45 protein-coding genes, 6 pseudogenes and 1 riboswitch (1 of these 52 running past the window's edge) are annotated in these 57,671 nt (G+C 58.3%); of the genes and pseudogenes, 33 read left to right on the top strand and 18 right to left on the bottom strand.

What is annotated here, in order from left to right; all coding sequences use genetic code 11:
- The 9 genes from AC1DVE_RS24435 to AC1DVE_RS24395 form a co-directional block, all read left to right on the top strand.
- A protein-coding gene (locus tag AC1DVE_RS24435; protein WP_477784267.1) for a HAMP domain-containing protein crosses the window boundary here: on the top strand, positions 1-3,770 show its 3' portion. The gene continues 1,093 nt to the left of window position 1, outside the view; 3,770 of the gene's 4,863 nt are visible here — the last part of the coding sequence; its start codon lies off the left edge, out of view; the stop codon is at positions 3,768-3,770.
- A gap of 117 nt (positions 3,771-3,887) precedes the next feature.
- Positions 3,888-5,021, top strand: a complete 1,134-nt coding sequence (locus tag AC1DVE_RS24430; RefSeq protein ID WP_477784266.1) for an ATP-binding response regulator — start codon at positions 3,888-3,890, stop codon at positions 5,019-5,021.
- 236 nt (positions 5,022-5,257) lie between these two features.
- Positions 5,258-7,384 (top strand): TonB-dependent receptor family protein, encoded by a 2,127-nt coding sequence (locus tag AC1DVE_RS24425; RefSeq protein WP_477784265.1) that lies wholly within the window; start codon positions 5,258-5,260, stop codon positions 7,382-7,384.
- 188 nt (positions 7,385-7,572) lie between these two features.
- Positions 7,573-8,037 (top strand): MarR family winged helix-turn-helix transcriptional regulator, encoded by a 465-nt coding sequence (locus AC1DVE_RS24420; protein WP_223455509.1) that lies wholly within the window; start codon positions 7,573-7,575, stop codon positions 8,035-8,037.
- Positions 8,030-9,109 carry an HlyD family secretion protein gene (locus AC1DVE_RS24415; RefSeq protein WP_223455508.1) on the top strand — a complete coding sequence of 360 codons (1,080 nt, stop codon included), beginning with the start codon at positions 8,030-8,032 and terminating at the stop codon, positions 9,107-9,109. Before AC1DVE_RS24420 ends, AC1DVE_RS24415 begins: the two co-directional genes overlap by 8 nt.
- The gene (locus AC1DVE_RS24410) at positions 9,102-10,640 is read left to right on the top strand and encodes a DHA2 family efflux MFS transporter permease subunit (RefSeq protein ID WP_223455507.1); all 1,539 of its coding nucleotides are present in this window, start codon (positions 9,102-9,104) and stop codon (positions 10,638-10,640) included. Before AC1DVE_RS24415 ends, AC1DVE_RS24410 begins: the two co-directional genes overlap by 8 nt.
- Positions 10,641-10,713: 73 nt before the next feature.
- Complete coding sequence (locus AC1DVE_RS24405) at positions 10,714-11,991, top strand: flavohemoglobin expression-modulating QEGLA motif protein (RefSeq protein ID WP_223455506.1); 1,278 nt, start codon at positions 10,714-10,716, stop codon at positions 11,989-11,991.
- Positions 11,992-12,147: 156 nt separating this feature from the next.
- Complete coding sequence (locus tag AC1DVE_RS24400) at positions 12,148-13,701, top strand: DUF3300 domain-containing protein (RefSeq protein WP_223455505.1); 1,554 nt, start codon at positions 12,148-12,150, stop codon at positions 13,699-13,701.
- A gap of 80 nt (positions 13,702-13,781) precedes the next feature.
- Complete coding sequence (locus AC1DVE_RS24395; protein ID WP_223455504.1) at positions 13,782-14,615, top strand: DUF2950 domain-containing protein; 834 nt, start codon at positions 13,782-13,784, stop codon at positions 14,613-14,615.
- A gap of 42 nt (positions 14,616-14,657) precedes the next feature.
- Here AC1DVE_RS24395 and AC1DVE_RS24390 read toward each other — a convergent pair whose 3' ends face one another.
- The gene (locus tag AC1DVE_RS24390) at positions 14,658-15,161 is read right to left on the bottom strand and encodes a GNAT family N-acetyltransferase (RefSeq protein ID WP_223532093.1); all 504 of its coding nucleotides are present in this window, start codon (positions 15,159-15,161) and stop codon (positions 14,658-14,660) included.
- Positions 15,162-15,437: 276 nt separating this feature from the next.
- Positions 15,438-16,205, bottom strand: a complete 768-nt coding sequence (locus AC1DVE_RS24385) for a hypothetical protein (protein ID WP_477784264.1) — start codon at positions 16,203-16,205, stop codon at positions 15,438-15,440.
- Positions 16,206-16,724: 519 nt separating this feature from the next.
- Here AC1DVE_RS24385 and ttdA point away from each other — a divergent pair.
- From ttdA to AC1DVE_RS24365, 4 genes are all read left to right on the top strand, one after another.
- Positions 16,725-17,624, top strand: coding sequence for a L(+)-tartrate dehydratase subunit alpha (ttdA, locus tag AC1DVE_RS24380; protein ID WP_223453503.1), 900 nt, complete (start codon positions 16,725-16,727; stop codon positions 17,622-17,624).
- Positions 17,621-18,229: a L(+)-tartrate dehydratase subunit beta gene (gene ttdB / locus AC1DVE_RS24375; RefSeq protein ID WP_223453502.1), complete on the top strand. Its 609-nt coding sequence runs from the start codon at positions 17,621-17,623 to the stop codon at positions 18,227-18,229. The genes ttdA and ttdB overlap by 4 nt, the downstream gene beginning before the upstream one ends.
- A 222-nt stretch (positions 18,230-18,451) precedes the next feature.
- On the top strand, positions 18,452-19,318 hold the full coding sequence (locus AC1DVE_RS24370; RefSeq protein WP_223453500.1) for an isocitrate lyase/PEP mutase family protein: 867 nt from the start codon (positions 18,452-18,454) through the stop codon (positions 19,316-19,318).
- Positions 19,319-19,535: 217 nt separating this feature from the next.
- The gene (locus tag AC1DVE_RS24365) at positions 19,536-20,447 is read left to right on the top strand and encodes a LysR family transcriptional regulator (protein ID WP_223459362.1); all 912 of its coding nucleotides are present in this window, start codon (positions 19,536-19,538) and stop codon (positions 20,445-20,447) included.
- Between the two features lie 53 nt (positions 20,448-20,500).
- On the opposite strand, the gene AC1DVE_RS24360 is transcribed toward AC1DVE_RS24365, so the two are convergent.
- From AC1DVE_RS24360 to AC1DVE_RS24350, 3 genes are all read right to left on the bottom strand, one after another.
- On the bottom strand, positions 20,501-21,853 hold the full coding sequence (locus tag AC1DVE_RS24360) for a dicarboxylate/amino acid:cation symporter (RefSeq protein WP_223459364.1): 1,353 nt from the start codon (positions 21,851-21,853) through the stop codon (positions 20,501-20,503).
- 94 nt (positions 21,854-21,947) lie between these two features.
- Positions 21,948-23,006, bottom strand: a complete 1,059-nt coding sequence (locus AC1DVE_RS24355) for a tartrate dehydrogenase (protein ID WP_223459366.1) — start codon at positions 23,004-23,006, stop codon at positions 21,948-21,950.
- Positions 23,007-23,966: 960 nt separating this feature from the next.
- Complete coding sequence (locus tag AC1DVE_RS24350; RefSeq protein ID WP_477784263.1) at positions 23,967-24,386, bottom strand: hypothetical protein; 420 nt, start codon at positions 24,384-24,386, stop codon at positions 23,967-23,969.
- 489 nt (positions 24,387-24,875) lie between these two features.
- Between AC1DVE_RS24350 and AC1DVE_RS24345 the strand changes: the two genes are divergently transcribed.
- Both AC1DVE_RS24345 and AC1DVE_RS24340 read left to right on the top strand, forming a co-directional pair.
- Positions 24,876-25,919 (top strand): DUF3592 domain-containing protein, encoded by a 1,044-nt coding sequence (locus AC1DVE_RS24345; RefSeq protein WP_477784262.1) that lies wholly within the window; start codon positions 24,876-24,878, stop codon positions 25,917-25,919.
- 188 nt (positions 25,920-26,107) lie between these two features.
- Positions 26,108-26,452 (top strand): annotated as a pseudogene (locus AC1DVE_RS24340) (isochorismatase family protein); the annotation flags it as partial.
- A gap of 185 nt (positions 26,453-26,637) precedes the next feature.
- Here AC1DVE_RS24340 and AC1DVE_RS24335 read toward each other — a convergent pair.
- The 6 genes from AC1DVE_RS24335 to AC1DVE_RS24310 form a co-directional block, all read right to left on the bottom strand.
- Entirely contained in the window at positions 26,638-29,148 is a 2,511-nt protein-coding gene (locus AC1DVE_RS24335) for a putative bifunctional diguanylate cyclase/phosphodiesterase (protein ID WP_223459372.1), read from the bottom strand.
- Between the two features lie 1,103 nt (positions 29,149-30,251).
- Positions 30,252-31,250: a 3-hydroxybutyryl-CoA dehydrogenase gene (locus AC1DVE_RS24330; protein WP_223536119.1), complete on the bottom strand. Its 999-nt coding sequence runs from the start codon at positions 31,248-31,250 to the stop codon at positions 30,252-30,254.
- Positions 31,250-32,356 carry an NAD/NADP-dependent octopine/nopaline dehydrogenase family protein gene (locus AC1DVE_RS24325; protein WP_223459376.1) on the bottom strand — a complete coding sequence of 369 codons (1,107 nt, stop codon included), beginning with the start codon at positions 32,354-32,356 and terminating at the stop codon, positions 31,250-31,252. The genes AC1DVE_RS24330 and AC1DVE_RS24325 overlap by 1 nt, the downstream gene beginning before the upstream one ends.
- 96 nt (positions 32,357-32,452) lie before the next feature.
- On the bottom strand, positions 32,453-33,427 hold the full coding sequence (locus AC1DVE_RS24320; protein ID WP_223459378.1) for an AraC family transcriptional regulator: 975 nt from the start codon (positions 33,425-33,427) through the stop codon (positions 32,453-32,455).
- A gap of 85 nt (positions 33,428-33,512) precedes the next feature.
- Positions 33,513-34,874, bottom strand: a complete 1,362-nt coding sequence (locus AC1DVE_RS24315; protein WP_223459380.1) for a spinster family MFS transporter — start codon at positions 34,872-34,874, stop codon at positions 33,513-33,515.
- Between the two features lie 160 nt (positions 34,875-35,034).
- A complete protein-coding gene (locus AC1DVE_RS24310) occupies positions 35,035-36,285 on the bottom strand; it encodes an OprD family outer membrane porin (protein WP_223459381.1) in 1,251 nt (416 codons plus the stop codon).
- 625 nt (positions 36,286-36,910) lie between these two features.
- Here AC1DVE_RS24310 and AC1DVE_RS24305 point away from each other — a divergent pair.
- Together AC1DVE_RS24305 and AC1DVE_RS24300 are read left to right on the top strand one after the other, a co-directional pair.
- Positions 36,911-37,141: pseudogene (locus tag AC1DVE_RS24305) on the top strand (GNAT family N-acetyltransferase); the annotation flags it as partial.
- A 131-nt stretch (positions 37,142-37,272) separates the two neighbouring features.
- The gene (locus tag AC1DVE_RS24300) at positions 37,273-37,698 is read left to right on the top strand and encodes a GNAT family N-acetyltransferase (protein ID WP_223459383.1); all 426 of its coding nucleotides are present in this window, start codon (positions 37,273-37,275) and stop codon (positions 37,696-37,698) included.
- A gap of 458 nt (positions 37,699-38,156) precedes the next feature.
- Here AC1DVE_RS24300 and AC1DVE_RS24295 read toward each other — a convergent pair whose 3' ends face one another.
- Positions 38,157-39,170, bottom strand: a complete 1,014-nt coding sequence (locus tag AC1DVE_RS24295) for an FAD:protein FMN transferase (RefSeq protein ID WP_223459385.1) — start codon at positions 39,168-39,170, stop codon at positions 38,157-38,159.
- 360 nt (positions 39,171-39,530) lie between these two features.
- Between AC1DVE_RS24295 and rsxC the strand changes: the two genes are divergently transcribed.
- The gene (gene rsxC, locus AC1DVE_RS24290; protein WP_223459388.1) at positions 39,531-40,931 is read left to right on the top strand and encodes an electron transport complex subunit RsxC; all 1,401 of its coding nucleotides are present in this window, start codon (positions 39,531-39,533) and stop codon (positions 40,929-40,931) included.
- Positions 40,928-41,881: an RnfABCDGE type electron transport complex subunit D gene (locus AC1DVE_RS24285; RefSeq protein WP_223459389.1), complete on the top strand. Its 954-nt coding sequence runs from the start codon at positions 40,928-40,930 to the stop codon at positions 41,879-41,881. Before rsxC ends, AC1DVE_RS24285 begins: the two co-directional genes overlap by 4 nt.
- A gap of 38 nt (positions 41,882-41,919) precedes the next feature.
- Here AC1DVE_RS24285 and AC1DVE_RS24280 read toward each other — a convergent pair.
- Positions 41,920-42,078 (bottom strand): annotated as a pseudogene (locus AC1DVE_RS24280) (transposase); the annotation flags it as partial.
- Between the two features lie 207 nt (positions 42,079-42,285).
- Positions 42,286-42,633 (bottom strand): hypothetical protein, encoded by a 348-nt coding sequence (locus AC1DVE_RS24275; RefSeq protein ID WP_223459391.1) that lies wholly within the window; start codon positions 42,631-42,633, stop codon positions 42,286-42,288.
- 184 nt (positions 42,634-42,817) lie between these two features.
- Here AC1DVE_RS24275 and AC1DVE_RS24270 point away from each other — a divergent pair, with 184 nt between their 5' ends.
- From AC1DVE_RS24270 to AC1DVE_RS24260, 3 genes are read left to right on the top strand one after another with little or no spacing between them, the layout of a single operon-like run.
- Positions 42,818-43,726 (top strand): peptidyl-prolyl cis-trans isomerase, encoded by a 909-nt coding sequence (locus tag AC1DVE_RS24270; protein WP_223533710.1) that lies wholly within the window; start codon positions 42,818-42,820, stop codon positions 43,724-43,726.
- Positions 43,726-44,724: a HupE/UreJ family protein gene (locus tag AC1DVE_RS24265; RefSeq protein ID WP_223459395.1), complete on the top strand. Its 999-nt coding sequence runs from the start codon at positions 43,726-43,728 to the stop codon at positions 44,722-44,724. Before AC1DVE_RS24270 ends, AC1DVE_RS24265 begins: the two co-directional genes overlap by 1 nt.
- A gap of 39 nt (positions 44,725-44,763) precedes the next feature.
- Entirely contained in the window at positions 44,764-46,980 is a 2,217-nt protein-coding gene (locus AC1DVE_RS24260; protein WP_223459397.1) for a DUF3604 domain-containing protein, read from the top strand.
- 309 nt (positions 46,981-47,289) lie between these two features.
- On the opposite strand, the pseudogene AC1DVE_RS24255 reads toward AC1DVE_RS24260, so the two are convergent.
- A pseudogene (locus AC1DVE_RS24255) lies at positions 47,290-47,692 on the bottom strand (MerR family transcriptional regulator).
- A 76-nt stretch (positions 47,693-47,768) separates the two neighbouring features.
- Here AC1DVE_RS24255 and AC1DVE_RS24250 point away from each other — a divergent pair.
- The 9 genes from AC1DVE_RS24250 to AC1DVE_RS24210 all read left to right on the top strand — a co-directional run bounded on the left by AC1DVE_RS24250 (position 47,769) and on the right by AC1DVE_RS24210 (position 54,916).
- Positions 47,769-47,888, top strand: coding sequence for a mercuric transporter MerT family protein (locus AC1DVE_RS24250; RefSeq protein ID WP_263287431.1), 120 nt, complete (start codon positions 47,769-47,771; stop codon positions 47,886-47,888).
- Positions 47,889-47,895: 7 nt separating this feature from the next.
- Positions 47,896-48,114: a GDCCVxC domain-containing (seleno)protein gene (locus AC1DVE_RS24245; RefSeq protein WP_223459398.1), complete on the top strand. Its 219-nt coding sequence runs from the start codon at positions 47,896-47,898 to the stop codon at positions 48,112-48,114.
- Between the two features lie 741 nt (positions 48,115-48,855).
- Positions 48,856-49,638 (top strand): transporter substrate-binding domain-containing protein, encoded by a 783-nt coding sequence (locus AC1DVE_RS24240; protein WP_223459400.1) that lies wholly within the window; start codon positions 48,856-48,858, stop codon positions 49,636-49,638.
- A 55-nt stretch (positions 49,639-49,693) separates the two neighbouring features.
- Positions 49,694-50,422, top strand: a complete 729-nt coding sequence (locus AC1DVE_RS24235) for an ABC transporter permease (protein WP_223443181.1) — start codon at positions 49,694-49,696, stop codon at positions 50,420-50,422.
- On the top strand, positions 50,419-51,129 hold the full coding sequence (locus tag AC1DVE_RS24230) for an ABC transporter permease (protein ID WP_046031502.1): 711 nt from the start codon (positions 50,419-50,421) through the stop codon (positions 51,127-51,129). The genes AC1DVE_RS24235 and AC1DVE_RS24230 overlap by 4 nt, the downstream gene beginning before the upstream one ends.
- 16 nt (positions 51,130-51,145) lie before the next feature.
- Entirely contained in the window at positions 51,146-51,910 is a 765-nt protein-coding gene (locus AC1DVE_RS24225) for an ABC transporter ATP-binding protein (RefSeq protein WP_046048975.1), read from the top strand.
- Positions 51,911-52,084: 174 nt separating this feature from the next.
- Positions 52,085-53,029, top strand: coding sequence for a chromate resistance protein ChrB domain-containing protein (locus tag AC1DVE_RS24220; protein ID WP_223536139.1), 945 nt, complete (start codon positions 52,085-52,087; stop codon positions 53,027-53,029).
- A complete protein-coding gene (gene chrA / locus AC1DVE_RS24215) occupies positions 53,022-54,380 on the top strand; it encodes a chromate efflux transporter (protein ID WP_223459404.1) in 1,359 nt (452 codons plus the stop codon). Before AC1DVE_RS24220 ends, chrA begins: the two co-directional genes overlap by 8 nt.
- An 83-nt stretch (positions 54,381-54,463) precedes the next feature.
- Entirely contained in the window at positions 54,464-54,916 is a 453-nt protein-coding gene (locus AC1DVE_RS24210) for a chromate resistance protein ChrB domain-containing protein (RefSeq protein WP_223459406.1), read from the top strand.
- Positions 54,917-55,096: 180 nt separating this feature from the next.
- On the opposite strand, the gene arsN2 is transcribed toward AC1DVE_RS24210, so the two are convergent.
- On the bottom strand, positions 55,097-55,570 hold the full coding sequence (arsN2, locus tag AC1DVE_RS24205) for an arsenic resistance N-acetyltransferase ArsN2 (protein WP_223536156.1): 474 nt from the start codon (positions 55,568-55,570) through the stop codon (positions 55,097-55,099).
- A 145-nt stretch (positions 55,571-55,715) separates the two neighbouring features.
- Between arsN2 and AC1DVE_RS24200 the strand changes: the two are divergent.
- Positions 55,716-56,009, top strand: a pseudogene (locus AC1DVE_RS24200) (HAD family acid phosphatase); the annotation flags it as partial.
- Between the two features lie 375 nt (positions 56,010-56,384).
- Here AC1DVE_RS24200 and AC1DVE_RS24195 read toward each other — a convergent pair.
- Both AC1DVE_RS24195 and crcB read right to left on the bottom strand, forming a co-directional pair.
- Positions 56,385-56,726: a DUF190 domain-containing protein gene (locus tag AC1DVE_RS24195; RefSeq protein WP_223460615.1), complete on the bottom strand. Its 342-nt coding sequence runs from the start codon at positions 56,724-56,726 to the stop codon at positions 56,385-56,387.
- A gap of 14 nt (positions 56,727-56,740) precedes the next feature.
- Positions 56,741-57,121 carry a fluoride efflux transporter CrcB gene (crcB, locus tag AC1DVE_RS24190; RefSeq protein WP_095964982.1) on the bottom strand — a complete coding sequence of 127 codons (381 nt, stop codon included), beginning with the start codon at positions 57,119-57,121 and terminating at the stop codon, positions 56,741-56,743.
- A 142-nt stretch (positions 57,122-57,263) separates the two neighbouring features.
- Positions 57,264-57,325, bottom strand: a riboswitch (Fluoride riboswitch).
- Positions 57,326-57,397: 72 nt separating this feature from the next.
- Here crcB and AC1DVE_RS24185 point away from each other — a divergent pair.
- Positions 57,398-57,671: pseudogene (locus AC1DVE_RS24185) on the top strand (hypothetical protein); the annotation flags it as partial.

Genomic DNA, 57,671 nt, shown 5'->3' with positions numbered 1-57,671 from the left:
CCGGTACCTGGAAGGACTTGACCAATTCGGTCAACGGCATGGCGGCCAACCTGACCACCCAGGTGCGCAACATTGCCGACGTGACGACGGCGGTGGCCAACGGCGACCTGTCACGCAAGATCACAGCCGAAGCGAAAGGTGAAATTCTCCAACTCAAGGAAACCATCAACACAATGGTGGACCAGCTCTCGACCTTTGCCGACGAAGTGACGCGCATGGCTCGCGAAGTGGGGACTGACGGCAAGCTCGGTGGCCAGGCCAAGGTGACGGGCGTCGGTGGAACCTGGAAAGACTTGACCGACTCGGTCAACAGCATGGCCGCCAACTTGACCAATCAGGTCCGCAACATCGCCGACGTGACGACGGCGGTGGCCAAAGGCGACCTGGGGCGCAAGATTACCGTGGAAGCCAAGGGCGAAATCATGGAGTTGAAGAACACCATCAACACCATGGTGGACCAGCTCAATAGCTTTGCCGCCGAAGTGACGCGGGTGGCGCGCGAAGTCGGCACCGAAGGCAAGCTCGGGGGACAGGCACAGGTGCAAGGCGTGTCCGGCACCTGGAGGGATTTGACCGAAAACGTGAACTTCATGGCGGCCAACCTGACCAGCCAGGTGCGAGGCATCGCGAAAGTGGTGACCGCAGTCGCCAACGGCGACATGAAGAAGAAACTGACGCTGGAAGCCAAGGGCGAGATCGCCGAACTGGCCGACACCATCAACGGTATGACCGATACACTGGCGCTGTTCTCCGATCAGGTGACCTCGGTGGCGCGTGAAGTGGGGGTCGAGGGCAAGCTGGGGGGCCAGGCCAACGTGCCGGGTGCTGCCGGCACCTGGCGCGATCTGACCGACAACGTGAACGGTCTGGCGGCCAACCTGACCAATCAGGTGCGCGCAATTGCCGACGTGGCGACTGCCGTGACCAAGGGCGATCTGACCCGTTACGTGGAGGTGGAAGCAAAGGGTGAAGTGGCGGAGTTGAAGGACAACGTCAACGAGATGATCCGCAACCTGCGGGAAACCACGCGGCAAAACGCGGAGCAGGATTGGCTCAAGAGCAATCTCGCAAAATTCAACCGTCTGCTGCAGGGCCAGCGCGATCTGGCGGCAGTCTCCAAGATGGTGCTGTCTGAACTGGCTCCGCTGATCAACGCCCAGCATGGTGTGTTCTACATGATGAACGAGAGCCCGCCCGATCCTGCGAAACTCAAACTGCTGTCCGCTTATGCGTATAAGGGAAACATCAATGTCAACGATGAGTGGCGGCTCGGCGAGGGCCTGGTCGGGCAATGCGCCTACGAGAAGCGGCGCATCCTGCTGACCGATGTACCCGCCAATTACGTCGCGATTTCATCGGGACTGGGTGCGGCCGCCCCGCTGAATATCATCGTGTTGCCAATCCTGTTCGAGAACAAGGTCAAGGCCGTCGTCGAAATGGCTTCGTTCACGCGCTACAGCATCATTCATCAAACCTTCCTTGATCAGCTTGCTGAATCGATTGGTATCGTACTCAACACGATCGAAGCCAATATGCGTACCGAAGAACTGCTAAAGCAATCGCAATCGCTGGCGCAGGAGTTGCAAAAGCAACAAGAAGAATTGAGACAGACCAACGAGGAACTGGGGGACAAGGCTGGACTGCTGGCGGAGCAGAAAGCCGAAGTCGAGCGCAAGAACCGCGAAGTCGAAATCACCAAGCTGTCGCTGGAGGAGAAGGCGGAGCAGCTGATGCTGACTTCGAAGTACAAGTCCGAATTCCTCTCCAGCATGTCCCATGAGCTCAGAACGCCATTGAACAGCTTGCTGATCCTGGCCCGGCAGCTCAGCGACAACGCGGAACACAATCTCACGCCCAGGCAGGTCGAATATGCCAAGACCATCCGTAGCGCGGGCAAAGACCTGCTGGAGCTGATCGACGAGATACTCTATCTGTCCAAGATCGAGTCGGGTACGGTCACACTGGATCTGAATGAAGCGCTGTTCGCCGATCTGCACGACCAGATCGAACGCACCTTCCGGCCAGTCGCCGAAAGCCGGGGCCTCACCTTCACGATTGAACTGGCACCTACCCTGCCCCCTTTCATCTGGACCGACGAAAAGCGCCTGCTGCAGGTGGTCAAGAACCTGCTGTCCAACGCCTTCAAGTTCACTGAGCAAGGCAGCGTAAAGATCAGCATCGAACCCGCTGTGTCCGGGTGGAGCGTGGATCACAGCGAACTCAATCGCGCCGATGCGGTGGTCGCCTTCGTGGTCACCGACACCGGCATTGGCGTATCTGCCGGCAAGCAGAAGCTTATCTTCGAAGCGTTCCAGCAAGCAGATACCGGAACCTCACGAAAATACGGTGGCACCGGCCTCGGCTTGTCGATCAGCCGCGAGCTCGCACACCGGCTGGGCGGTGAGCTGCGGCTGATCCCCGGTGAGATCGGCAAGGGCAGTACTTTCGCGCTGTACGTGCCCTTGCGTACACCGGACGCCCAGCGTCAGACGCTAGACGAATCCGCGACAGAGGCAGTACCTGGCCAAGTCAAGCGCGACCTCATGTCAAGCCAGTCTGCACAGATACCGGACGACCGTGAGTCTGTCCAACCCGGGGACCAGGTGCTGCTGATGCTCGAGGGCGACGCCCGGTTCGCCAGCATTCTGCTCGAGGCCGCGCACCAGAAGGGGTTCAGGGCTATCGTCACGACCCGTGGCGCGGATGCACTGGAGCTTGTCGAGCGCTTCAAACCCGCCGCGATCACCCTGGACCCGGGCCTGACGGACATCGATGGCTGGTCGCTGCTCGAGCAGTTGAAGCGCAATTTCGCCACGCGTCACATCCCGGTCCAGATCATCTCGACCGCTGACGACCACACACGCGGGCTGCGCTATGGTGCTTTCGACTATCTGCTCAAGCCGGTCACAGCCGACGAGATTCAAAATGCGCTGGTCGGCATCGTGGCATTCGCTCGGCGCAAGACCAGAAGCCTGCTGCTCGTCGACGGCAACGACGGGAGCCGCACCCGCATCCTCGACCTACTCGGCAACACCGACCTGAAGATCGAAACGACCGCCAGCGACGTGGAAGCCTTGAAGAAACTGGCAAAGAAACGCTACGACTGCATGGCAATCAATCTCAAACTGCCCGACGCATCCGGCATCAGCTTTCTCGAGGCATTGCAGCAAGACCACGCTCTGCGTGAATTGCCGATCGTCGCCTATGGTGCAGCGACACTGACCAAGCCGGAACACGAGCGTTTCAGGACACTGCTCGGCAAGGGCGTCATCAAGGCAGTTCAGTCCCCCGAGCGCATACTCGACGAAACCTCGCTGTTTCTACACCGCGTCGTCGCCAGGCTGCCGCAGACCCAGCGCAGGATGCTGGAAAAACTCTATGAGGGTTCGGACAGCCTCGAGGGTAAAAAGGCCCTGGTGGTCGACGATGACGTGCGCAATATTTTTGCCCTGACCAGTGTGCTTGAGTGCAACAAAATGCTGGTGGCCACGGCCGAAAACGGCCGAACCGCCATAGAACTGCTGCAGCAGCAGCCCGATACCGACATCGTGCTGATGGACATCATGATGCCCGAGATGGATGGCTTTGAAACCATGCGCCAGATCCGTACATTCAAGAGATTTGAAACCCTGCCCATGATTGCGCTGACGGCCAAGGCGATGATGGGTGACCGTGAAAAGTGCATCGAGGCAGGAGCATCGGACTATGTCAGCAAGCCGGTGGATACCGACCAGCTGCTGTCACTGATGCGCAAATGGCTCTATCGATGACGCTGTACCGCGCTGATTGCGCGACAGCAAAGGTGGCAAGGTGCGCAAGGCCGGCTCGATTTTACCGGTGTTGCCGTAACGCCAAGAGGCGCTAGCGCAAACCGAAGTGGCATAAATATGCAGCAGGAACCTCCGGTATTCAAAGAGAGAGCCCAGGTGCGGCACCCGCTCCCGCCTGATGGCGTGCCAGCATCCGTGTTGCTGGTGGATGACAATCCCGCCAAGCTTACGGCGCTCGCTGCGGTGATTGCCGACATGGGCCTCGATATTGCCACGGCGACTTCCGGACGCGAGGCGCTGCGCCTGCTATTGCAGCGCGACTTCGCCGTCATTCTGCTCGACGTGAAAATGCCAGTGATGGACGGTTTTGAGACCGCTGCACTCATTCACGGCCGCCCGAAGTCGGCCCACACGCCCATTATCTTCGTCACAGCGGAGGCCGAAACGGATTCCGAGCGTTTCCGCGGTTATACGTCCGGCGCAGTGGATTACATCTTCTCGCCAATTGTGGCCGAGGTTCTTCGCGCCAAGATCCGGGTGTTTGTCGACCTGTTCTACCTGCAGCGCAAACTGACGATGCAGGCCGAGGAATTGCTGCAATCGAAGCTGCAGCTGCGTGAACTGGCCTCCTATCAGGAGCACATCAAGGAAGAAGAGCGAAAACGGATCGCGCGCGACATCCATGACGAGCTGGGACAGAGTCTGCTGGCGTTGCGAATTGATGTCTCCATGTTGCAGGCGCGCACCAGTACCATGCACCCCAAGCTCAACGAAAAGGCCAGCGATGCTCTGAATCACCTCGATACAGCCATCCGCAGTGTCCGCAGTATCATCAATGATCTTCGGCCACCCGTACTCGATCTGGGATTGCAGGCAGCGATCGAGTGGCAACTTGAAGAGTTCCGGCAGCGCAGCGCGATCGATTGCACGATGTCGGCGAAAGACGAAAATTTCCGTTGCGACCTGAATGAAAAATCCGCCACGACGCTGTTCCGCATAGTGCAGGAATCGCTGTCGAATATTGCCCGGCACGCGCAAGCGACACAGGTGCATATCGAACTCTCCAGGGAGGGTCGCCGGCTCTACCTGCGGATCAAAGACAATGGCGTAGGCATGACGGATCGCAAAAAATTGAACTCGTTCGGGTTGGTGGGAATGAAGGAACGCATCAGCATGCTAGGCGGGGAATTCACGATCGACAGCGCACCGGACAAAGGAACGAGATTAACGATATCGCTGCCACTCGACTGACCCGGATGGCACTGAAAGTCTATTGCCCGTGCCCATCGGGCGGGCCAACCAGACTGCGACTACGACAATGGCTTCAAGGATGGCGAGATCGCCGAGATCGCTGCGCGCTGGCACCTCTGCTGAACCGATAGCCGCCAACCCTTGGCGGGCAAAATAACAAAATTGCCATGTGCTCCCTTCGTTCCTTCTTGCGTCGCTCTGTTCATTGCCCGTTCCTGACGTCTGGAGTTTTCCCAATGCCTTCGCCTAAATCCTTGCCCGCTGCGCTGCTGGGCCTGGCCCTTGTTTGTCCGGCCATGACCGAGGCTCAGGGCCTGGAGCTGGGACAAGTGCTGATCGGGGCTGAGGACCAGAGCGACGAAGACCAGGGGATCGAGGATGCCAGGGCCCGGCTGGCCCAGGTGCCCGGCGGCACCAACGTGGTCGACATGCGCCGCCCGTTGCAGGGCCGCGTGGCCAGCAACCAGGATGTGCTGGCGTACCAGCCGGGGATCTATGCCCAGTCGGCGGGCAACGAAGGGGTGAAGATCTCGATCCGCGGATCGGGGATCAACCGCGCACCGGGTGCCCACGCCTCGGGGCTGTACGCCATGCTCGACGGTCTGCCTCTGACCGGCCCCGGCGGCACACCCTATGAATTGCTGGAACCGCTGTGGCTCGACCATGTGGAAGTGCTGCGCGGCGCCAACGGTTTCGACCGGGGCGCCCTGGCCCTGGGCGGGGCCATCGATTACGTCAGCCATACCGGCTACGACTCACCGAAGTTACAGGTACGCTACGCAACGGGCAGTCACGGCTATCAGCAGCGCCAGGTCAGCTCCGGACAGGTGCTGGGGGCCTTCGATTACTACGTGGCCATGACCGACGCAAACGCCGACGGCTACCAGGACCACACGGCCAGCGAGAGCCAGGGGGTAATCGCCAACTTCGGTTACCACTTCAACCCGAACCTGGAAACACGCTTCTACCTGCGCCACCGCCAGACCGACAACGACCTCGCGGGGCGCGTGACCAAGCACTCCATCGAGCATGACCCACGGGCGGCCAACCCGGCCTACGTGGCGCGGGACGACCGCCGCGACGAGCCGGGCAGCACCTTTATCGGCAACAAGACCACCTACTACATCGATGACGATTCGAGCATCCAGACCGGCCTGGTCTACCACGACTATCCCATGGACTTGAGCGAGGGTCCCAACCGCCTGAAGGTGGCGTACACGGACGTCAGCGGCACGTTCGACTACAAGCGTCGCGACACGCTCTGGGGTCTGCAAAGCCAAAGCACCCTGGGCCTGCAAGTGACCAAGCACCTGCCCAATGCCGGCGCCAGCGAGTTCGTGCGCATCCCCACCGGCAACACCGCCGGTTACGCACCGGGCACGCTGATTCGCAACTTCACCTATCAGGGCTCGGACACGGTCCTGCATGTCGGCAATGACCTGGAGATCGCCGACGACCTGTGGCTGACCACCGGCCTCGCCGCGATCTACACCCGCCGTGAAAGCGATGTCACCTACCCGCAAAGTGGTGGCAAGACCAGCCTGCACGACTGGGACTACGCCCCGCGCGTGGGCCTGCGCTACCAACTGACACCGGACCTGCAACTGTTCGGCAATCTCAGCCGCTCGGTCGAGGCACCGCACCCGTGGTCGCTGATCTATAGCTCGAACATCCGGTTCCCCGCAGGCAGCGGTGTCGCCACGGGTGCCCAGCGCGAACCGGTCACGCTGCAAAACCAGACCGCCACCACCCTGGAAATCGGCGGTCGCGGGGACAGCACGCTGGGGCAGTGGAGCCTGGCCTGGTACTACGCCCAGGTGCGCCACGAACTGCTGTCGGTGTTGCCGGACGCCAACGCCACCACGCCCTACGAGCTCAATGCCAGCCCCACCGTGCACCAGGGCGTGGAAGCCAGCCTGCTGAGCCCCCTCTGGTCGCCGGAGGATGTCGGCCAATTGAGCCTGCGCCAGAGCTATACCTTCAGTGACTTCCACTACCGCGACGATGAGCGCTTCGGCGACAACCGCCTGCCGGGCCTGCCGATGCACTATTACCAGGGCGAACTGCGCTACGACTGGCCACAAGGCTTTTTCGCCGCGCTCAACACGCAATGGGTGTCCAAGGTGGCGGTCGATTACGCCAACAGTTACTACGCCGATCCCTACGCCATATTCGGCGCCACGCTGGGCTACAACGCGCCCAAGGGCGACTGGCAGACCTGGCTGGACATGCGCAACCTGACCGACAAACACTATGCCGCCACGGTCACGCCGGGCTTCGACGACAAAGGGCTGGACGCGGCGCGATCCACCCCTGGCGAGGGCATGGCAATGTACGTCGGGGTGTCGTGGAGCCTGCTCTGAGGTCGGGTTTACCGCTCGTAAGGCACCTCGAAAAGCACGTTCACGGGGTATTGAAAGGCGCCGCTCACAGCCAACCCGCCATGCCCCGTCGAGAGAATCGATTCACCTGAATTATTTCGCAAATATAGATAGCCACCTAATTACAAGCTCAACTATGATGAGCTAACTCATCCGCAGCAGATTTCACCATGACCGACACATTGACCCTTGGTTTTGCCCTGCATGACAGCGCCCGGCTGATGCGCAAGCGGTTTGAACAACGCGCGCGGCACGTCGGCCTCACTCGTTCGCAGTGGCAAGTGCTGGCCATGCTGTCGACCCATGAGGGCATCCATCAAAAGGGGCTCGCGGATTTACTGGAACTGGAGTCGATCACCCTCGTGCGTCTGCTGGACAAGATGGCCGAGCGCGGTTTGGTCGAGCGACGTCGTCACCCCACGGATCGACGCCTGTCCCTGCTGTTTTTGACGGAGCAGGCTCATCCGCTGCTGCAACTCATGCGTGACATGGGCCGAGTGACTCGCCAGGAAGCCACGCGCGGATTCTCTGCCGAGGAGGAACAACTGCTGCTGCAGATGATGAAGCGGATGAGGTCCAACCTGATCGAAGCTTGCAGTCTTCCCGTTGAAGAGCAGGAGCATCGTCATGACTGAGAGACGGCAACTCGTGCGCACCACGCTCTTTGCCCTGCTACCCATCGCGCTGGTGGTCGGCGGCTATCTGTATGTCACGGGCGGGCAGATCATTTCCACCGACAATGCCTACATTCAAGCCGATCATGTCGGTGTCTCCACCGATGTCTCGGGCCTGGTGGCCTCGGTTGATGTCAAAGACAACCAACGGGTGGTCAAGGGCCAAGTCCTGTTCACCCTGAAGCCGGAGCCCTTCGAGATTGCGTTGGCCAGCGCCAGGGCGCAACTGAGCAACGTGCGCAACCAGATCCTCAATCTCCAGGCCAATTACAAGCAAGCGCTGGCCGAAATCGACCAGGCACAAATCGACCTCGCCTACTACCAGGCCAGCTTCCAGCGCCAGCAAACCCTGCTCAGCGTTTCTGCGGTGTCCAGAACCAACTACGACGATGCCAAGCATGCACTGGACAGCACCCGGCAAAAAATCACCGTGGCCAGGGCCACCGCGCAAATGGTGCTGGCGCAACTGGGCGGAAATATCGAAACCCCCGTCGAACAACAATCCACGTACCTGATCGCCCAAGCCGCTGTCGACGAAGCCCAGCGCAACCTGGACAACTCGGTGGTCAGGGCTGCGTTTGACGGTGTCGTGACCAACGTTGATTCGCTGCAAGTCGGCTCCTACTTGCAACCACCACAGTCGGGCATCAGCCTGGTGTCGGCCGACCACCTGTGGGTCGCGGCGTCCCCGAAGGAAACCGAACTGACCCACATGAAACCCGGTCAGTCCGTCGATATCAGCGTCGACAGCTACCCCGGCGTGCAGTGGCACGGCACCGTCGACAGCATCAGCCCGGCGTCGGGTTCGAGCTTCTCGTTGCTGCCCGCGCAAAACACCACGGGCAACTGGGTCAAGGTCGTGCAACGGATTCCCGTGCGCATCAGCATCGATGATGCCGGGGAAAAACCGCCGCTGCGCACCGGCATGAGTGTGCAGGCAGAAATCGATACCGGCTCGGCCCGTGGCCTGCCGCACCTGTTCTCGGGGCTGCTGGCGAGCAAGGCCCCTACCCCGACTCTGGCCCATGAATAACCCGGCACCGAGCGAAGCGGTGGCCCATCGCGGGATGATCACCGCTTGCGTCGTGCTGGCGGTGATCATGCAAGCGCTCGACACCACCATCGCCAATGTCGCCCTGCCCTACATGCAAGGCAGCATCTCGGCCAGTTCGGACCAGATCAACTGGGTGCTGACGTCCTACATCGTCGCCGCGGCAATCATGACCCCGCCGTCCGCCTTTCTGGCCAGGCGCTTTGGGCGCAAACGCGTGCTGCTGTGGGCGATTGTCGGCTTTGTGATCTCGTCGATCCTTTGCGGCCTGGCGCAATCGCTGGAAGAAATCATCCTCGCCCGCCTGCTGCAGGGCTTGGCGGGCGCGGCGCTGGTGCCTCTGTCCCAGGGCATTCTGCTGGACATCTACAGCCTCAAGGAACGCGGTTCCGCCATGGCTCTGTTCGGCGTCTCGGTCATGGTCGGCCCCGTGCTGGGGCCGATGCTCGGCGGCTGGCTGACCGAGAATTTCAGCTGGCGCTGGGTGTTCTTCATCAATTTGCCCATCGGTTTGCTGGCGCTGGCCGGGATCGTCTATTACGTCAGCGAAACCACCACCGACACCTCGACCCGCCTGGACTGGCTCGGCTTCGGCTCGCTGAGCGTGGCGATCATGGCCCTGCAACTGTTTCTGGACCGGGGCGAACAACTGGGCTGGTTCGCTTCCGGTGAAATCCTCGTCGAAGCGATCGTGGCCGCTGTCGCCCTGTACGTGTTCCTGGTCCACACCTTCACCACCGACAATCCCTTTATCAGCCCGAAGCTGTTCAAGGATCGTAACTTTGCGATCAGCGTCGTCTTTATTTTTATCGTCGGCATCACCTACCTGGCCTCACTGGCGCTGATGACCCCTTACCTGCAAACCCTGATGGGCTATCCGGTGCTGACCGCCGGCATGGTGATGGGCCCGCGTGGCCTGGGCACGATGCTGACCATGTTCCTCGCCGGCCGACTGTTGGGCAAAGTCGATACCCGTCTTTTATTGCTGTCGGGCCTGGGCTTGTCGGCGCTGTCGATGGGGCTGATGACCGGCTGGACGCCTGACGTGTCGATGCAGACCGTCATCTGGGTCGGCTTCATCCAGGGCACCAGCCTGGGCATGCTGTTTGTGCCACTGACCACGGTTGCCTTCGCGACCCTGCCCGCCTCCTTGCGCGCCGAAGGCACCGGGCTTTACAGCCTGTCGCGAAATGTCGGTTCCAGCGTCGGGATCTCCATCGTGACCGTGCTGCTCACCCAGAACATCCAGGCCAACCACGAACAGATCGGCGCCTACATCACGCCCTTCAACCGGGCCTTCGACGCAGGGTCGATCAAGAGCTACCTGGACCCGATGGTCGCCTCCGGCCGCGCCACCCTGGACGCGCTGGTCAACGTGCAGGCCAGCTGGATCGCCTACGTGGATGACTTCAAGCTGCTGATGCTGCTGTCACTGGCGGTCATGCCGTTGTTGCTGATTATCAAGACCCCAAAAGCCCTGGCACATGAAGAGCCGGCAGCGGTCATGGAGTAGTCCCGGATCGACACACAACCGCGCGAGACGACTAAGCTTTTGTAACGCCACTTCGTCCCTCAAGGAGATCTCCATGAGCGCCGCCGCCCTGTCCGAACTCGATGCCGCCCTGCCCGGCCTGACCCGCAAGATCCGCGTGCTGGATGCCCTGTCCTGGCCGGACGGCGTCGAGGAAGACTTCCTGGCGAAATGGCGCGGCGGGCGTGCCGAGTTACCCAAGGTCGAGTTGCAACCCCGCGACCACAGCGCCGACATCGCCGCGCTGGAAACCTTTATCAGCCATTGCGATGTGGGGCATCCGGCCGGGAATTACCTGGCCATGACCGCCCGTAGCTATGCCACGGCCGGACACATGCTGGGGGCCATTGGCACTCCCGCCTTTACCCAATACTCGTCAGCGCTGTACCGGCGTCCGGACTTCTATTACACGCGCTTGCAACTGAGCATGCTCGACGCGGCCCGGTTCTTCCTCAAGACCACCGACGCCCTGCTGGGCGGTGCGCGGATTCCACCCTGCCCGGCCGAGATCCCGGCCAAGGCGTTCGCCACCTGGATACAACCGGAACTGGACCGTTTCTTCGGCGTCGGGCAGATCACGGTCGTGCTCGATCCGAACCTGGCCGCCAAGGCCATCGCCGGATCGAGCCGCATTCGCCTGCGGGCCAGCGCGCTGTTCTCGGAACTGGACAAGCATCAGCTGTTGCAACACGAGGCCTTCGTGCATGTCGCCACGGCACAAAACGGCGCGCGCCAGCCCAACCTCACAAGCCTGGGCCTGGGGGCGCCCCGCACGACCCAGACCCAGGAAGGCATTGCCACCCTGGCCGAATTGTTCACCGGCAGCATGGACATCAACCGCCTGCGGCGCCTGGCCCTGCGCGTGCTCGCCGTCCAGCAGGCACTGGAGGGTGCCGATTTCATCCAGGTGTTCGAAGGTTTTCTGGCGGCCGGGCAGACAGAAGAGGAATCTTTCCGCTCAACCCAACGGGTGTTCCGCGGCGCCGACCTGCGGGGCGGTTCGGCGTTCACCAAGGATGCCGCTTACCTGACCGGGCTGCTCGGCGTCCACACCCTGCTGCGTATCGCAATTCGCGATAACCGGCCGGAACTGGTCGGGCATTTGTTTGCAGGGCGCCTCAGCCTGGGTGACACCGTGCGCCTGGCGCCCCTGTTCGAATCCGGCTGGCTCAAGGGGCCGGTCTATCTTCCAGCCTGGGCCAGCGACCTGCGTCTGCTGGCCGCCAACCTGGCCTTCTCGGCGTTCATCGCCCAGATCAAGCTGGATGTACTGGACCTGAAGGTGTTCATGGCATTCGCCGAAGAGCACGAAAGCGATGCCAGCGCCCAGTGATCGAGGCGCAATTTTTCAGGCAGCCTTGATCCTTTGAATCAACTGCTACCATTAGAAAGCGGTGTCGAGGCCGGGCTCTGTGGCTTGCAAAGTCGGCTTCACCTGCCAGGGATTGATCCACTCATTTCAAGCCTGCCTGACCCCATGGAGGGTGCAATGCACAATCCATTACTTTACGCGTTGTCGGCCGTACTGTTTTTGAGCGGATCTTCGTGCCTGGCACTGGGTACGGATGGGACCGCCGCCGCACCGGCCACGGCACCCGCCGCAGCCCCCGCACCGGCAAGCGCGACCACTGCAACGCCCGCCGCCCCGGTGGCCAAGGATCCGGTGTTTACCCAGGAACAGCTGGATCAGATGCTGGCGCCCATTGCGCTGTACCCGGACCCACTGTTTGCACAGGTACTGATGGCCACCACCTACCCCGGGGAAGTCGGCGAGGCGGTCAGCTGGTCCAAAGCGCACCCGGACGCCAAGGGTGACGATGCGGTCAAACAGGTGGCGAACCAGCCCTGGGATCCGAGCGTGCAGGCACTGGTCGCCTTCCCGCAGGTTCTGGCACTGCTGGGGCAGGACCCCGTCTGGGTCCAACGCCTGGGCGATGCCTTCCTGGCGCAGCCCGACGGTGTCATGGAAAGCGCGCAGCGCTTGCGTCGCCAGGCACAGGCAGCCGGCAATCTGCAGAGCAACCAATATCAGAACGTGACGATCCAGAATATCGCGCCGCCGGCACCGGCGACCACGACTGCGGCACCGGCTCCAGCCCCTGAATCGGCCCCGGCCAGCAACTCCACCATCATCATTCAGCCTGCCGATCCGCAGGTGGTGTACGTCCCCACGTATAACCCGACAACCACCTACGGCACCTGGCCCTACCCGGCGTCGCCGCCCGCGTACTATCCTCCGCCACCGGCCTATTACCCTGGTCAGGCCCTGATGGCCGGACTCGCGTTTGGTGCCGGTGTGGCGATCATTGGATCGTTGTGGGGTGAATGTGACTGGGGCAATAACGACGTCGACATCGACGTCAATCGCTACAACAACATCAACGGCAACAACCGGATCACCAACAACAAATGGCAACACAACCCGGTGCATCGCAATGGCGTGCCCTATCGAGACAGTGCGAGCCGCGCACAGTACGGCCGCCAACTCAACGGTGCCAATCAGCGTGAAGCCTATCGCGGGGACAATGCCCAACGCGCCCAGGCCCGTGAAAATGCTCGCACCTCAATGGACAAGCACGGTATCGAACGCCCTGCCACCAGCAACCGCGAAGCCCGTGATCAAACGCGCAAACTCCAGTCCGCAACCGCAGGCGGCGATCGGCTGCAGGCCGGTGCAGACAGGCCAAAGGCGGCTGACAGAAGCCAGGGCACGGCCAGAAACACCCGGGAGAATCAGCAGCCCAGGAGGGAGACCCAGCAGGCCAATCAGCAACCCAGGAACCAGAGTTCCCAGTTGAATCAGCGTAGAGAAGGCTCCGCGCAGACGCGGCAAGCGACGAATAAACGGCCGGCCGCCAGTACCGGCAGTGCCCGTAACAATGCGTTCGCCGGCGCACGTTCACCGTCCCAGGCCAACGTCCAGGCCAATCGTGGCCGGGCCAGCCAGGCATCCGCCCAACGCCCCAGTGCCTCGCGATCGGCCGGTCACCAGGTCAGCCGGCCGTCCAATCCACCAGCGCGTCAAAGGGGGGGCCGTCGTTGAAAAACCATCCTCGATTGAAGGGACTCACGGGCTTGCTCCCTTATGTCCTGGTTATAGCCGCCGGCTTGTTGTGGTCGTGCATGGCGACGGCACAGCAGGCCTTTCCAACGCCAGAAAAGGCCGCAGAAGCCTTTGTCGAAGCACTGGGCACCGAACACGCCGACCAGGCACGCCTGACCGAGCTGCTGGGCAGTGACTGGCACAGTTACATCCCCCGCGAAGGCGTGCAGCGCAAAGATGTCGATGCGTTCTTGCAGCAATATCGCGAACAACACCACTTTGAAAACACCAGTGACCGCAAGGCTATCCTGGCGGTCGGCAGTGAGAACTGGACACTGCCTATCCCCCTGACAAAGAACGAGAACGGTTGGCGCTTCGACATGAAGGCCGGCAGTGCCGAGATCCGTGCACGTCAAATCGGCCGCAATGAACTCGCCGCGGTGCAATCGGTGCTGGCCTATCACGATGCCCAGATGGACTATGCGTCGGTGGATCGGGACGATGATGGTGCACTCGAGTATGCGCAGAAAATCTTCAGCACCCCCGGCAAGCATGACGGACTTTATTGGGAGGAAGACGACAGCGGCCAGATCAGCCCGTTGGGGCCTTCGTTCGGCAAAGCCATTGCCGACGAAGAGTGGCATGGTTACCGCTTCCGCATCCTTCATGGCCAGGGTCCTTCGGCACCGGGTGGTGCCTACAGCTACCTCATCGGTGACAAGATGAGCCGGGGCTTTGCGCTGATCGCCTGGCCGGCGAAGTACAACGACACCGGCGTGATGAGTTTCATGATCAGTCATGAAGGACAGGTATTCGAGAAAGACCTGGGGCCCGGTGGTGAAAAACTGGCACTAGCGATGAAGCGCTTTGATCCGGATGACAGCTGGAAAGAGGTGGCTGAAGATCAGGAGTAGCAGGCGCGACCTGCTACAAGCCTTCAGAACGGTTGAAAGCAGTTATCTGATCGACAGGACAAATCGGTCTTCATTCCCGGTCTTGTCGTTACAGGAGGGCTGCTGAAGCTTGAATCCACACCGATCCAGTACTTTTCTGGAGCCCGCGTTTTCCTTGAAGGCATACGCAACCAATTGCGCAAGCCCCCAGCGCATCCGTGCCTCCTGGATCAGGCGCCTCAGCGCCAGTGTTGCCAGCCCCTGGCCGCACGCGCGCTGATCGATCCGGTAACCCACCTGCGCAGATCCCGTCGAAGAGTCGATGCTTTTCAGATTGGCTCGACCGACGATTCTCTGGCTGGAATCCTCGATGACAAACGGGTGCCAGGCACCGATGACGAAATCGGATAAATAGCTTTCGATATGATCGGCGACACCCTGCAACGAGTAAAAAGAAGGGGCGCGCGCATCAATATGGGATTCGAACCATTCACGGTTCTGGATTTCGAAAGCCAGCAACGCTTGAGCGTCAGCCTTTTTCAGCTCGCGTACGCTAAATGATTCCATTCATCACCTCTCCTGTGTCTTGTGCCGAACTGGCTCGAGTCTATCTCATACCTGAACAACCTGGCCGAGCCGAGCCTCCCCCTTCTCATCACTCGTGAAGGCGAGTCAGGCGTTTGTGAGCGGGTCTGTAGAAATGTGCCCTCAGGCTCGATAGCCGAAAAAAAGTCGCAAACCCCACGACGTTTCAGGGCTTGCGACTCTTTGCCGATACGTCCCTCAAGCTCCCGGGACGTTTTCTACGGTATGCCTGCCGTGTTCATTGCCGAACCTGCAGGCTTAGTTCTCTACCTCAACCGTGTCGAAATCCGGTTCGTCCGGGGCGTCCGCCACATCCTCTCTGGCGTCCTTCGCCTCAACTTTGGCGGCCTCTCTGGCTGACTTCGCCTCGGCTTTGGCGGCGTCCCTCGCGGCATCCGCGGTAGCCCGGGCAGCATCCCTGGCGGCATCTGCGTCGGCCTTGGCCGCGTCCCTCGCTGCATCTGCAGCGGCCCGGGCAGCGTCTCTGGCTGCGTCTGCGTCTTCGCCCGCTACGCCAGCAGCTTTTGCGGCATCCCGAGCTGCATCCGCCTCAGCTCTGGCGGCGTCCCGGGCTGCATCTGCAGTAGCCCTGGCCGCGTCTCTGGCGGCATTGGCATCAGCTTTGGCAGCGTCCCTGGCTGCATCTGCGGCATCGTTGTCATTGTCATTGTCATTCGCGTTGTCGTTGTCGTTGTCGTTGTCGTGCGCATTGCCTGGGCCTCTGTTCCCGGCAACACCACCATGGTCAGCGTCGCCGCGCCCCGGGCCTCCATGACCGTCACCGTCATGGCCTGCAGCACCATGATCGCCACCCTCTCCATGGTCGCCGCCACCATGACCACCACCGCCGTCGCCACCATGACCACCGTGACCACCGCCTCCGGAGCCACCGCCACCGCCGTGACCACCGCCGCCATCTTTGGCATACACGCTGGAGAAACTACCGATGTAATCGGGCACCAGGACAGTCGATGCCGACAGGACTCCGCCGATGGCCAGAGCCAACAAACATTTCTTGAGCAGCATGATGCACCTCCGCATGGAGTTGCGTACTCATCTCCGTATCGAACGCAATGTCCAGTGAGTTCCCGGCCGCCCATTGGAGCAGCCGGCCAACCGGCACGGCGATAAATCTGCAGCATTAACGAGCTACTGCGGTATCCGCACGATCCCTCAGAGCCAGCCGGCATCGTTACGTGGGAAACAATCCCACATTTTTTTGGATAAGTGCTTTCAGCCCGAGTTCAAAAAAAGAGCATCAGGACTGACGCATGGGTTGAGCCAAGGCCCACTTTTGAGTGGGCGAGACTCTCACTTGCCTGCCCCCACTCCCCTATTCACACCCCCAATAATTAACTTTAAGTAAACAGTGTAGTAACCAGACCCCCATTCAATCATTTCAACTGAACTGCTAATTTTTACCTCAGCGCCTAAACCATATTTTTTACAAGGGTTTACCCCTTGCATCCTGCCGGAACCCTTTCGCAGCAACCAAAAGCGCCAAAACAAAAAACCATGCCTTGAGATGCAGTGAGGAAAATGAAAGTGGATAAAGACTCAGCCGTTGATTCGCTGACCGATGTGATGGCCAAATTCACGGCCTATATCGGCAAGCGCCTGCCCACCGACGTGAAGAAAAAGACCGCCCAGTTGCGCGCCGCGGAAACCAACCCGCTGGCCATCGCGGTCTATGACTCGATGGCCGAAAACCAGGACTACGCCGACAAGCTGGATCGCCCCAGCTGCCAGGACACCGGGGTGATCCAGTACTTCATCAGCGCCGGTTCCCGGTTCCCGCTGTTGGGCGAACTGGAGAGCATCCTGGAGAACGCCACTCGCGAGGCCACCATCAAAGGACCGCTGCGTCATAACGCGGTGGAGACCTTTATCGAGAAGAACACCGGCACAAACACCGGCTCGAAGATTCCGTGGCTGGACTGGGAAATCATTCCGGATGCCGACCATGCCTTGATCGACGTGTACATGGCCGGTGGCGGTTGCACGCTGCCCGGCTCGGCGAAGGTGTTGATGCCTGGCCAGGGTTATGAAGGCGTGACCGAGTTTGTCTTCGACGTGATTACGTCGCGCGGGGTCAACGCCTGCCCGCCGCTGCTGGTGGGCGTGGGCGTCTCGACGTCGGTCGAGACGGCCGCCCGTTTGTCCAAGCGGGCAATTCTGCGCCCGGTGGATTCCAGCCATCCAAACGAAAGCGCGGCGTTGATGGAGCGGTTGCTGGAGGATGGTTTGAACGAGGTGGGCATCGGCCCACAGGGCCTGACCGGCAACAGCAGTGTGATGGGGGTCAACATCGAGTCATCGGCGCGTCACCCTTCCACCATTGGCGTGGCCGTCTCCACCGGTTGCTGGGCGCATCGTCGCGGCAAGATCCGTATCAATGCAGACCTTTCCTACGACATCCTCTCCCATGAAGGAGTAATACTGTGATTAAAGTCCTTAATACCCCTATCAAGGACGAGGATCTGGCGGATCTGAACGTCGGCGACGTGGTGTATCTCACTGGCCGGTTGGTGACCTGTCGTGACGTAGCGCACCGCCGCCTGATCGAACTCAAGCGCGAGCTGCCGGTGGACCTGCGCGGTGGCGCGATTTTCCATGCCGGCCCCATCGTGCGCCAGAAAGAGGATGGCAGCTTCGAGATGGTGTCCATCGGGCCGACCACCAGCATGCGCATGGAAAAGTTCGAGAAGCAGTTCATTGAAGAAACCGGGGTCAAATTGATCATCGGCAAAGGTGGCATGGGACCTGAGACCACGGCTGGCTGCCTGGAAAACAAAGCGGTGCATGCGGTGTTCCCCGGTGGCTGTGCGGTGTTGGCCGCCACCAAGGTGGAAGAGATCGAGCGCGCCGAGTGGCAGGATCTGGGCATGCCGGAAACCCTGTGGGTGAACCGCGTGCGTGAGTTCGGCCCGCTGATCATTTCCATCGACACCAAGGGCAACAACCTGTTCGAACAGAACAAGGTGCGCTTCAACGAGCGCAAGGGGTCGATCATCGAGAAGATCAACGCCCAGGTACGCTTCATCAAATGATCCGGTGGGGTGGCCAGGTTTCCCGCATTAACCTGCCACCCTGGCGCGACACCCTGCAATGCCGGCGTCCACGCAGCGCTGACGGAGCATCGCTGCCCGGCTAACCGGGCAGCACCCTTTCCCAACACAGCCCCAGGAGTGCTCGTCGAGTGCCCTGTGCCTCGTGGCAAGCACCCCCCGACACCAGGGCTGCAACCCTCCATCACAAAATCAGACGCCATCATGCATAACGCCAGTCATCACGAACTGCGAAACGCCTTTCATGCCTTGCTCGCTGACACGTCCTGTCATCACACGGCGTCAGTCTTCGACCCCTTGTCGGCACGCATGGCCGCCGATCTGGGTTTCGAGGTCGGTATCCTCGGCGGCTCGGTCGCCTCCCTGCAAGTATTGGGAGCCCCGGATATTTCCCTGATCACCCTCAGCGAGTTCGCCGAACAAGCCACGCGCATCGGCCGGGTGGCGCGCCTGCCGGTGATTGCCGATGCCGATCACGGGTACGGCAACGCCCTGAACACCATGCGCACCGTGGTCGAACTGGAGCGCGCCGGCGTCGCCGCACTGACCCTGGAAGATACCGTGCTGCCCGCCCGGTTCGGCTGCAACCCCTCGGACCTGATCAGCATTGAGGAAGGCACGGGCAAGCTACGCGCAGCCCTGCGCGCGCGGCAGGATCCGTCGCTGGCAATCATCGCCCGCACCCATGCCGGTGTGCAGCAACTGGCCGAAGTCGTCGCGCGCGTGCGCGCCTATGAAGACGCGGGGGCTGATGCCATTTGCCTGGTGGGAGTCAAAGACAACGATCTGCTGCATGCCATCGCCGAAAACGTCTGCGTACCACTGATGCTGGTGACCTATGGCAATCCGGCATTGGACGACGACCAGCTGCTGGCAGAGTTGGGCGTACGCATCGTGGTCGACGGCCACGCGCCCTATTTCGCGGCGGTAAAGGCCACCTACGAGCGCCTGCGCGAGCAGCGCGGCTTGAGCGTCAGGGAACATCTCGATGCGTCGCGACTGACGGCCCACTATGCAGGCGCCGAGACCTATGTGGCCTGGGCTCGCGATTACCTGAACGTATCGCAATAACCAGGAGAAGCCAATTGGCCGCCGCCCCATGAGGTCGGCGGCCAGGACATGGCAGGTCAGCCCTGTTCAATCCCCCGCCAGCCCCGCCTACAGCTTCTGCTGACCCAGCCCCCCACCCACTCGCAGGACTGTTCGCCCAGGGCGGGCTGGAGTATATGTGGTGAACAGAAATCGAAAGCTCGCCAGAAATCACCAGACAATTAACCTGGAGTCATGAATGAACAACACCCAGGACTTGGGTTTTTTTCACCTGTTGGCCAAACAGGGAAGCCTGGTCGCGACTGCCAGGGAGCTTGGCGTGACGCCACCTGCCGTCAGTAAGCGCCTGGCCACACTGGAGGCGCGGCTGGGGGTCCGGCTTGTCAACCGCACTACCCGCTCCATGAGCCTCACCCCCGAGGGGGAGCTGTACTACGCCCATGTCGCGCGCATTCTTGCGCAGGTTGACGAAATGGAGCAGTTGGTCAGCAGCAGCCGCGCCACGCCCAAGGGGTTAATCCGGGTGAACGCGTCGTTGGGGTTCGGCCGTCGGCATATCGGCCCTGCGCTGGCGGCTTTCTATTCACGCTATCCGGAGGTAGAAATCCAGCTGGAGATCAGCGACCACCCGTTGGACCTCGCCACCCACGGCTTCGACCTGGGTATTCGCTTTGGCACACTACCGGACGCGGCGTTGCATGCCCGCAAGATCGCTTCAAACCGGCGCTTGCTCTGCGCTTCGCCGATTTATCTGGACAAGCACGGGACCCCGGAGAAACTCGCCGACCTGCAGGACCACAACTGCATTTTCATTCGTCAGAACGAATCCCCCTACGGCGTATGGAGCTTCAACAACGGTGGCCGGACCGAGAACATCAAGGTCCGCGGAGCCCTGGGCTGTAACGACGGCGAGGTCGCCCTGAATTGGGCGCTGGAGGGTTACGGCCTGCTACTGCGCGCCGAGTGGGACATCGCCCGCTATGTGCGCAGTGGGCGGCTGCGCCTGGTGATGGAGAACCATACCCCTACCCGCGCAGACGTGTATGCGGTTTATCCGCAGCAGCTGCACCTGTCGGCACGGGTACGCAGCCTGATCGACTTTCTGATCGAACGCTTCAAGCAGATCGATAACATCGAAGACCGCGGCTAAAAAAAAACTGCCGACTCCACTGGGGAATCGGCAGCCAGGTAACACTCTTTCGATCAGCCTGGGGTGACGGCCTTCACATTACCCAGTGGGTGGGCATTTTCAGGCTGCAACGTGAAGCTCGGGGCCTTGGCGACCACAGCTTCTTCCACGGTCTCCTCTTCACCATCCATTGCCTGTTTCAGCTTGGCTGTATCCAGCGCCCCCACCCACTTGGCAATGGCCAGGCAGCCTACACCGTTGCCGATAGTGTTGGTGATGGCCCGGGCCTCTGACATGAATCGATCGACCCCCAGCAGCAGGACCATGCCTGATACCGGAATGTTGCCCAGAGACGCCAGCGTCGCGGCGAGGATGATGAACCCGGAACCGCTCACCCCCGCAGAGCCCTTGGAGGTGAACATCAACACCGCCAGGACAATCAGTTGGTCAGTCAAAGTCAACGGCGTGTTGGTCGCCTGGGCGATGAAGATAGCGGCAATGGTGTAGTAGATGGCCTGGCCGTCCGGGTTGAAGCTCAGGCCGGCGGGAATCATCATGCCGGCAACGGGCTTGGAGCACCCTGCCCGTTCCATCTTGTTGATCATCTGTGGCAGCACCGACTCCGAGGAACTGGTGCCCAGAACAGTGAACAGCTCTTCCTTGATGAAGCGCAGGAACCTCCACAGGCTGAACCCGCTGTAGCGGCAGATCGGCCCGAGCACGAAGATCACGAACACCACGCAGGTCAGGTAGACACAGGCCATCAGCTTGCCCAGCGAGAGCATCGAGCCGAAACCGTATTTACCGATGGTGAAGGCAATGGCACCGAATGCACCGATGGGCGCCAGGCGCATCACCATGTTGACGATGTTGAACATGCCGCGCATGAGGCTGTCCATCACGTCGATGAAGATCCTGGCGCGGGGACCGGCGTTGGCGAGTGCTACGCCCAGCAGGATCGAGAACAGCAGGATCTGCAGCACGTTTCCTTTAGCGAAGGCATCGACAATCGTGTCCGGAATGATGCTCAGGATGAAATCCATGAACGAGTGGTGCGGCGTCTGGGTGGTATAAGTCGCGATGCTGGAGGTATCCAGGGTCTTTGGGTCAATGTTCATGCCGGCACCGGGCTTGAACACATCCACCACGATCAGGCCGATGGCCAGGGCCAGGGTGGACACTACTTCGAAGTAGAGCAAGGCGCGCACGCCCACACGCCCCAGCTCCTTCATGTTTTCCATCCGTGCGATGCCGCTGACCACGGTCAGGAAGATCACCGGGGCGAGGAGCATCTTGATCAGTTTGATAAAGCCGTCGCCGACGGGTTTGAGCGCTGTCCCGGTTTCGGGAAACAGCACTCCGACGATGGCGCCGAGTACCACTGCGATGAGAACTTGTACGTAGAGTTTGCCGAGTATGCGTTTCATGGCGGACCCTGATTTTTTATTGTTGTCAGGAAATGCCCAAGAGCTCGATACGAGAAGCCGGCCCCTGTGGCGCTATATCACAAGAAGGAAATGGTTAGCGCCTGATCAGCGCAATGACCGCATCGGTCACCTCGCGGGTGGTGGCCGTGCCACCCAGGTCAGGGGTATGCACGCCTGCCTCGGTCACCGCTTCGATGGCCGACATCAATTGACGTGATGCCTGCGTCTCGCCCAGGTGTTCGAGCATCATGGCGGCGGTCCAGAGGGTCGCGATGGGGTTGGCCACGCCTTTGCCGGTGATGTCGAAGGCAGAACCGTGAATTGGCTCGAACATCGACGGGAACTGCTTTCTCGGGTTGAGGTTGGCGGTAGGCGCGATGCCCAGGCTGCCGGACAGCGCCGCGGCCAGGTCGGAGAGGATGTCGGCGTGCAGGTTGGTGGCCACGATCACGTCCAGGGTGGACGGCTTGAGCACCATGCGGGTGGTCACGGCGTCTACCAGTTCCTTGTCGATCCTGACGTCCGGGAAATCCTTCGCCACTTCGTAGAAAACCTCGTCCCATAGCACCATGCCATGGCGCTGGGCATTGGACTTGGTGACCATGGTCAAGTGCTTGCGTGGCCGGGTGCGCGCCAGCTCAAAGGCGAAGCGATGGATGCGCTCGACACCGACACGGGTAAACACCGACACCTCGGTGGCCACCTCTTCCGGCAGGCCGCGGTGCACCCTGCCCCCGTTTCCGGAATACTCGCCTTCGGAGTTTTCGCGGATCACCACCCAGTCGATCTCGTGACCGTTGTGCAGCGGGCTTTTCACACCCGGCAACACGCGAGCCGGACGTACGTTGGCGTACTGGTCGAAGCCTTGGCAGATCGGCAGGCGCAGGCCCCACAGGGAAACGTGGTCAGGCACATTGAGTGCACCCACGGCGCCGAAGAAGATGGAGTCGAAGGTCTTGAGCTCTTCCAGTCCACCTTCGGGAATGTAGTAGCCGCTCTTGAGGAAGTTGTCAGAGTTCCAGTCGAAGTGCTTGAAGTCCAGGGCAAAAGTACCCAGGCGCTCGGCCAGCGCCTTGAGCACTTCAACGCCTGAGGCGATCACCTCGGTGCCGATACCGTCACCGGGAATCGCTGCAATTTTGTAAGTGTTCATCGTCAACTCCACCTTTTGTTTTCATGCGCCTTCGAAGGGAGATCAGCCGGCGTGTGGCTGGACTATACGAAGTGAGCAAGAGGCGTTGGTTAACTAAAAATCACTACATTATTAACTTCACTTCATTAATACCTGATGGGCCGTGACAGGCAGCTATCGGCCAATAGCAGCCGGTGGACAGACTAGTCGCAAATAGGTAGCTTCGACCTTCTGCGCTGAATCTTTACCGCAGATGAGCTTGGCGTCATCCAAGTCGCGTTTCTCTCTGGGTTATGTTGCGTTAACTGCGACTCCTTCCAGGCTAGACAATGGCTTACAGGACGACAAGGAACGTTATAGGGCACTACCGTCGCGTTTAAACGCGACAGCGATGTCGCCTAATAGGAGTTAGGAGTTGCACGTGTATTACCCAATTACGCCATACGTCCTAGCACTCACAGCGCTGATAATAGCCACCTTATTAATTTCGTCATTTCATGTATTCATGATTTGCCAAAACACTAAAGAGCAACCAGGCGCCATTCTACATAGCCTTTGCAATCATGGTTTCTGTTTTAGCCTTTACCACCCTAGAGCTAATTTTTCATCTAATAATTCAGAAGCATCCAATCAGTGTAGCTATTTTCGTTTCACTTGCTTCCTACCTAGTTACGGCATCTATTTTTCTGGCGTAATTAAAACTTGAACTAATTACATGTATCATCTACGCAATATGCGGCGTCGCAATATTTTTCGCTTCATGCCTTCCAATAATATTATGGCTAGGCTGCGCTACGGGCCCAGCATGTATATAAATATATTATAATTGACAACACCCGCAATGCGCTGGGTGTGATTGGCAAATACGCTGGATACATCGAGCAGGGGGCCAAACTCAAGAGGAAGAGTCGCGCAGGGCTCATTTCCTCCCACTATTAATTTCGTGCCACTTAACCCACTTATCTTTAACGCTTTCTTCAACTAGAAAACACATATCGCCCCTTGACTTTTCTCAGTGTAAAAAAAAGCCCAATCTGGAAATATCTTCTGGCGAACGTAGCATACATAAGCAAACATTCCGATGCCTATGGCCGAACCGACAAACATTGTGATGGAGCCTGAAGTCAACCCTTCCAATTGCCCCGCTGCCGAACCCATAAATAGAACAATGTATGCATTGTAAGCTCCTGCCAGATGATTGTAGAACCCCCAGGCAAACAAGAGCGGGATAAGTGCGCCCCAACCGCCAATTACCCATCTAGCATTAGGCCCAATAGTTGAACCTATAATAAAGTCGATTAGCAGAGCGAGTGCAGCCTGGATAAACATGAGTGTAATAACGGCATTAACCTTTCGCTCATGTATATCGCAGAGGTAGGGGTCAGCAGTGGAAGCGATCAAGCTGGCAAGCAGCCTGTCCTTGACCCCTGGCCTGATAGCTGAGTGAATACTTCCGATCTAGGTACTCCGGACGAGATCAGGTCTCTACTTTGGTTTTAGCTTCTTTTTTGTTCATGTTAGTGACGACTCCGTGGCACAAGGGCAATTTGTGATGACGCCTGAAGCGAGGTGATCACGTTTTCACGAGCCTGCTGGACGGTGTTCCCCTCCAACGCGTACAGGTACCTGACCAAGCATAGCTACTAATTTGCCATCGTGATTCACGACGGCGACCTGGCCGTTTCTTGCCTTTCTGGGTTGACCTCCATGGGTCGGTTGCAGCCCTTCGTGACAGTCAACAATCGGCCAGGAGCGGAAGCGCGGGAAGTTGCATTGCATTTGAGTATCTACGGACTAACCTCAGTGCATCATTACACCGCGCGCAGGGGGACTTGCCGCCAAGGTGTCATCTCCCAACTGACCTCCATTTCACGTTGGCCAAGGAGCCTTATGAAGACCTTCTTGCTAAGGACGGCCCTGTTCGTTGTTTTATTTTTCTTTGCCTTGCTCTGCCTTCTCGTGTCTCTTTCCTCGTACAAGGAGGTGGACGAGACGAAGACTTGGCAGAAGTTGAATGCCACTGTCGCCACTGTCTCCATTTCTGAGGATATGCGCAGTAAGGGTATAACCTATTGCCCTCTGGTTAACGTGACCTTTGAGTTGAACGGACAGCAATACACTTATCCGCTCGAAATATCGCAGCGGCCCTGTAGGACCAGCCTGGAGTCGGTCGAAAGATCAGTTGCAACACTCAGGGAAGGAAAAGTGATCGAAATTCTTGTCGACCCTGCAAAGCCGGGTAGCGTGAAGCCAGGTACTTACTCACTAGGTGGGGTTTTTTACTTCGGCGTTTTCTTGGGCACGCTAGCCTTTATCGGGGCCGTAGCTGTCCTGGTGTTTCCTGCTAAGAAATCTGTCAAGTTGACGCAAAGAGAAAGTACTTCACATTCAACTTTGAGCAAGAAAGAAGTTCAGGAAAAAGTTCGCGAGCTACTCGCCGCCGGCACTGCAAAGTCGGAAGTGTTTTCACAACTCTCCGGGCGGGGTGTAAAAGACAGTCATCTTGCCTACTTTATAGCCTCGTATGCAGATCCAATTCGTTGTGACGAGCACGATCGCAAGGTCAATATTCTCATTACGATAATGCTCGCCCAGGCTTTGATTGCATTCTTTCTGGGATTGGATATCGGCGCCAGGATGGGGCCAACGGCCAAATGGGTTATGGGTGTTTCAATGACCTTGATTCCCTTGTTTTTGGTATGGGGCTTCTACAACCATCGCGTCGGCGCCTACAACGCGTACATACTCCTTGCGCTTCCCCAATTCCCAAGATCGCTTGAGGGGTTTACATCGAGTCCGGCAACAACCACTATCGCATTAGCTATAAGTATCGTTATCCTGGCTTTTGTTTGGTACGTCCGAGGAAAAATCTTTCCAGACTTCGTCTTCGTCAATCCCAGGAAAATCAAAGGCAAGTACTTCTTTACGGGCTGACCCATCATGCCGCCGGACCTGCCCGAACGGCTGTCCAGGCCTGTGAGTTGAATCGTTAGCGAAGACTGCTTCGGGTCGAAGTCCGACTTTCAACAAAAAACAAGGCCACAAAATGATCTGGCACCTAACAAGCGTTAGATTCCCATTGTATTAGAAGACAGCCCCTTACGAGCTCATAGCCTGAGATGTTGTTTATCGTCAACGCCATGGACGATGAGAACTTCGCCTCAGCGGTCAAGGCTACGGGGCGCAAGAAACTGATCATCGCCGGGGTCACCAATGACGTCTGCACGGTCTATCCGGCGCTGAGCCTGGTGCGCGATGGTTATGAAGTACAGGTGGTTGCTGATGGCGGCGGTTCCCCTAGCGTAATGGCGGATGATATCGCCCTGCGCCGGATGGAAAAGGGCGGTGTGACGCTGACCACTACCAATCAGTTGATCGCGGAGCTCGCAGGAAGCTGGGCTACGCCCGAAGGTGGTCAGTTGGTACAAGTCCTGATGACGGCACTTCAAGGCTGGATACACCTGTGAGCGATTTGCAGGACCATGATGTGTGGTTCTGCAAACCCTCAGGTGGGCAAGAAGGCTCGCTCCTACTAGCTGTTCGAGGCTACCTCCGGCAGTTGCGGGTGCGAGCCACATTTGAGTCGACCTCTCATCGTCCGCATTGGGTTGAATCCACAGCCGAAAGCGGACGTTCCCAGGCACCTACGAAGTTATGGCGATTTAGTCTTGGTCCGTGGGAAATCAGTGCTCGCCATTAATCTTTCGTGAACATACTCCTCAAATTGTTCGGCTGGCAGTGGCGGGGAAAACAGGAAGCCCTGGTAGGTCTGGCAGCCATGCTTGACCAGAAAGGTGCGCTGAGCTTCTGTCTCCACACCTTCTGCAATCACCGAAAGCCCCAATATCTGGCTCAGGCTCACAATCGCGCAGGCGATGGCGGCGTCGTTGGGATCAACCAGCACATCTCTGATGAAGGACTGGTCGATCTTGAGTTGATCCAGCGGAAGGCTCTTCAGGTATGACAGTGACGAGTAGCCGGTTCCGAAATCATCCAGCGAAAGGCCTATGCCGATCTCTTTCAACTCGATCATTTTGGCGACAGTACCTTCCATATCCTCTATCAGCAGGCCTTCGGTCAGTTCCAGTTTCAATTTCTTCGGATCGGCCCCCGTGTATCTCAGTACTTGCAGTACCTCCTCGACGAAGTCCGGATGGTGAAACTGGCGGGCGCTGACATTCACAGCCATACCCAGTCGGGCGGTTTCCGAATGCTTTGCCCAGGCAACCAGCTGAGTGCAGGCTGCCTGCAGCGCCCAACGGCCTAACGGCAGAATCAACCCCGTATCCTCTGCCAATGGAATGAACTCGCCTGGAAACACGACTCCGCGCTCAGGATTCTGCCATCTCATCAGTGCCTCTGCGCCAATGATACGGCCCTCACTATTCACCTGCGGCTGGTAATGAAGAAGGAATTCGTTGTCCTGCAAGCCTTGGCGCAAGTCTACTTCCAGTCTGGCGCGTGCCGTGGCAACCGCCTGCATTTCCGGATCGAAGAAGCGCATGGTATTGCGGCCCGCCGCCTTGGCGCGATACATCGCCAGGTCAGCGCGCTTCATAATATCGTCCACTGTGCTCAGCTGCCCCTGGAACAGCGCAATGCCGAGGCTGGGGGTGCTGTGGTGCTCATATCCATCCAACTGGTAGGAAATGTTCAGAGAGTTGAGAATCTTTTCGCCAATAGCCTTGGCCTGGATAGCTGCTTCTGGAGGATTCTCATTAAGGCCATCCAGCAGGACGACGAATTCGTCTCCGCCCAGGCGAGCCACGGTGTCGCTCTCGCGTATGCAGCCGGAAAGGCGCAGAGCAACTTGCTGCAGCAACATGTCGCCTCTGTCATGCCCCAGCGTGTCGTTCAGTGCCTTGAAGTTATCCAGGTCAATGAGAATTATCGCGCTCGTATGCAGGCTACGGGAGCTGCCCGCCAGCAGATGCTGTAACCGGTCCAACATGAGCCGCCTGTTGGCCAGCCCGGTCAACTGATCGTAGAAGGCCAAACGCTGGACCTCTTGCTCAGCGGTCTTACGGTGGGTGATGTCAGTATTGATCGACAGAACGGATTGCGGCTGGCCATCATCGTCTCGCACCAGGGTTCGATGACTTTCGAGCGTGATGGTGCAGCCATCCCGGCGTCGAAGTGTAACTTCGTCCGCCCAGTCACCCGTTTCTATCAGGCTGTTAGTGGCCGCATTGAAAGCGGCGCTACCCTGGTAGATCAACTCTTGTGCCGATTTGCCGAGTGCCTCTTCCTTTGACAGACCGTAGAGACGCTCGGCACTTTTGTTCCAGTACAGGATGCGGTTATCCATCCCGTGAACGACAATGGCGTCCTGGGCCTTGTCCAGCAGCGATGCTTGCTGGCGGGCCTGCTTCTCGCTTTCGCGCAGCACTGCCAGATAACCTTCCCTTTCGGCTGCTTGCGACTCCATTTCGCGCCTGATCTTGCCCCCGTAGATAACGGCCGCACTGACCATCAGTAGCACGAACACCATGATCGCGTATTCGACCCGGCGCAGTTCTTCGACCGACTCAAGCTCCTCCTCCAGGAGCTTGCTTTGAATCAGGCCAACGCGATCCCGCACGGTACTGAGTGAGGCGAGCAACAGGGCAAACTTCCTGTCCATCGTTGCCATGCGTTTGCCGGCATTATCCGACTGCCCCTCCCTGAAGTAGGAAAAGATCAGCAAGGCCTCGTTCACCATTTCGACCATCGCGGCATCAATTGCACCCACCTCATCCTTCAATGCAAGGGTAAAGGCTTGTATATCTGCACTGTGTTCAGCCTCATTGGCGATCCGTACTTCCAACTGTTTTTTGGCCATTGCCAAATGCTCGTTGAAGGCGCGCAAGGCTTCATTCATGTTCCGCGATTCGGCTTCAACATTATGTGTATCGAACACATTATTGCCCGGCGCATTGACTGTGGAAGCCAGGCTGCCCAGCGTTGAATAGCTCGACAACTGTTGGACCCACGACTGGTTTGCCTTGATGGAGCGGTGATAGGTATCGACGATCAGGTGATTCAATAGCACGCTCAGCACAACAACCAGCACGTCGAATCCCGCAAGAAAAAAGTACATGCGGTGCCATTTGGTCGAGCGCGGCTTATTTGAACTGGTGGGTATGGCTTGCTTTGCGGCGCTTTTATTCCTGAAAGAATCCATTCCACAATCTCCAAACATAATCCTTCTAAATTGACCAATAGAAGCGGTATTCGGAAACCAATTAACCTTTTGTGCCGACACCTGAACCTGAGAACACACCGCACGTAGCATTAGCCAAATTTTTTCTCTGTTCTGGATTCACGCTGGTTTTCGTGAGCGAAGCTCCCGAGACAAGCAATAGCTACCGAAGCTATACGTCTTAAGTGTCACGCCAACCAACTATTCGACACTAAGCAATGCATTTGGCGATGCTAATTTCATGGTGAAATTTTTTACTCTCGGAAGCAGTCTCTTAACATTTCGGCGATAAAACGAAATCATTTTCATTTGTTGTATTTGACATCATCGTTTCAGGTAACGATTCTCCTCGCTCTCCATTGTAGAATTGAACGTCGGCAATCACTTTTGCCAGATGTTCTGTTCCTTTCAATTTCCTCAGCCTCGTTCTGTGCCTCTGGCGAGCGTGCAGACCTTGGCCAGCATGTCTGGGGTGAGCATATCCCCGTTTTCGCAGTGCCCAGCCGCACCGTAGCGAAAGTCGATTCGATCCTGAGTGATCCCAACAGATCTAGTCCAAACCCTGCGCCTGCAGGTGCAGGGTTTGCTCCATGTCTTCCCGAGTGTCGTTGCGGATTTGCGCCCCTGAACTGGATGCTTCACGCAGAATAGTCGGGTGACATAGGGCACGTTGCGGGTCATTTCCGCGCAGCCTGCCGGACTGCCTGATCAGTTTCGACAGCAGACCAAGCATAGCCGCTAATTTGCCATTATTCTGTTCGCCGACTGCTCCAGGTCGGTAGCAGCCCTTGATGGTCGGCAGCTTTCGGTGCCAAGACGCTTGTTGGGGACTTTGATCGGCGCGTGTTGGTGGCGCGCGCCGGCAAGGACGGCAAAGTCCAAGTGGCGATGTTGACGCAATCGCTTGATGGTGATTGCTACCCTTCACGACAGGCACGTATCGGCCAGAAACAGCCATTCGGACAACGGCAAAGCCTGCAACCCGTCAACGTCCACTATGGGCAATCCACTTCTAGGCTATCGAGCGGGCGAAGGCCCCCGCTGAAACCTCGTGTAGTCAGGGCCCGGCATCCGGGCCCTGAGGCTCAAGCTTGCTTCAAGGCGCCATCGAACGCTGGCGTCAATCCCGACAACTCCAGCTTGCGGACAAAGTCGCCAAGACGCTGCTGCTTGTAGGCGTCCACGTCCATGTCTCGGTAGTCGTAGAAACCCTGGCCATCTCGCAAGCCATTGCGGCCGTTTTGCATGTTGTCGGCGATCACCTGTGGCGATTCGAAGCGCGGTGACAGCGCTCCACTCAGGTAGCGCGAGGCGTAGTACAAAATGTCACCGCCGCCCCAGTCGATGAATTCAAGCAGGCCCAGCACCGAGAAGCGCAACCCGAAGCCGACGCGCACTGCGGTGTCGATATCTTCTGCGCTGGCCACGCCCTCTTCCACCATCCGTGCCGCTTCGTTCATGACCAATGCCTGAATGCGCGGCACGATGTAGCCGGCCACCGGATTGCACACCACGGGCACCTTGCCGATCCGCTTGAGCAGTTGCAGCAGCCGCTCGACCACCTGCGGGCAGGTCGCTTCGCTGCGGCTGACTTCCACCAGCGGCATCAGGTACGCGGGATTGAGCCAGTGCGCGTTCACGAAGCGTTGCGGCTCACTGACCATTTCGCTCAACTCGGTGACCAGGAAAGTCGAAGTGGTCGATGCAATGATGGTCGACGCCGGGACATGCTCGCTGACCCAGGCGAAAGTCTGCTGCTTGACCGCGATGACCTCCGGCACCGCTTCGAACACCAGGTCGCACCGGCGCAATGCCTCTGTGGCCTGGGACCGGGATTGCAGCGTCAACCGGGCTATCGCGATGTCCGCCTGTTCCAGCTGAAGCACGCCAAGGCGTACCAGCATCTGCAGTTCGCTGCAGATGTTGTTGCGCACTCGCTCGAAGTAGCCGTGCCGCTCTTCCTCGGCGCGATCCTTGATATCGATGAGGGTCACCGGCAGGCCCGCATGGATGAACGCCAGGGCAATGCCCTCGCCCATCCGGCCGGCGCCGACCACGCTGACTTGGGGCAGCGCGGCGTTCATCAGTTGTAGCCCTTGGTCAGTAGCTCGGTCATCTGCGCCCGACTCAGCGTAGCCAGACCGAGGTTTTCCAGGGTGCGGCCTTCGGCGTAGAGATCCCGTGCAGCGACGACCGAGGCAATGCTCAGCAGGCCCTGCGCCACCGGGGTCGGCACACCGGCCCAGCGGCCGACGGAAACCAGGAAGGACAGACCCAGACGGGTGTCTTCGAGCATGTAGCGGTGTTTTTGCAGGTCGATGTCTTCGCGCCAGTCACCGCTGTCGGTCAGCTTGCCGTGGGCACCGCGACCGTACATCCACTCGTCGCCTTCGCTGGTGTTGTAGTGGTCGGCCAGCGGGAAGTGCGGCGCGCCGTAGGTCAGTGCTTCGCGCACGACCATGCGCTCGGCATCCAGCTGGTTGGTCACGCGACGAATCGACGGTTGGGTGCCTTCGTTGTGAATGTCCCAGGCCTCGAAATGCTCCAGGGGACCGGCGTTCATCATGATCAGCGGCGGATGGATGATGGGGCCTGCGTTCATCAGCGCACCGCTCAGGGCGTCTTCAATCGGTTCGACGCTCGGGTAGGCTTCACGCAGCACCGCGAAAGCATGCTCAGACAGGTTGCTGGGGAATACGCCAGTCGGCAGGCGGGTGGCGTAGCCGCTGATCACCAGGTCGCTGGCGCCATGCTTGCGTACCAGATATGGCAGCGTACCGGTTTCAGCGAAGGCGACCTTGCTCCGGTTGCCCGCATCGGCCATGGCCTTGGCGAACACGAAGCTGCCGAAGGTGCCCGGCGGCAGGAACACCACCTGACCGTCGTGCAGATGCGGCGCCACGTGTTTGGCCAGGTCTTCGTGGGAGGTCGACGGCAGCGGGATGATCACCAGTTGCGCATCGCCCAGGGCTTCGGCCAGGTCGTCGGTGAACGACAGCTTGTCGCCCTGCTTTCCGACGGACAATTTGCGAGTGCCCTTGTAGTCCTTGATGGTCAGGCTGCCGATGGCCAGCAGCTCCTTGAGCGCTGCGCAGTTTCGACGCCACAGGCGGGTTTGATGCCCCTTTTCAGCCATTTCGACAGCAGCGGCGTAACAGCCGTGACCACCACCCAGCACGGTAACATTCATGCAGATACTCCTTTTTGTTAGAGACTCGATCCTATCGAGCCGCACCGCCACAGACTCATCCGATTGCGCAGCCGAATGACGGATTGCGCAGGAGTCTCAATGCTTCTGCCGCCGCAGGGTGTCCGAAGGCAGGCAACCATAGCGTTGCCGGTAGGCGCTGGAAAAATGCCCGAAACTGTTGATGCCATGACGCAACAGGATATCGGTGACGGTTTCTCCGGCCCTGCCCTGCTTCAGCGACTCGTGGATCACTGCCAGGCGCCGGTCGCGGATGTACTCGACCGGCGCTTGCTGGAGAAACTGGTTGAAGCCGTTCTGCAAGGTGCGCACCGAGACGCCACACAGTTCGCTCAAGGTTGTCAGGCTGATCGACTCGTCGAGGTGTTCCTCAATGTAGTCACGGGCCTTTTTCACGTGGTGCGGCAGCGGCGCGCGCGAGTCGATCAACAGATCCGCCGAGTAGTTGTGCGGCAACTGTGTGAGCAGCAGTTGCATCAGGTATTCGGACAGGCCGCTGGCGAGACGCGAACCGTCGACGCCGCTGCCGTACAGCCGGCAAATGTAGTCCAGGGTGTGATAGAGGCTGACGACGCCGGCGCCCAGGTGGTCGACGCTGACATCAAAGATCACCGACTGCCGCAGGCTGCGACCGAGCAGGCGTTGCAGCTGTGTCTCCAGGGCATCACGGTCGACCCGCAGGATCAGGTTGCGGCATTGCCCATCGGTGACGATGCGGCTTTGCGCGAACGGCGAGGAAACGCTCAGGTAGCCCGACTGCATCGCCGCGCTGCGCCGCCCGTGGGCCACTTCGCAATGCCCCTGCAAGGTGATGCGAAACAGGTACTGATCGGCAATGTCGCCGATGGTGATCTCCACCGGTGCGCCATAGCGCAGGTCGAGCAGCGCCGAATCGCCGAAGAATACGCCGTTGAGCCGGGTGTAGATCGGCTCGTCACGCAGTACGTTGAAGCTGTGCGGGCACAGGTATTGGCTGACCTTGTCCTTGATCTCGCGGTAATCGGCCGAGCTGAGCAGGCTGTGTCGTTCCAGCAGGTGTACGTCATTCAACATCAAGGGTTCTCCTGACTTGGAGCACCTCGGCCCCGCGCCCTTCAAAGGGAGCGAGGCCGAGGCGCCGATCGTGGACTATGACCAATCAAGCCCGGGTCGGGTGCTCACGGGCATAGCTTTCGCGGAAATGACGGCAACCACGCCATAGCAGCAGCACCGTCAACGCCGACGCGCCACAGATCACCAACGACATCGACGAACCTACCGCCGCGGGCGATCCGAAGTAACGGTCGGTCAACAGCGCCACCAGCGTGGTGCCCAGGCCCAGGCCCAGCAGATTGCTGATCAGCAGGAACACGGCCGAGACCTGCGCACGCACCTGATTCGGCGCGAGAATCTGCATCGCCGCCGTGGACGCCGGCATCGGGAATGAGGCGAAGAACATCGCTGGCACCAACAGCGTCACCGACAGCCACAGTTGATCGACTTGCGGGAACAGCACGGCCGGCACCGCCATGCCGAGGGCACCAATGACGCCAGTGCGCATGGCAGCGTCCTGATGACCTTTCTTGCCCAGATAGTCGGTGAGCCATCCACCGCACAGCACCCCGGCGGTGTTGGCCACCAACAGCACGGTGCCGAGCATATAGCCCGCCTCCATTGGCGACAGGCCGAACTTGCGGATGTACAGCGCCGGGCTCCAGCTCATCAAGCAGAACAGGGCCATGGCGTAGAACGAAAAGCCCAGGTAATGGCAGGTGAAGGTGGCACGGTGGCGGCCGAGGAAGCGCAAGCCATCGCTCATCGCGACCTTCTTCACCCGACCCTGCGCATCGACCTGCAGGCCTTTGCGCGCCGGGTCGCGCACGGTGAGCCAGATCAACAGGCCGACCACGAGACCGGGCAGGCCGACAATAAAGAACGCCAGCTGCCAGGCCTTCATCGCACCGAGAACGGCGACCTCGATGGTGTTCATGTCCTTGAGCATCGCGATCACATAGCCGCCCACCAGAAACGCCAGGCCACCACCGACGAATGAGCCGATCGAGTAGATGCCCACGGCGCGGCCGAGTTTTTCCTTGGGGAACATGTCGCTGAACATCGAGTAGGCCGAGGGCGACAGGGCCGCTTCGCCGACGCCGACGCCAATGCGGGCGAGGAACATGTGCAGGAAGTTCTTGCTCATGCCGCAGGCGGCAGTCGCCAGGCTCCAGAACACGACGCCGACGGCGATGATCTTCGGCCGGGAGAAGCGGTCGGCCAGGTAGGCGATGGGCATGCCCATGAAGGCGTAGAACAACGAAAAGGCCAGCCCGTGCAGCAAGCTGAACTGAGTGTCGCTGATCTGCAGGTCGGCTTTGATCGGCTCGATCATCAGCGCCAGGATCTGCCGATCCACAAATGAAAAGATGTAGGCGATCATGCACAGGCCGACCACGTACCACTCGTAAATGTAGGTTTTCTTCTTCTGCTGCTGCAGGACCGCGTTATCGACCTGGATATTCACTAGTGTTTGCTCCTCTTGGAATCCGCTCATGCGCGCAGCGCGCCGGGTGACGGTGCACAGCACACCGACTGGGAAGTTGCGGGGCAGATGTAAAGGACAAAGGGTTCGAACATGGTCAGGCCTCTTATTGTTATGGGGTCAAACCCCGGATGGACTGGGCTTACCAGAACTTCCAGGTGTAGGTCGTGGCGACACGGAATTCGTTGTAGTCGTAGCCGTACTTCTGTTTCACGTCGATGTTGCGCAGGTCCAGCCCCAGGCCTTGCAGCGCCCCGCTCTGCACCACGTAGCTGAGCCCCAGAAAACGTTCGCTTTCCTGGTTGTCGCTCAGGTTGTTGCCACGGTTCCAGTTGGTACCCTTGATGTAGCGGGTGTAGAGCTTCAGCCCCGGCATGCCCATCCCGGCAAAGTCATAGCTGTAGCGCGCGCCCCAGGACTTTTCATCCGGGCGGACAAACCCCAGGGACGACCAGTGCACCAGGTAAGGTTGCGGGATAAAACCGTTCATCGTCGGGAACACGCTGTCACCGAGCATGCGCTGGTAACTGAGGCCAAACATGTGGGCGCCTTTGAGCAAGGAGAACAATGCACCGTAAGAACGGTTGTCGATTTCACCGTTCAACGCATTGCCATCTTCATTGTTATTGAAGTAGCGCAAGTCGGTTTTAAGTTTGTAGCCATTACCCAAATCAGCCATATGCATCAGGCCAAAATAGTGTTGCTGATAAATATCGTGCAACACGCCGTAGAAATAACTGGCTTGCAGGTTTTTGGTAATGTCGTAAGTTGCGCCGCCAAAGTCCAGGCCGTCACTGTCGAGATTATCGGTGGAGCCAAACTTGTACAGCTTCTCGTGGTTGGAAGATTCCCGCGTCACGGCAGACCAGAACCGGCCACCGGTCATCGTCAACCCATCGACTTCCTTGGACTCGACCACAGCCCCCTGGTAGACGGTATCCAATTGCCGACTGGTGTCATCGTACGCCACCGGCAGTTGTGGGCGAAGGTCACCGACCTTCAACTCGGTCTTGCTGTAGCGCATCTTGAAGGTTGCACCGGCACGACTGTAGTCATCGGCCGTCTGCTGGTCGTGGACGCTGAAGGGCAGCGAACCGTCGTTGCCCGACGAATCCAGGCGCACGGCGTATTGCGCATCCACATCAAGACCGATTGCCAGTGCCGTATCGGTGTAACCGGAAGTAAACTGCGCATCGAAACCCTGAGACCAACTATGCACTTGCGAAAACGGCGCATTGGTATTGGTGTAGTTACGGTGCAAGTAGAAGTTGCGCGTATCCACTTTCAAGTGACTGTCATCAATAACATCGGCATAGGCTGCCAATGGCGAACAGATAATTCCCAACACGCCGGCAATACCGAGCCCACGGCAAGATTGCTTTACCTGATACATCTAACTTCTCCACATCTGTATGTGCTGGGCACTGTATTTATAGGAGCAGATTCAAACCAAAAACTAAAAATGCCGGCAGCCGAACACCGAGCCTTCTTGCGCAGGAAGGCAGATTGCATGAGGGATATAAAGGACGATCGGTTCGAGCATTGTCAGGCCTATTGTTGTTATGGGGTAAAACGCCATGCGGGCTCGATGGAACAGTCCGCCACGACGACACGCCTCTTGTCTACCCAAGGTAAGCCAGCAGGCGCCGCGCCGATATCGAGATGAACAGCATCCGTTGAGGGGAAAACTTCAACCCGGCTAAAGGTTTCCCTTAGTCGACTCAAAAGCGCAGGGCACACAGTGGGAGATGGCGAGCCTGTATTGCATAAGCCTTCCTTTAGCGAGGTCTTGTTGTTGGATGGGCCCTAAACTAGCGATTGCAATGCCCGCCAACCTCCCCGATTGCGCAGGCGATTCTCCAATTGCGCAGCCTGATGCAGACCGCCTGAGCACTGCCGCTGCCGTTCCACCAGCGTCACGTTCTTCCAGACCGATCCCCCTTCCATCAACGCCACTAGCCTTGGGACTCAGCTAAAGTACTGATTCATGGAGCTTAGAGACGAGCAATGAAACTGAACCACAGGCCAGAGGAGTGGCCACGTTTATCGTAGAGACCATGACCGGCTTGGCATTCGAGCGTTACGGAGCCAACGAGGTGCAGATTTTCTGTTTCAACGAAAACACGGCAGGGCTGCTGCTCTACCCCAAGCTTGGGTTTGTGCCTTATGCCATTGAGGAGCGACCTTCTTTGGGAAACGGCCGATCGGCCCTCATGCACATGACGCGCAGCAGAAGCTCGACAGGTTGAATACACAGCCAGAGGCGGCCATTCAGGCCATCGGAAAAACCGACAACTTGATGTATTCACTGATCACACCATGGGGTGACAGGAATGGGATGCCTTGTCGACCCAGTTACTCACCGCTCAGGGAGAGCGCCATGTCTGTAGAAATCCAGTTTTCTGAAAATGCTACCGAAGCAGAGCGGCTGGGAATTTTAACCCCGTTGCTGGCCCATAACCTGGTCAACGGTGGAGACGACGCACATGAAACATTTGCTCTGTTGCTACTAGACCCTGACAGTAACGAAGTCATTGGCGGACTGTACGGCAAGGTCTCTTATCGATGGCTGCTCATCGATCTTGTCAGCGTTCCCGAGTCGATGCGTGGCCAGGGTATCGGAGAACGGCTAATGCGCATGGCCGAAGAAGTCGCGCAGAAAAAGCACTGCATTGGTATCTGGCTGGAGACTTTCAGCTTTCAGGCACCCGGGTTTTATCGAAAACTTGGTTACTCCGAATTCGGACGCCTGGCAGATTATCCACCGGGACATACCCGGCTCTATTACCAGAAGTCGTTGTGCTGACCGCGTTTTGGATCTTGGGCCGATAGCTGCGCTTCGTAGCAGGCAGCAATCGGCTGTGGATTCAACCGGTCGATGCAACAGATTGGCTAAATCGTTCAGCGGGTGTTTCGTAGTCTAGTGTTTTCCGAGGGCGGCTATTTCGAAGATGCCTATTCATTGGCTGAGAGCGGGATAGTTGAACAGATCAATCGAGAGCTGCTTGAGTTTATTGCCCAGTTTCAAGACTGCTATTGGTTCGAGAGCGTGCTTGGTCGATAACGCTCTAGTTTTTAGGTTGGCTCCGAGGTTATGTGTCTAGACGACATTGGCGAATAACGTAACCGTCCAGGCATCCCGTCTGGACTGACCCCGCCAAGCTAAGAGATGGTGTCCACCTATTCAAGTGGACACCATCCTGGTCGCTCCGTGACGCGCCGCGCATTAACGCTTGGTCGACCGGTAGGCGAGGCTTCCTTCAACTACTGCTTCGTCTTGCCCTGCTCGGGAAACAACGACTCGAATCGCGGCGTCGCACGGGCAACGAAACCCTGCCCCTGGCGCATGATGAAATAGGCAGCGAGGTCATGCCGCTCGGCGAAGGCATAGCCTTCCTCCGGGCCGAGCACCATCAACAGCGTAGACAAGCCATCGGCATGCAGCCCCGAAGGGTCGACCACCGTCACTGCCGCCAGCGCGTGATTCACCGGCCTGCCGACGCGTGGATCGAAGGTGTGCGAATAGCGCTGGCCACCTTCCTCGAAATAGTTTCGATAATCGCCGGAGGTGGAAACGCTGTAGCCATCCAGTGCAATGGCGCGCTCCACTTGCTGCTCGCTTGCGCCGCTCGGCACCTCCAGGGCGATGCGCCAGGGCGAGCCATCCGGCTTGCGGCCGACCGCCTTGAGTTCGCCGGTGATCTCGACCAGATAGGCCTGGATACCCATGGCCGAAAGCCTATCGCCGACCCGATCCACCGCATAGCCGGCGACCATGCTGTCGAAATCCAGTTGCGCCGCCACATCCTTGCACAGCTTTTCGCCATCCAGGCGCAAGTGCTGATGCCCTACCCGTGCCCGCTCCCGTGCCAGCGCGCCAGCATCCGGCAAGTGCTCCCCCCGTGACTGCGGACCGAAGCCCCAGAGGTTCATCAGTGGCTGCACCGTCAGGTCGAAAGCCCCGCCACTCTCGCGGAACAGAAACTCACCGTACGCCAGCAAGCGATGCATATCTTCCGGCAACGCCTGACAGGCGCCGGCCGGCAGATCGTTGAAGCGGGAAACCACGGAGTCGCCGCGCCAGTTGGAAAACTGCTGGTCGAGCTCTCCGAGTATCGTCTCGACTTCGGCCTTTACTCGCTGCGAGTCGGGCGTCTGCGCGGCGGGTACGTACTGGATCGAATAAGTGCTCCCCATGGTCGGTCCGGAAACGCGCTCGATCCGTTCGCCACAGCCATACAGCAACGTCAACAGCATCACCAGCAGGCTTACGCGCATCAATCAACACCTCTCTGATCCCGGCTGCCCCTTCGCGGCGCGCTTTTTTACCCAAACTGCGGGCACCACTGCTTACAAGAGATTAAAGCTGCATTGCCGGAAATAGCGCCCGGCACGCCCCGCACGTTGGCGCTACCCGCCCCGATCACTGCCTGACCGCTCCCACGCTCCCGCACGGGATGACCAACCGTCCATCAGCAAGCCTGATCAAAAAATGAACAAAACCTCCATTCGGCACTCTGAGTTCCGCGGGTGATCAATTGTCCCCCTCCCTTTCCGCTCCACGTCCCGGAAGCAAAAAAAACATTATGTGCATTAGCGCATAGGGGTGTTTTTTGCCAAAAAATTGGAGGACAGAAAATGTCTAGCCATTCGTTGCAGAGCGTCGAACGCATGCAGAGCCGCGTCCGCGCCCAGCGTCAGCCGCAACAGAAACCCTTCTGGCGCAGCCTGCTGGCCATCGCCTCACCCTCACAGCGTAGTTGGCACGGAGGGATCGAGCTCAGGGGCTACAAAGAATTATCCAACGCCACGCCGGTTGCCCCGGTCGCGGTCGAAAACATACAGCTGGCGATTCCGCTCGAGCGGGGTCGCCGGTCTGTCCAGCCTTGCGTGCAGCCGGGACAGCATGTGCGCAAGGGCGAGGTGATCGGTATTGGCGATGACAACACCCCTTGGGTGCATGCCAGCACCTCCGGCATCGTGGAACGGATTGATCTCGCCTTCGCGGCCGACTCGGCCGAGCCGGTCATGGCCGTCATTCTGAACGCAGATGGTCTGGATGAGTGGATCGAACGCCCAGTGCTGGGGCTACCGCAAACGCCCGAGGCGCTGGTCGAACGAGCATTGCAGATGGGCATAGTCGGCCTTGGTGGGGCGGGTTTCCCGACGGCCCTCAAGCTGGCCGGCGCCCAGCAACCCGATCTTCTGCTGATCAACGGTGCCGAATGCGAGCCCTTCCTTACCTGCGATGACCGTCTCATGCGCGAACGTGCCGAGGCGCTGATCGAGGCCGCCGACTATGTCGCCGCACTGATGGGAATAACGCTGACCCGCTTCGGTATCGAAACCAACAAACCTCAGGCGATGGCCGCGTTACGCGCCGCCGCTCGCCAGGCGCGCACCCGGGTCGAGATATGTCCGCTACCGGCGCGTTACCCGGCAGGGGGGCAGCCATTGATGATCAAGAGCCTTAGTGGCCGCAACCTGGCGCCAGGAACCCTGCCCGCCGATATCGGCGTACTGGCGCTGAATGTCGCGACGCTCTACGCACTGGGCCGGGCCATCTTCCACGGCGAACCACTGGTAAGACGCGTGCTGACGCTGACCGGGGACTGCGAGCGCCCCGGGAATGTCCTGGTGCCGGTGGGTTACCCGGTCAGCGCACTGCGCGCAGTTGCTGGCGCGGCCCCCGAAGGCCAGTTGACCCAGGTCGGCGGGCCGATGATGGGACAGCCGTTACCGGACCCCACTGCCGTCATCAGCAAGACCAGTAGTTGCCTGATATTCGGCGCCGAGCGCTACTTGCCGGCACCTCAGCCCGCAGGCAGTTGCATTCGCTGTACGCGCTGTGTGGATGTCTGCCCGATGTCGCTCAGACCGCTGGATCTCTACGCTGCTGCCGAACGCCTTGACAAGGCCAGCCTGCAGGAACTGCGATTGGATGCCTGTATCGAATGCGGCAGCTGCAGCAGCACCTGCCCGAGCAATCTGCCGCTGCGCGAACGTTTCCGCCAGAGCAAGACGGAGCTACGTGCATGAGCCTGATACTCCGTCCTACCGCGCACCGACAACTGCGCACAATGATGCTGCTGGTCAGCCTGTGTCTCCTGCCGGGCACCGCCCTGTACGCCTGGCAATTTGGCATCGTGGTCTGGTTGCAGACCTTCTGGTGCGTGCTGCTCGCCCTGGGCTTCGAAGCCGGCCTGCTGCGCCTGCGCGGACGTAATGTCCGCGAGGGTTTGAGCGACCTGAGCTGGCTGGTGCTAGGCCTGATACTGGCTCGGGCATTGCCGCTGCTGGTGCCGCTGTGGATGATCGCCCTGGCCAGTTTTGCCGCGCTCGCACTGTGTAAACACGGCAGTGGAGGCCTGGGTCGCAACCGCCTCAACCCCGCCATGGTTGGCCTGGGGATCATCGCTATCTGCTTCTACCAGCAATTGTACCCAGCGCCTTCGAACTATGCCCCCTGGACTCTCACCCTGGACGCCAAGGCGGTTCTTCTACAACAGTTGCAGCTGGCGCCACGCCTTAACCTCGATGCGTTCGCCGGCGCCACTCAGTTGGCCAAGAACCAGTTCACACTGATCACCCCCAATCTGTCGGGGTACGGCTACATTGCCGGCGGTTTGCTACTGGCAGTCCTGCGGGTGATCCGAATCGAGATTCCGCTGGCGATGCTCGCGAGCACAGTATTGCTGTGCCTGGCAGCCGGTCATAGCCTACAGGAAAGCCTGTACAGCCTCAGTCTCGGTGGCTATCTCTTCACCGCCTTCTTCATCGCCACCGATCCGGTCACCAGTCCCGATACACGCGCCGGTCGCATCCTCTTCGGCGTGGCCATTGGAGCGGTGACTGAATTGATTCGCGAATTCGGGCTTTATGCCGATGGTCTCTGCTTCGCCGTGCTAGCCGCCAATCTGCTGGTGCCGCAGATCGACCGGTTGGTGCTGCGCATACAGCGCCCCGTACATACGAACACCTGGCACTGAGAGCGTGCGCAGCGAGTAGCCCGCGCCTCTTCGGCGGGTAAACGCCCCGTCAGCCACATCAACTCGCCGTTGCGCTCGGCCTCGCGTTCTAGCCAGCGGCTGGACTGAATCCGATTGAGATAGCCGTAAATGTAGATCTTCAGCAAGACCGCTGGATGGTAGGCCGGACGCCCCGTTACAGCAGGATCGACACCCTCGGAAAACACTAAACTACGAAACACCCGCTGAACGATTTAGCCAATCTGTTGCATCGACCGGTTGAATCCACAACCAAAAGCAGTCACTGAACTGTTGCCCTGGCTTCGAATCATCAGGAGTACTGCAACCGACAAGGAGTAGATGACCATGCCCCTTAAAACCGCAGGATTTGCCGGCGTCTGAAAACGCATATAGCCAGGCGTTGACTACGTCTGTGAGTTCCTCGTCTGGCTTGTCATTGCTCGAATCAAAAGTACCGTCATGATCCCGTGCAATACGACCACCGGCCACAACAAAACCCCACTCGATTCCCCCGAGATGCCAACGTAGGCGAGATAAAGCGTAACGGCTGCGTTATAGATCAACATCCCGAGCATTGCTGGTCCTGGCCAGCAGGCGATGGCCAATGCGATGAGGGCGATGCCGGCCACGGGGACGATGACGCCCGTCAGTTCAATGCCAAGCAGAAGTTGCCCGATCAGCGACGGGACAAGTATCAGCGCCACACCAGTGGCTGCCTCGATGATCGCGGCGAAAACAAGCAGTCCTTTCATCACATGGGCGCTCCGTCCCGGGCTGTATAGGTGCAAGACTGGACGGCCCTGGGGAAATGGTTAATCCGATTGCTACTAAGCCTTAGTGCTTATCGTGATTAGCCTTGGTGGAAAGTTCCGGTATAGCAGCAATACTCCACTCGGCCGCGAAAACTATTCGCAGTATAGCGTGGGGCAATAAGTCATGAACTTAAGCGTCTGCGAAGCGAAAGAATCTCGACTTTCGTTAATCCAGCGATGCATTCGCCAGCCGTTACTGCACTTTCTGATCGCCGGCTTTGCACTCTTTGTGCTGTACGGAGGTTTACACCGTTCAACCCTTGATCAAGATCCGCAACGCATCGAAATCACCCCTGAAGTTGTTCAGCGGATCGCGATTTCCTGGCTGGCGCGATGGCAACGACCCGCATCGGAGCAACAGTTGCAGGGCCTGATTGAGGAATATGTGAAAGAGGAAATCCTCTATCGCGAAGCACTGAAACTTGGCCTGGATAAAGACGACACTATTATTCGCCGCCGACTGGCGCAAAAAATGGATTTTCTTGCCGAGGATGTAGCGTCACTTCGCGAGCCGGCACCCGGTGTACTTGAGGCCTGGTACAACGAGCATCAGGACCAATATGCCCCGCCGCCACTTTTGACCTTCCATCATTTGTTTTTCGCCTTGGACAAACGTGGTGCGGATGCGCAAGCGCAGGCTCAGTCCGCACTCAGTGGGCTGTCTGACAAGAACAGTGGTGAAGGCGATGCCTTTATGTTTAAAAACGCCTACTCAGAACAATCCCGGGATCAGGTGGCGCGGGTCTTTGGTTCAACATTCGCCATTTCATTGTTCAAGCACACGCCTGGTAGCTGGGTGGGGCCTGTGGAGTCGGGTTTTGGCTGGCATCTGGTGTGGATTGATGCGCTGGCCAAATCACCTCCTCCGCCCTTCGAAACCGTGGCCCAGCAGGTCAAGTCCGATTGGATGTCCGAACAACGCAGCACATCGAAACGCGCGAATTTCGATGCACTGAAAGCACGCTATGAGGTCGTGCTGATGATACCTGCTTCCGCTGGTGTGATTGCCGCCACACACACGGAGCGGCCGTGATGCGGTGCACGGTATGGCTACTGTTGGTGCTCTGGTTCGTGGGGCTAACGGCCATCGCCCATGAGTCGCGCCCCGCTTACCTGGAACTCAACGAAACGGCTGCCGGGCGCTATGACGTACTGTGGCGCACGCCGGTGCTTTCAGGCATGCGATTGCCGATTGCGCTCCGGTTTGCCGAAGGTGTGCGTACCGTCGTTGAGCCCGTGGAAAGCGAGCTGAACGACTCACTGATCGAGCGTCGGGTCATTGAAGCCGGTCCCGCAGGACTGGTCGGGCAACGTATTGAATTCATCGGCCTGCAAGCGAGCATCACCGATGTGCTGGTGCGTGTCTCGCGCCTGGACGGCAGCCTGACGACCACCCTCGTCCACCCTGCGCAGCCCTGGATAGAGATCGCTGCCACGCCGGGAGCGTTCTCGGTGGCCGGTGCATTTCTGGCTCATGGCATCCAACACATCCTGGGGGGCTTCGATCACCTGCTGTTCGTCTTCGGTCTCCTGCTGCTGGTGGGTAATGGCTGGATGCTGGTGAAGACCATCACCGCATTCACCCTCGCCCATTCCGTCACTCTGGCACTCGCTACACTGGGTGCGGTGCGGCTGCCCGGCCCTCCTGTGGAAGCGACGATTGCGCTAAGCATCCTGTTGCTGGCAGTGGAAATCGCCCGCAAGAACCGTGACGAAACCAGTTTCACCCTCCAGTGGCCATGGGTGGTGGCGTTCTGTTTTGGCTTGTTGCATGGCTTCGGTTTTGCCGGTGCGCTGGCGCAAATCGGATTGCCGCAGCGCGACCTGCCGCTGGCGCTGTTCACCTTCAATGTCGGCGTCGAGATCGGCCAGTTGATGTTCGTCGCCGTCGTGTTGAGCCTGCGCGCACTGTTGCTGCGTTGTCGACTGCCACGGCCCGCAGTCCTGTATGCCCGACCGATTGCTTCTTACGGGTTGGGTACGCTGGCTGCCTTCTGGTTTTTCCAAAGAGTCTCGAGTTTCTTGTCCTGAGTTGCACCCTGTCATTGCCGTATTCCGGAGACGTGGAATATGAAAACCCCTACACACTTCACCGCGCCAACACTGTTCGGCTACGCCATGTTAACGGTCAGCACGCTGGCATTGGCAGAGGGCAACCCGGATCGCGAGGTTTACTTTGGCCAGACGCACTCGCACAGCTCCTGGTCGATTGATGCCTACCTGATCGGCAATCACCAGGTCGATCCCGAGCAGACGTACCAATACTCACTTGGGATGCCGATCAAGCATCCAATGGGGTTTGAAGTGCAACTCAAGGGTCGCCCGCTGGATTTCCATGGCGTGACCGATCACTCGGAATACGTGGGCGTGATCGCCCTGGCCAACGATCCGAAGTCAGACTTCAGCAAGCTGCCCATCGCGCAAAAGCTGATTGTCAAAACCCCGGAAGATTTCAACCGGGTGTTCAAATGGATCGCCGGCAGCTTGAGCCACCCGATCAAGGAGCTGATTGATCCGAAGGTTGCCGGCAGTATCTGGCAGCAGAACATCGCCATCGCCGACAAGTACTACAAGCCCGGCAAGTTCACCACGTTTGTTGCCTATGAATGGACCTCAGCCCCCAACAATCAAAACATGCACCGCAATGTGTTTTTCCGCGACTCGAAGAAGGTGCCGGACCTGCCTTTCACAGCCCTCGATTCGGACAAACCGGAAGATTTGTGGGGCTGGATGGACGATCAACGCAAAAAAGGCAACGAGGTGCTGGCGATCTCCCACAATGCCAACCTCAGCAACGGCCTGATGTTTCCGGTGGACGTAGATGACCGTGGCCGCCCCATCGATGCCGCCTGGGCCGAGACGCGGATGCGCAATGAATCCCTTACCGAAATTCACCAGGTAAAGGGCACCTCGGAAACCCACCCCGAACTGTCGCCGACAGACGAATTTGCCAATTATGAAGTCATGAGTTTCCTGCTCGGCATCGACAACAGCACGTCGAAAATCAATGGCAGTTACATCAGGCAAGCCTGGCAAAACGGTATGGCTTTGCAGCAAGCCCGTGGATACAACCCTTACAAAATGGGCGTGGTCGCCGCCAGCGACTCGCACAATGGGGTGATTCCTTATTCGCAGAGCGACAACTTCGGCTCCCACGGCTTTACCGACAGCACCCCGGCGGCGCGTCTTTCCGGCAAACAGAACTCGGGCTTGTTGGCCTTGCAAACCAGCACGTCCGGTTTGGCCGGTGTCTGGGCCGAAGAAAACACCCGTGAATCGATCTTCGATGCCATGAAGCGTAAAGAAGTCTATGGCACCAGCGGAGTGCGCATCCCCGTGCGCATGTTTGGTGGCTGGGGTTTCGACAGCAGTTTGTGGAATGAAAAAGACTGGGTGCATGCCGCCTACGCCAAGGGCGTTCCCATGGGCGGCGACTTGCCGGCAAAACAGGGTAAACAGACGCCGTCCTTCGTGGTGTGGGCGGTCAAGGATGTTGACGATGGCAACCTCGACCGAATCCAGATCATCAAGGGCTGGACCAAAAACGGCCAAACCTTCGAGAAGATCTACGACGTCGCCTGGTCCGGTGATCGCCAACTGGACCAGGCCACCGGCAAAATCCCACCGGTGGGCTCCACGGTCGATGTTTCCAAGGCGACTTACACCAATACCATTGGTGCCACCGAGCTGAAAAAAGTCTGGGTCGATCCGGATTTCGATCCGGCCCGGCACGCGTTCTACTACGCTCGCGTGCTACAGATTCCGACCCCGCGCTGGAGCACCTATGACGCGGCCAAGCTGCAAGTACCGCCGCCGGCCGACGTCTCGGCCACCGTCCAGGAACGTGCGTGGACTTCGCCGATCTGGTACACGCCGACAGTTGAGGACAGCAAGCTTGTCGCTGCTGGCAAAACCATCGATCAGCTGAAAACCGAAGGTGCCAAAGCGCTCACTAACGAGCAGTTGCAAGCCTACGTGGTGGGCAAAACCATCAAGGTGCGCAATACCGTCACCGGCCAGACATTCGAGATCGTCTATGGCACCGAAGGCCAACGCCTGGTCACCAGCGTCGATGGCAAGCCGCCTACGCAAGGTGAATACCTGAACATGCTGCATGACGGCCAGTTTGGCGTGCCGGCCAAATATGAAATCAAGGACGGGCATCTAGTGACAACACTCGGCGGCACACCCTTCGAGGCCACAGTATTCGAGCAAAACGGCAAATACATGGCGGCTCGCAGCAACGAGTTCGGCTATGTGAATTATGAGGTTGAGGAGGTCAAGTAGCGCCGAAGCCAGCGCCGATGTTCTGCATACATCGGTACTGGCAGATTGCCACGAACCGATATTGCCGTAGCTCAGAAAGAAAGCTGTTCGCGAATCGGCCCCAATGTACTTATCCAGACATTGATACTTGAATGGGCACTGTTACCGAAAGCAGTCATCGATGGATGTTCGCGTTGGGTCGATTTCCGTCAGTCGCGACAGGCAACAATCGGCTGAAGCAGTCTTTCCTGACCGCTAGCAAGCAACCTTACTATTACATTGTACGGGTTGCTGGCCTGACGCCTATGCAGGGTGCCCTGCAACCCGGCATCACTCCCCGTTCAGCGCATCGATGATAGGGCATGCGACCCCGCCGCCTGCATCGCATTGCCGCACCAGTCCGCCCAGCACCTGCTGCATTGCTGCATTGCTGCAAGGTCGGCCATCTTTTGCTCGATCAGGGCCAGCTTGCGCACGGCCAGTGCCCGAGTCTCGCTACAACTGCAGGCCGCATCCAGTGTCAGCAGTGCGCCCGCCTCATCCGGCGTGAATCCCAGCGCCTGTGCCCGCTTGATAAAGCGCAACCGTTTGACCTGCTCCGGTAACAGCGCCGATAACCGCTGAGCGGCTTTGGCGGCTCATCCAGCAAGCCACGTCGCTGGTAATAGCGAATAGTCTCGATGTTCACCCCGGCAGCTTGCGCCAACTTGCCGATACTCATTCCTGTCGCCATCACACGCCCCTTGATTCTGTACCTAGGTACGGAATGTAAAGTGACTCTAGGTTAGATCGATTCAATGGAGAAGACGATGGTTCAACAAATCGGCAAAGGTTCGCTGGTCGCGGGCGCATTGGCCGCTATTAGTGCGTCGGTGTGTTGTATCGGGCCACTGGCACTGTTGGCGCTTGACGTCACCGTGCACAAGTGAGGCAACCGTGAGTGCCGTCATCCTCGAATCCGTGTTGACCTGCCCACATTGCGGTTTCGCCAAGCAGGAAACCATGCCCACGGACGCCTGCCAGTTCTTCTACGAGTGTGGCAGTTGTAAAACGCTGCTACGCCCGAACCCAGGTGACTGCTGTGTGTTCTGTTCGTTTGGAACGGTGAAGTGCCCGCCGCTCCAGGAGCAGCCCGGATGCTGTGGTACGGCTTAACCTATGTTTATTCGGTTTATTAGACGCCCCTAAAGCGCCTAAAACGGTGGTTATGGGAGGTTAGTGTCATGTGGAATCACTCTCTGATGCTCGTGGTTATCTACCTGACTATCACCCTCAGCATCGGCTGGTTGTGTACCATTGCTCTCCTATATTGGCTTTGATCCAATGGCAGAAGTGCCGCTGCAATCATTCACGAAACTGGACAACAGCTTCACTCCCGCCCACTTCTATCGATCCTTTGTCAATCACCCCACGCTCGCCACACACCAATAGCGGCAATGGACCAAGTCAGTACGATGAGCACCGCAGCAAGCTTATTCACTGGGCGCTTCAAATTTCTAGCCTCCCGCTCAGCCGCTTTGAGCTGACACTCCTGCAGCACTGCTATTGGCATCAGCCGAATGGCAAGCAGAATGCCAAGTGGCAAAATAATCACGTCGTCCACGTATCCAAAAGTCGGCGCCCTTAATCTCACACTTTGTTACCGCATACCCCAGCCGGGTGTAAAAACCTGCTTCGGTAACAGCCTGGCAGGCTGCCTCACCCCCTGCGCTCACCTGCCTGAAAAGCCCGTCCTAGAGCGCTTTACGCGCTTTATCAAACGCCCAATCCGCGAATTGGCCAGGTGATTGCATATGCTTGTCTGTACAAGTATCTGCGTGTGCATAAGACATTTCGCCACGCAGTACACGCGCTCTTGCGGCACAAGCGCTTTCGATGGTCCTTGGGAATAAAACAATGAAAAAAGCATTTCTCACCCTTTCTGCATTGGCTTTGTGCATGGCTGCCGGTTCTGCGCTGGCCAAGGAGTACAAGGAGTTGCGTTTTGGCGTCGACCCCTCTTATGCGCCGTTCGAATCCAAGGCCGCCGATGGCAGCCTGGTGGGCTTCGATATCGACTTGGGCAACGCGATCTGCGCTGAGCTGAAGGTCAAGTGCAAATGGGTCGAAAGTGACTTCGACGGCATGATTCCCGGCCTCAAGGCCAACAAGTTCGACGGCGTGATCTCTTCCATGACCGCCACGCCAGCGCGTGAGAAAGTTATCGATTTCTCAAACGAGCTGTTCTCTGGCCCGACCGCGCTGGTATTCAAGAAAGGCGTGGCCATCGGCACCGATCCGGCCTCCCTCAAGGGCAAGAAAGTCGGCTACGAGCAAGGCACCATCCAGGAAGCCTACGCCAAGGCCGTGCTGGACAAGGCCGGGGTAGAGACCCAGGCCTACGCCAACCAGGACCAGGTGTACGCTGACCTGATCTCCGGACGCCTCGATGCCTCAATCCAGGACATGCTGCAAGCCGAACTGGGCTTCCTGAAGTCGCCACCAGGCGCCGACTTCCAAGTCAGCGAGCCGGTCGAAAGCCCCCTGCTGCCAGCCAAAACCGCCGTAGGTCTGACCAAAGGCAACGCCGAGCTCCAGGCCTTGCTGAACAAAGGTATCCAGGCACTGCACGACAATGGCACCTATGCGGCCGTCCAACAGAAGCACTTTGGCGATCTGAATCTCTACAGCGGCAAATAATGACCCTGCGCCCATTTGCGGATGGGCACTTTTTTGATTGACGTAGGGCTACTCAATGCTAGAAAACCTATTGCAGATTCTTGGGCTGTCAGGCTTTAGCCTTAAGGGTTTCGGCCCGCTGTTGCTGCAAGGCTCCTGGATGACTGTCAAATTATCCTTTCTGTGCTTGCTGGTGAGCGTTGGCCTGGGCCTGATCGGCGCCAGCGCCAAGCTTTCGAAATCGGCACTGCTGCGCGTCCCTGCGCAGGCCTACACCACGCTGATCCGCGGGGTGCCGGACCTGGTGCTGATGCTGTTGATCTTCTACAGCCTGCAAACCTGGCTGACCAGCCTGACCGAAGCACTGGGCTGGGACTATATCGAAATCAACCCCTTTAGCGCCGGGGTCATTACCCTGGGCTTCATCTACGGGGCTTATTTCACCGAAACCTTCCGTGGCGCCATCCTTGCCGTACCGCGAGGGCAGATGGAAGCGGCTACCGCCTACGGCCTGACCCGCGCTCAGCGCTTTCGCTTAGTAGTGTTCCCGCAAATGATGCGTTTTGCCCTGCCGGGCATCGGTAATAACTGGATGGTGATCCTCAAGGCCACCGCGCTGGTGTCGATCATTGGCCTGGCCGATCTGGTCAAGGTAGCCCAGGACGCGGGCAAGAGCTCCTATCAGCTGTTCTTCTTCCTGATTCTGGCCGCCTTGATCTATCTGGTGATAACCACCGTTTCGAACTACGTCTTGCGCCGGATGGAAATCTTCTACGCCGCAGGCACCCGGGAGGCCGTGCGATGATCGAGCTACTGCAGGAATACTGGAAACCTTTCCTGTTCCAGGACGGCAATCACATCACCGGGCTGGCCATGACCCTCTGGCTGCTCAGTGCCTCGATCTTCTTCGGCTTCGTGATGTCGATCCCGCTGTCGATTGCCCGGGTCTCGACCAATGTCTGGGTGCGCTGGCCGGTGCAGTTCTACACCTATCTGTTTCGGGGTACGCCTCTCTATATTCAGCTGCTGATTTGTTACACCGGCATTTACAGCCTGGCTGCGGTGCGTGCTCAGCCAGTACTGGATGCGTTCTTTCGCGATGCGATGAACTGCACCATCCTGGCCTTCGCCCTGAACACTTGCGCCTACACCACGGAGATCTTCGCCGGGGCCATTCGCAGCATGAACCACGGTGAAGTCGAAGCAGCTAAAGCCTACGGCCTGACCGGCTGGAAGCTGTACACCTACGTGATCATGCCGTCCGCCCTGCGTCGCTCGCTGCCTTACTACAGCAACGAAGTGATTCTGATGCTGCACTCGACCACCGTGGCCTTCACCGCGACCATCCCGGACATCCTGAAAGTCGCTCGGGATGCCAACTCGGCGACCTTCCTGACTTTCCAGTCCTTCGGCATCGCCGCGTTGATCTACCTGGCAGTCACTTTCTCTCTGGTCGGCCTGTTCCGCCTGGCTGAACGCCGCTGGCTGTCTTTCCTCGGCCCGGCTCACTAATTCAGGATGCTTGTTCATGTACAAACTGACCGTTGAAAACCTGCACAAAAGTTATGGCAACCATGAAGTCCTCAAGGGCGTTTCGCTGAACGCCAAGACCGGCGATGTGATCAGCCTGATTGGCGCCAGTGGTTCGGGCAAGAGCACCTTTCTGCGTTGCATCAACTTCCTGGAAACGCCCAACGACGGCGCCATGAGCCTGGACAACCAGCCGATTCAAATGGTCCATGACCACCACGGCATGCGCGTGGCCGACGCCAATGAACTGCAACGCATCCGCACTCGCCTGGCGATGGTGTTCCAGCACTTCAACCTGTGGAGCCACATGACCGTGCTCGACAACATCACCATGGCCCCACGCCGGGTGCTGGGCGTCAGCAAGAAGGACGCAGAGGATCGCGCCCGGCGCTACCTGGACAAGGTCGGTTTGCCGGCACGGGTTGCAGATCAATACCCGGCGTTTCTCTCGGGTGGTCAGCAGCAACGGGTCGCCATTGCCCGTGCCCTGAGCATGGAACCGGAGATCATGCTGTTCGACGAGCCGACTTCGGCCCTGGACCCGGAACTGGTGGGAGAAGTGCTCAAGGTGATCCAGGGGCTGGCCGAAGAAGGCCGCACCATGATCATGGTGACCCACGAAATGAGCTTTGCGCGCAAAGTGTCGAACCAGGTGCTGTTCCTGCACCAGGGGCGGGTCGAAGAGCAGGGTGCGCCCGAGGACGTATTGGGCAACCCCAAAAGTGAGCGCCTGCAGCAATTCCTCAGCGGCAACCTGAAGTAACAAGAGCGCCTTCGAGCGACCGCAGGGTCGCTCGAAGGCGCTGGTTCAACCCTCAAAACACCCGCGTTCAACCTGAGCAATCAGTGTTGCCGGCCTGGTTCCGAAGGGCAGCTTTCCAATCGCAAAAATCAAGAGTAATGTACTTATTACTACATAATAAGTAGCTAACTCTACATGAAAAACTGGTTAACTCTGATTCTTGGTTTACCAACCGCTAATGCCACCGAACGCATGCGAGCCTGGCGTGCTCTGAAAGCTGCTGGCGCCGCGGTTCTGCGTGATGGCGCCTATCTGCTGCCTGATACTGGTGTCTGTCGTGAGGCGCTCGCAGCAGTCGAGCGCGACATCCTGGCCATCAATGGCACCGCATTTATCCTGCCTGTCATAGATCCTAACGGTGAGCGTTTTGTCGAGTTGTTCGACCGTAGCGATGACTACAGCAAGCTACACACAGAGATCGAAGAATGTCGTGGGCAACTCAACCCTGAAAACGCTTTGGCCATCACGAAACAGATTCGCAAACTGCGCAAAACCTACGACCAGCTGACCAACATCGATTACTTCCCAGGTAAGCCGAAGCAGCAGATTGACGCAGCCTTGCAGGAGCTTGAGATCGCCGTCAGCAGAGCCCTGTCTTCAGACGAGCCACACAGCCGCAATCAACCCATAACGGCACTCAACCGTAGCGATTATCAGGGGCGTGTTTGGGCAACTCGTAAGCGTCCTTGGGTTGACCGCCTGGCCTGTGCTTGGTTAATCCGCCGCTTCATTGACCCTAACGCTCAAATCCTCTGGCTGGACACGCCACAGGACTGTCCGGCCGATGCCTTGGGCTTCGACTTCGATGACGCCGCTTTCAGCCATGTCGGCAACCGCGTGAGCTTCGAAACTTTGCAAGCCAGCTTTGAGCTTCAAGAGTCCGGCCTGAACCGCATTGCGGCTTTGGTGCATTACCTCGATGTCGGAGGCTTTCAACCGGTGGAGGCTGCCGGCATCGAGCGCGTGCTCGCAGGGCTACGTGAAACCATTAGCCACGACGACCATTTGCTGGCTGCTGCGAGCGCCATCTTCGACGGCCTGCTCGCCGGGTTTGTGAAAGAGGAACAGCCTAATGAATAAGGCTTTGGCATCAATGGTTGAAGAGGATCTGTCGAGGCCGGAAGCGATCAGTTTGCGTGAGGCGTTTTGGTTTTGGCTGAAGCTCGGCTTTATTAGCTTCGGTGGGCCAGCGGGACAAATTTCGATCATGCACCAGGAGTTGGTAGAGCGGCGGCGCTGGATATCCGAGCGCCGATTCCTGCATGCCCTCAACTACTGCATGTTGCTGCCTGGGCCGGAGGCCCAGCAGTTGGCAACCTACATCGGTTGGCTGATGCATAGAACCTGGGGTGGAGTGATTGCGGGGGCACTGTTTGTGCTGCCCTCATTGTTCATCCTGATCGCTCTGTCGTGGATGTATATCGCGTTCGGCGAAGTACCTGTGGTGGCCGGGCTCTTCTATGGGATCAAGCCCGCCGTGACGGCCATTGTGGTGCAGGCGGCCCATAGGATCGGCTCTCGGGCTTTGAAAAATAATTGGTTGTGGGCGATAGCGGCGGCGTCATTCACCGCAATCTTCGCGTTCAATGTTCCGTTCCCGTTGATTGTGCTGGGAGCCGCATTGATCGGTTATGTCGGCGGACGTCTGGCGCCCGAGAAGTTCAGAACCGGTGGCCATAGCGCTACGAAAAAGTCCTTCGGTCCGGCCTTGATTGATGATGACACCCCGTCCCCGGAACATGCCCGGTTCAGTTGGTTAAAACTGGCAATGCTGGCACTGATAGGCACCGGGTTATGGGCATTACCGATGGGAATATTGACGGTTGTCTTTGGTTGGGAAGGCACCTTGACCCAAATGGGCTGGTTCTTTACCAAGGCGGCATTGCTGACCTTTGGTGGAGCCTACGCTGTGCTCCCGTATGTCTACCAAGGCGCGGTCGGTCACTATGGTTGGCTAACCCCAACTCAGATGATCGACGGCTTGGCTCTAGGGGAAACCACACCTGGGCCGCTGATCATGGTGGTGGCCTTCGTGGGTTTTGTCGGAGCCTATGTCTCGCAAGTTTTCGGGGCCGATCAGGTGTTTCTGGCTGGCGCTGTCGCGGCCGCCTTGGTGACCTGGTTTACGTTCCTGCCGTCGTTCCTGTTCATCCTCGCGGGTGGCCCGCTGGTGGAGTCGACCCACAACGAACTCAAATTCACTGCGCCACTCACCGCCATTACGGCCGCAGTGGTTGGAGTGATCCTCAATCTGGCTTGCTTCTTCGGCTATCACGTGCTTTGGCCAAAGGGCTTGGGCGGCAACCTCGACTGGCCTTCAGCGTTGATCGCGATTGCCGCCGCGATTGCCCTGTTTCGCTTCAAGCGGGGCGTCATCCAGGTGTTGATGGGCTGTGCGCTCGTCGGCTTGGCAGTGCATCTGCTGCGCTAGAGAACACCCGTTGATTAGCAATCTCTGGCGGGCATTGGGCTCGCCCGATCACCCAGCCTACTGAGCTAGGCAGGAGGTGTCTTATGAGGTGGGTTACCCGTGAACGACCCAAGATTGACCGTATTGCCTGTCCTTGGCTAATCAGCCGTTTCATAGATCCACAGCCCGAGTTTCTATACGTGCCCAGCGCCGATGTGCTGCGGGTTGCAGCGGAGAAAGACGCTGCACCCTACGATATTCCCGGCGTTGAGCTGACTCATGAGGGCGAATTGTGCAGTTTCGATGCGTTCCTGAAAAAGTACCAACTCAGTGAGCCAGCCTTGCAGTATCTGGCCAAAATCGTGCGTGGCGCTGACACCTCACACCTGGAGATGACCCCACAATCGGCTGGGCTGTACGCGATGTCACTAGGGTTATCACGGTGCTTTGCCGACGACCATGAAATGCTGGCACACGGTCTGATCATGTATGACGCGCTCTACGCCTGGTGCAAGGAATGCCAAGGTGAATCACATAACTGGCCTCCGCAGATGTGAGGAGACCGGCTCACCGAAGCCCAGCCTGGCGCTGGGCTTTCTACATGAGTGACAGTGATCGTCATTCGGCTGATTGTTGCGCCGGTAAATGTCTGCAATGGGTCGATTGCCCCTTATCGACTGGCATCAATCGGCCAGAAACAGAGATTTGCAGCCTTCGACCTAAAGCACATCAATGACTTACTCAGTACAAGGGGGAACGTTAAGAGACTTGCGCAGATAGCTCGCTGATGCAGGGCACAAATGCTTGAATTGAACTGTCTGGGTGATAGCCGTAGGTGCCTCGTCCCTGCCGAGCAGTTCGTACCCATTGACAGTAAAAAAACCAGTAGCACTTTGGGTCAACAGGTGCAATCGGACTGCACCTTGAGAGACAGCATACCGTTCCAGTTCAGACAACACCGCTTTACCCAGCCCCACTCCACGATACGTCTCACAAACGACTATTGAGCGCAGCAACAGATCGGAACCAGTACCCTCGAGCCCTCCATAAGCAACCCATTTCCCATCCACTTCGAACCGGTAAAACTGTCGATCTGGTTCGCTGACATCACTGTCGGGCAGTCCTGCCTGACTCAATGACTTACGGAGATGATTCAAATCACTCGGCCCTACTTTTCTTATCTCCATTGCCCGCCCTTTTTTCTGGCTCACTGACGTCCAATGCTAGCAGGCTCAAAAGCGGCCACGCAGATGCATCCCTGAAACTGGTGGTTACTCAATTCGCTCCGCCCTTGTTACAAGCAAAGGCAGGAATTACGCCTGATTAATCTAGAAATACGACACCAGCATTGAGCTCAACAAGGAGCCGCGTCAATCAGAGATCGCCAAGGATTACGATGTGGTGGTGATGCTTGGTGACAACCTCAACGACTTTAAGCGCAAGTACTACGTCGCTGACGTTAAACAACGCAATAGCCTTATGACCGAAGACAAAGAGCAGTTCGGCCGCAAGTTTATTATCTTTCCGAACCCTACTGATGGCCACTGGCTCAAAGCAATTTTTGGCGACTCAGAACCACCGGCCACGCCAGAAAACCGTGTTAAATTCAAGGCGGCGGCTAGCTCAACAGCCTGGCAACTTAAGCAATAATCGGGCTGGGTCTGACAGCAGGCTTGAGGAGGCGGTAACCATCATGGCGTCCCCCCCTTAACCAGCCAGGCCAAGATGGGTTTTCTCACTTTTTCTTAGTCGCAGTCGGCCCAAATACCCCGATAGAACGCGACACGTTTTCAGCATCGTAAACGTGTCGCGACATCTGCCATGCCGACATTGGAGATCTGAATCACTCTCGGAGTTGTAGGCACCTTCGAGCATTGAAATGAGGCTCACCAAGAAGCGAATGCCCCAGTTTCACTCATATGACGAAGTCAGACGGGCAGCTATGGGTCGGTTTCAGCCGGTCGTGGCAGGCAGAAATCGGCCAAAAGCAGGCATCTCCTTGCGGCAATCCCACATGCTCACATTTCAACCTACGCGATCGGCTGGATCAGCCCGCATGCCAACGGCTCCAAATTCAATTGGGGCTTTTATGTAGAACAAGGAAATTTCCTCGGCCGCAAGGCGCTCAAACAAGCGAGTGAACTCTTCTTCAGTAATTGCCAGACGGATCTCGGTTGGCTGATCAGCCAGCTCAAAAAAATGCGAGGAATGCAGTTTTCCCGAATGTCCGAAGCCTTCAATACCGGTTGCCAGAGTGGCTCCACGCAGCCCCATTTCTTTGGCCAGATCGACAAGCCAGTCACCGAGCATTTTTCCATGATGACGGCGGTTCTGTTGGGTAAAGAAAATCACCAGAAACCCTTTCATGACTGATCACCTCTTTAGCGTGTGCCAAATTGAAACGAGAGAAGTCCTGCGGCAGTCATCGCCAGTGAGCCAGCGACGTGGAGCGATATGGCACCAATCGCCCAAAACAATCTGCCCTCCTGAATCAAGGTGACAGTTTCAGCTGAGAACGTAGAGAAGGTTGTCAGCCCCCCACAGAAGCCGGTGATGATCAGTAGTCGCCATTCGGGGCTCAGCGATGGCGTTGCGGCTAGGAAGGCAATCGCCAAACCGATGATGTATCCCCCAACCATGTTGGCAATCAGGGTGCCCGGCGGAACAGTTGGGAACAGGGCATTGAGTTTGATACCCAGCAACCAGCGTAACCAGGCCCCAAGTGATGCGCCGATAGCGATAACGAGCAATGACTTCAGCATAGCTGCGCGTCTCCTATCGGCATGAATAGGCGAGAAATCTCTGACAACTGGATGAACAGATGGGGGATGAACGGAGAGATTGAAATCACGATCCTGTCCTAAGTAGGAGGACAGGGCGACACACCTACGCGCCCAGTCCAGGGTTCACGTAGGCATCATCAGCACGAAGGCGGTTAAAGGAGGAATGCCATCTCCTTCAGCCATCCTATATCAGCCCCGCTAAAGGTTTCAAGGTAATACCAAGCTTGAATTGAAGCACTTAGGGCGGGGTCCGTTATGGGTCGGTGGCTGCGTTCGCGACAGGCAACAATCGGCCAAAAGCAGTCGTTTGGGGTACGGAAAATAATTCTGCCCCATTCGTCTGTGAGTCGCTACGAAGGCAAACCATTTCTAAAGCTATTGGATTTCTACGTTTTAAAATCCATCGGCAGGATTGAGCCAGAGCAATTGAACGCCTTGGCTCAACTGGAGCCCAAACTACGCGAGACCTATGCCACCCAAGGAACGTGGTTTGAAATAGTCGCCGAGCAGATGGATCTTCCAGATGAGC

Source organism: Pseudomonas sp. P4_B4, assembly GCF_056402255.1.
The sequence above is the reverse complement of the archived record's forward strand: the minus strand, read 5'-3'. Positions and strand labels throughout refer to the sequence as shown.

Bases quoted from the DNA above. Each gene is read 5' to 3' on its own strand.
- AC1DVE_RS24430 (WP_477784266.1), top strand. From the start codon at position 3,888: ATGCAGCAGGAACCTCCGGTATTCAAAGAGAGAGCCCAGGTGCGGCAC.
- AC1DVE_RS24425 (WP_477784265.1), top strand. From the start codon at position 5,258: ATGCCTTCGCCTAAATCCTTGCCCGCTGCGCTGCTGGGCCTGGCCCTT.
- AC1DVE_RS24420 (WP_223455509.1), top strand. From the start codon at position 7,573: ATGACCGACACATTGACCCTTGGTTTTGCCCTGCATGACAGCGCCCGG.
- AC1DVE_RS24415 (WP_223455508.1), top strand. From the start codon at position 8,030: ATGACTGAGAGACGGCAACTCGTGCGCACCACGCTCTTTGCCCTGCTA.
- AC1DVE_RS24410 (WP_223455507.1), top strand. From the start codon at position 9,102: ATGAATAACCCGGCACCGAGCGAAGCGGTGGCCCATCGCGGGATGATC.
- AC1DVE_RS24405 (WP_223455506.1), top strand. From the start codon at position 10,714: ATGAGCGCCGCCGCCCTGTCCGAACTCGATGCCGCCCTGCCCGGCCTG.
- AC1DVE_RS24400 (WP_223455505.1), top strand. From the start codon at position 12,148: ATGCACAATCCATTACTTTACGCGTTGTCGGCCGTACTGTTTTTGAGC.
- AC1DVE_RS24395 (WP_223455504.1), top strand. From the start codon at position 13,782: ATGGCGACGGCACAGCAGGCCTTTCCAACGCCAGAAAAGGCCGCAGAA.
- AC1DVE_RS24390 (WP_223532093.1), bottom strand. From the start codon at position 15,161: ATGGAATCATTTAGCGTACGCGAGCTGAAAAAGGCTGACGCTCAAGCG.
- AC1DVE_RS24385 (WP_477784264.1), bottom strand. From the start codon at position 16,205: ATGCTGCTCAAGAAATGTTTGTTGGCTCTGGCCATCGGCGGAGTCCTG.
- AC1DVE_RS24370 (WP_223453500.1), top strand. From the start codon at position 18,452: ATGCATAACGCCAGTCATCACGAACTGCGAAACGCCTTTCATGCCTTG.
- AC1DVE_RS24365 (WP_223459362.1), top strand. From the start codon at position 19,536: ATGAACAACACCCAGGACTTGGGTTTTTTTCACCTGTTGGCCAAACAG.
- AC1DVE_RS24360 (WP_223459364.1), bottom strand. From the start codon at position 21,853: ATGAAACGCATACTCGGCAAACTCTACGTACAAGTTCTCATCGCAGTG.
- AC1DVE_RS24355 (WP_223459366.1), bottom strand. From the start codon at position 23,006: ATGAACACTTACAAAATTGCAGCGATTCCCGGTGACGGTATCGGCACC.
- AC1DVE_RS24345 (WP_477784262.1), top strand. From the start codon at position 24,876: ATGAAGACCTTCTTGCTAAGGACGGCCCTGTTCGTTGTTTTATTTTTC.
- AC1DVE_RS24335 (WP_223459372.1), bottom strand. From the start codon at position 29,148: ATGGATTCTTTCAGGAATAAAAGCGCCGCAAAGCAAGCCATACCCACC.
- AC1DVE_RS24330 (WP_223536119.1), bottom strand. From the start codon at position 31,250: ATGAACGCCGCGCTGCCCCAAGTCAGCGTGGTCGGCGCCGGCCGGATG.
- AC1DVE_RS24325 (WP_223459376.1), bottom strand. From the start codon at position 32,356: ATGAATGTTACCGTGCTGGGTGGTGGTCACGGCTGTTACGCCGCTGCT.
- AC1DVE_RS24320 (WP_223459378.1), bottom strand. From the start codon at position 33,427: ATGTTGAATGACGTACACCTGCTGGAACGACACAGCCTGCTCAGCTCG.
- AC1DVE_RS24310 (WP_223459381.1), bottom strand. From the start codon at position 36,285: ATGTATCAGGTAAAGCAATCTTGCCGTGGGCTCGGTATTGCCGGCGTG.
- AC1DVE_RS24300 (WP_223459383.1), top strand. From the start codon at position 37,273: ATGTCTGTAGAAATCCAGTTTTCTGAAAATGCTACCGAAGCAGAGCGG.
- AC1DVE_RS24295 (WP_223459385.1), bottom strand. From the start codon at position 39,170: ATGCGCGTAAGCCTGCTGGTGATGCTGTTGACGTTGCTGTATGGCTGT.
- rsxC (WP_223459388.1), top strand. From the start codon at position 39,531: ATGTCTAGCCATTCGTTGCAGAGCGTCGAACGCATGCAGAGCCGCGTC.
- AC1DVE_RS24285 (WP_223459389.1), top strand. From the start codon at position 40,928: ATGAGCCTGATACTCCGTCCTACCGCGCACCGACAACTGCGCACAATG.
- AC1DVE_RS24275 (WP_223459391.1), bottom strand. From the start codon at position 42,633: ATGAAAGGACTGCTTGTTTTCGCCGCGATCATCGAGGCAGCCACTGGT.
- AC1DVE_RS24270 (WP_223533710.1), top strand. From the start codon at position 42,818: ATGAACTTAAGCGTCTGCGAAGCGAAAGAATCTCGACTTTCGTTAATC.
- AC1DVE_RS24265 (WP_223459395.1), top strand. From the start codon at position 43,726: ATGCGGTGCACGGTATGGCTACTGTTGGTGCTCTGGTTCGTGGGGCTA.
- AC1DVE_RS24260 (WP_223459397.1), top strand. From the start codon at position 44,764: ATGAAAACCCCTACACACTTCACCGCGCCAACACTGTTCGGCTACGCC.
- AC1DVE_RS24250 (WP_263287431.1), top strand. From the start codon at position 47,769: ATGGTTCAACAAATCGGCAAAGGTTCGCTGGTCGCGGGCGCATTGGCC.
- AC1DVE_RS24240 (WP_223459400.1), top strand. From the start codon at position 48,856: ATGAAAAAAGCATTTCTCACCCTTTCTGCATTGGCTTTGTGCATGGCT.
- AC1DVE_RS24235 (WP_223443181.1), top strand. From the start codon at position 49,694: ATGCTAGAAAACCTATTGCAGATTCTTGGGCTGTCAGGCTTTAGCCTT.
- AC1DVE_RS24230 (WP_046031502.1), top strand. From the start codon at position 50,419: ATGATCGAGCTACTGCAGGAATACTGGAAACCTTTCCTGTTCCAGGAC.
- AC1DVE_RS24225 (WP_046048975.1), top strand. From the start codon at position 51,146: ATGTACAAACTGACCGTTGAAAACCTGCACAAAAGTTATGGCAACCAT.
- AC1DVE_RS24220 (WP_223536139.1), top strand. From the start codon at position 52,085: ATGAAAAACTGGTTAACTCTGATTCTTGGTTTACCAACCGCTAATGCC.
- chrA (WP_223459404.1), top strand. From the start codon at position 53,022: ATGAATAAGGCTTTGGCATCAATGGTTGAAGAGGATCTGTCGAGGCCG.
- AC1DVE_RS24210 (WP_223459406.1), top strand. From the start codon at position 54,464: ATGAGGTGGGTTACCCGTGAACGACCCAAGATTGACCGTATTGCCTGT.
- AC1DVE_RS24195 (WP_223460615.1), bottom strand. From the start codon at position 56,726: ATGAAAGGGTTTCTGGTGATTTTCTTTACCCAACAGAACCGCCGTCAT.
- crcB (WP_095964982.1), bottom strand. From the start codon at position 57,121: ATGCTGAAGTCATTGCTCGTTATCGCTATCGGCGCATCACTTGGGGCC.